This window comes from Nocardia carnea NBRC 14403 (assembly GCF_000308515.1).
GTDB lineage: Bacteria > Actinomycetota > Actinomycetes > Mycobacteriales > Mycobacteriaceae > Nocardia > Nocardia carnea.
In genome coordinates this window covers 173,015-230,685 of the sequence record NZ_BAFV01000015.1, presented here as the reverse complement: position 1 = coordinate 230,685, position 57,671 = coordinate 173,015, and the positions used below count along the sequence as shown (strand labels likewise).

The 57,671-nt window shown below is 67.3% G+C and carries 46 protein-coding genes and 1 pseudogene (2 of these 47 running past the window's edge); 20 read left to right on the top strand and 27 right to left on the bottom strand.

All coding sequences use genetic code 11. The annotated features are described in order from the left end of the window. The 8 genes from ON22_RS37810 to ON22_RS05050 all read right to left on the bottom strand — a co-directional run. Positions 1-5,519, bottom strand: partial view of a toxin glutamine deamidase domain-containing protein gene (locus ON22_RS37810; RefSeq protein ID WP_255218510.1) — the 5' portion only. Its footprint begins 2,935 nt before the window's first position; only the first 5,519 of its 8,454 coding nucleotides appear in the window; it begins with the start codon at positions 5,517-5,519; its stop codon lies off the left edge, out of view. Positions 5,520-5,976: 457 nt separating this feature from the next. Continuing rightward, a complete protein-coding gene (locus tag ON22_RS36530) occupies positions 5,977-13,431 on the bottom strand; it encodes a toxin glutamine deamidase domain-containing protein (RefSeq protein WP_043739842.1) in 7,455 nt (2,484 codons plus the stop codon). Positions 13,432-13,671: 240 nt separating this feature from the next. After that, positions 13,672-14,628 carry a stealth family protein gene (locus ON22_RS05075; RefSeq protein WP_156052482.1) on the bottom strand — a complete coding sequence of 319 codons (957 nt, stop codon included), beginning with the start codon at positions 14,626-14,628 and terminating at the stop codon, positions 13,672-13,674. Positions 14,629-14,893: 265 nt separating this feature from the next. After that, the gene (mmsB, locus tag ON22_RS05070; RefSeq protein WP_033247502.1) at positions 14,894-15,796 is read right to left on the bottom strand and encodes a 3-hydroxyisobutyrate dehydrogenase; all 903 of its coding nucleotides are present in this window, start codon (positions 15,794-15,796) and stop codon (positions 14,894-14,896) included. Continuing rightward, the gene (locus tag ON22_RS05065) at positions 15,796-16,881 is read right to left on the bottom strand and encodes an enoyl-CoA hydratase/isomerase family protein (protein ID WP_033247503.1); all 1,086 of its coding nucleotides are present in this window, start codon (positions 16,879-16,881) and stop codon (positions 15,796-15,798) included. Before ON22_RS05065 ends, mmsB begins: the two co-directional genes overlap by 1 nt. Positions 16,882-16,918: 37 nt before the next feature. Then, positions 16,919-18,061, bottom strand: coding sequence for an acyl-CoA dehydrogenase family protein (locus ON22_RS05060; protein ID WP_033247504.1), 1,143 nt, complete (start codon positions 18,059-18,061; stop codon positions 16,919-16,921). 2 nt (positions 18,062-18,063) lie between these two features. Further along, the gene (locus ON22_RS05055) at positions 18,064-19,563 is read right to left on the bottom strand and encodes a CoA-acylating methylmalonate-semialdehyde dehydrogenase (protein ID WP_033247505.1); all 1,500 of its coding nucleotides are present in this window, start codon (positions 19,561-19,563) and stop codon (positions 18,064-18,066) included. Between the two features lie 230 nt (positions 19,564-19,793). Beyond that, the gene (locus ON22_RS05050; RefSeq protein ID WP_157170399.1) at positions 19,794-21,089 is read right to left on the bottom strand and encodes a DUF2157 domain-containing protein; all 1,296 of its coding nucleotides are present in this window, start codon (positions 21,087-21,089) and stop codon (positions 19,794-19,796) included. 124 nt (positions 21,090-21,213) lie between these two features. On the opposite strand from ON22_RS05050, the gene ON22_RS05045 reads away from it, so the two are divergent. Further along, positions 21,214-22,272: an amidohydrolase family protein gene (locus tag ON22_RS05045; RefSeq protein WP_033247507.1), complete on the top strand. Its 1,059-nt coding sequence runs from the start codon at positions 21,214-21,216 to the stop codon at positions 22,270-22,272. A 44-nt stretch (positions 22,273-22,316) separates the two neighbouring features. Here the strand turns inward: ON22_RS05045 and ON22_RS05040 are convergent, their stop codons facing one another. Both ON22_RS05040 and ON22_RS05035 read right to left on the bottom strand, forming a co-directional pair. Beyond that, entirely contained in the window at positions 22,317-23,081 is a 765-nt protein-coding gene (locus ON22_RS05040; protein WP_033247508.1) for an SWIM zinc finger family protein, read from the bottom strand. Then, on the bottom strand, positions 23,081-25,885 hold the full coding sequence (locus ON22_RS05035; protein WP_033247509.1) for a DEAD/DEAH box helicase: 2,805 nt from the start codon (positions 25,883-25,885) through the stop codon (positions 23,081-23,083). The genes ON22_RS05040 and ON22_RS05035 overlap by 1 nt, the downstream gene beginning before the upstream one ends. A gap of 286 nt (positions 25,886-26,171) precedes the next feature. Between ON22_RS05035 and ON22_RS05030 the strand changes: the two genes are divergently transcribed. Then, complete coding sequence (locus ON22_RS05030; RefSeq protein ID WP_033247510.1) at positions 26,172-26,534, top strand: hypothetical protein; 363 nt, start codon at positions 26,172-26,174, stop codon at positions 26,532-26,534. A 51-nt stretch (positions 26,535-26,585) separates the two neighbouring features. Further along, complete coding sequence (locus ON22_RS05025; protein ID WP_081595338.1) at positions 26,586-27,293, top strand: HNH endonuclease family protein; 708 nt, start codon at positions 26,586-26,588, stop codon at positions 27,291-27,293. A gap of 20 nt (positions 27,294-27,313) precedes the next feature. Here the strand turns inward: ON22_RS05025 and ON22_RS05020 are convergent, their stop codons facing one another. The 4 genes from ON22_RS05020 to pdhA all read right to left on the bottom strand — a co-directional run bounded on the left by ON22_RS05020 (position 27,314) and on the right by pdhA (position 31,948). Next, a complete protein-coding gene (locus tag ON22_RS05020) occupies positions 27,314-28,129 on the bottom strand; it encodes a sulfurtransferase (RefSeq protein WP_063820534.1) in 816 nt (271 codons plus the stop codon). A 104-nt stretch (positions 28,130-28,233) separates the two neighbouring features. Beyond that, positions 28,234-29,820, bottom strand: coding sequence for a dihydrolipoamide acetyltransferase family protein (locus ON22_RS05015; protein WP_425339834.1), 1,587 nt, complete (start codon positions 29,818-29,820; stop codon positions 28,234-28,236). 29 nt (positions 29,821-29,849) lie between these two features. Then, positions 29,850-30,824, bottom strand: coding sequence for an alpha-ketoacid dehydrogenase subunit beta (locus ON22_RS05010; RefSeq protein ID WP_033247511.1), 975 nt, complete (start codon positions 30,822-30,824; stop codon positions 29,850-29,852). After that, positions 30,821-31,948, bottom strand: coding sequence for a pyruvate dehydrogenase (acetyl-transferring) E1 component subunit alpha (gene pdhA, locus ON22_RS05005; RefSeq protein WP_033247512.1), 1,128 nt, complete (start codon positions 31,946-31,948; stop codon positions 30,821-30,823). Before pdhA ends, ON22_RS05010 begins: the two co-directional genes overlap by 4 nt. A 144-nt stretch (positions 31,949-32,092) precedes the next feature. Between pdhA and ON22_RS05000 the strand changes: the two genes are divergently transcribed. From ON22_RS05000 to ON22_RS34390, 5 genes are all read left to right on the top strand, one after another. Beyond that, the gene (locus tag ON22_RS05000) at positions 32,093-32,608 is read left to right on the top strand and encodes an Lrp/AsnC family transcriptional regulator (protein WP_033247513.1); all 516 of its coding nucleotides are present in this window, start codon (positions 32,093-32,095) and stop codon (positions 32,606-32,608) included. Between the two features lie 45 nt (positions 32,609-32,653). Beyond that, positions 32,654-33,493: an SDR family oxidoreductase gene (locus tag ON22_RS04995; protein ID WP_033247514.1), complete on the top strand. Its 840-nt coding sequence runs from the start codon at positions 32,654-32,656 to the stop codon at positions 33,491-33,493. 205 nt (positions 33,494-33,698) lie between these two features. Further along, positions 33,699-33,992 (top strand): WXG100 family type VII secretion target, encoded by a 294-nt coding sequence (locus ON22_RS04990; protein ID WP_051157162.1) that lies wholly within the window; start codon positions 33,699-33,701, stop codon positions 33,990-33,992. After that, positions 33,989-34,285 carry a WXG100 family type VII secretion target gene (locus tag ON22_RS04985; protein WP_033247516.1) on the top strand — a complete coding sequence of 99 codons (297 nt, stop codon included), beginning with the start codon at positions 33,989-33,991 and terminating at the stop codon, positions 34,283-34,285. The genes ON22_RS04990 and ON22_RS04985 overlap by 4 nt, the downstream gene beginning before the upstream one ends. Before the next feature lie 412 nt (positions 34,286-34,697). Beyond that, positions 34,698-35,303, top strand: a complete 606-nt coding sequence (locus ON22_RS34390) for a pentapeptide repeat-containing protein (protein ID WP_051157161.1) — start codon at positions 34,698-34,700, stop codon at positions 35,301-35,303. A 170-nt stretch (positions 35,304-35,473) separates the two neighbouring features. Here ON22_RS34390 and ON22_RS04975 read toward each other — a convergent pair whose 3' ends face one another. Then, positions 35,474-36,094, bottom strand: coding sequence for a Uma2 family endonuclease (locus ON22_RS04975; protein ID WP_033247517.1), 621 nt, complete (start codon positions 36,092-36,094; stop codon positions 35,474-35,476). Between the two features lie 14 nt (positions 36,095-36,108). Continuing rightward, entirely contained in the window at positions 36,109-36,330 is a 222-nt protein-coding gene (locus ON22_RS04970) for a hypothetical protein (RefSeq protein WP_033247518.1), read from the bottom strand. A 463-nt stretch (positions 36,331-36,793) separates the two neighbouring features. On the opposite strand from ON22_RS04970, the gene ON22_RS04965 reads away from it, so the two are divergent. The 9 genes and pseudogenes from ON22_RS04965 (at position 36,794) to ON22_RS04935 (ending at position 42,690) form a co-directional block, all read left to right on the top strand. Next, positions 36,794-37,684: a helix-turn-helix domain-containing protein gene (locus ON22_RS04965; RefSeq protein ID WP_033247519.1), complete on the top strand. Its 891-nt coding sequence runs from the start codon at positions 36,794-36,796 to the stop codon at positions 37,682-37,684. Beyond that, the gene (locus ON22_RS04960) at positions 37,674-37,886 is read left to right on the top strand and encodes a DUF397 domain-containing protein (RefSeq protein ID WP_033247520.1); all 213 of its coding nucleotides are present in this window, start codon (positions 37,674-37,676) and stop codon (positions 37,884-37,886) included. Before ON22_RS04965 ends, ON22_RS04960 begins: the two co-directional genes overlap by 11 nt. Positions 37,887-38,069: 183 nt before the next feature. After that, positions 38,070-38,615 carry a DUF3558 domain-containing protein gene (locus ON22_RS04955; protein WP_051157160.1) on the top strand — a complete coding sequence of 182 codons (546 nt, stop codon included), beginning with the start codon at positions 38,070-38,072 and terminating at the stop codon, positions 38,613-38,615. Positions 38,616-38,675: 60 nt separating this feature from the next. Next, complete coding sequence (locus ON22_RS04950; protein ID WP_033247521.1) at positions 38,676-39,152, top strand: hypothetical protein; 477 nt, start codon at positions 38,676-38,678, stop codon at positions 39,150-39,152. Between the two features lie 36 nt (positions 39,153-39,188). Beyond that, positions 39,189-40,358: a WXG100 family type VII secretion target gene (locus tag ON22_RS04945; protein ID WP_033247522.1), complete on the top strand. Its 1,170-nt coding sequence runs from the start codon at positions 39,189-39,191 to the stop codon at positions 40,356-40,358. Then, on the top strand, positions 40,358-41,131 hold the full coding sequence (locus tag ON22_RS04940; protein WP_033247523.1) for an ESX secretion-associated protein EspG: 774 nt from the start codon (positions 40,358-40,360) through the stop codon (positions 41,129-41,131). Before ON22_RS04945 ends, ON22_RS04940 begins: the two co-directional genes overlap by 1 nt. 101 nt (positions 41,132-41,232) lie before the next feature. Further along, positions 41,233-41,625 (top strand): helicase associated domain-containing protein, encoded by a 393-nt coding sequence (locus ON22_RS38475; protein ID WP_081595334.1) that lies wholly within the window; start codon positions 41,233-41,235, stop codon positions 41,623-41,625. Then, positions 41,507-41,860: pseudogene (locus ON22_RS38470) on the top strand (helicase associated domain-containing protein); the annotation flags it as partial. The gene ON22_RS38475 and the pseudogene ON22_RS38470, both read left to right, overlap by 119 nt. 41 nt (positions 41,861-41,901) lie before the next feature. Next, complete coding sequence (locus ON22_RS04935) at positions 41,902-42,690, top strand: helicase associated domain-containing protein (protein WP_033247524.1); 789 nt, start codon at positions 41,902-41,904, stop codon at positions 42,688-42,690. On the opposite strand, the gene ON22_RS36525 is transcribed toward ON22_RS04935, so the two are convergent. From ON22_RS36525 to ON22_RS04880, 11 genes are all read right to left on the bottom strand, one after another. Next, positions 42,678-43,760, bottom strand: a complete 1,083-nt coding sequence (locus tag ON22_RS36525; RefSeq protein ID WP_156052483.1) for an IQM protein middle domain-containing protein — start codon at positions 43,758-43,760, stop codon at positions 42,678-42,680. The two genes, ON22_RS04935 and ON22_RS36525, sit on opposite strands and share 13 nt — an antisense overlap. 37 nt (positions 43,761-43,797) lie before the next feature. Continuing rightward, entirely contained in the window at positions 43,798-47,934 is a 4,137-nt protein-coding gene (locus ON22_RS04925) for a WXG100-like domain-containing protein (protein ID WP_043739839.1), read from the bottom strand. 248 nt (positions 47,935-48,182) lie between these two features. After that, complete coding sequence (locus ON22_RS04920; protein ID WP_051157175.1) at positions 48,183-48,617, bottom strand: acyl-CoA thioesterase; 435 nt, start codon at positions 48,615-48,617, stop codon at positions 48,183-48,185. A 147-nt stretch (positions 48,618-48,764) separates the two neighbouring features. Next, entirely contained in the window at positions 48,765-49,715 is a 951-nt protein-coding gene (locus ON22_RS04915) for an AraC family transcriptional regulator (protein WP_033244394.1), read from the bottom strand. Positions 49,716-49,718: 3 nt separating this feature from the next. Next, on the bottom strand, positions 49,719-50,270 hold the full coding sequence (locus tag ON22_RS04910) for a hypothetical protein (protein ID WP_051157159.1): 552 nt from the start codon (positions 50,268-50,270) through the stop codon (positions 49,719-49,721). Next, positions 50,267-50,836 (bottom strand): TetR/AcrR family transcriptional regulator, encoded by a 570-nt coding sequence (locus ON22_RS04905; protein ID WP_033244393.1) that lies wholly within the window; start codon positions 50,834-50,836, stop codon positions 50,267-50,269. Before ON22_RS04905 ends, ON22_RS04910 begins: the two co-directional genes overlap by 4 nt. 70 nt (positions 50,837-50,906) lie before the next feature. Beyond that, the gene (locus tag ON22_RS04900; protein ID WP_033244670.1) at positions 50,907-52,046 is read right to left on the bottom strand and encodes a DUF5925 domain-containing protein; all 1,140 of its coding nucleotides are present in this window, start codon (positions 52,044-52,046) and stop codon (positions 50,907-50,909) included. Positions 52,047-52,126: 80 nt separating this feature from the next. Next, a complete protein-coding gene (locus ON22_RS04895) occupies positions 52,127-52,576 on the bottom strand; it encodes a nitroreductase family deazaflavin-dependent oxidoreductase (RefSeq protein WP_033244392.1) in 450 nt (149 codons plus the stop codon). Positions 52,577-52,644: 68 nt separating this feature from the next. Next, complete coding sequence (locus tag ON22_RS04890; RefSeq protein WP_033244391.1) at positions 52,645-54,063, bottom strand: NAD(P)(+) transhydrogenase (Re/Si-specific) subunit beta; 1,419 nt, start codon at positions 54,061-54,063, stop codon at positions 52,645-52,647. Positions 54,064-54,066: 3 nt separating this feature from the next. Beyond that, positions 54,067-54,387: an NAD(P) transhydrogenase subunit alpha part 2 gene (locus ON22_RS04885; protein WP_033244390.1), complete on the bottom strand. Its 321-nt coding sequence runs from the start codon at positions 54,385-54,387 to the stop codon at positions 54,067-54,069. Next, complete coding sequence (locus ON22_RS04880; RefSeq protein WP_033244389.1) at positions 54,387-55,520, bottom strand: Re/Si-specific NAD(P)(+) transhydrogenase subunit alpha; 1,134 nt, start codon at positions 55,518-55,520, stop codon at positions 54,387-54,389. The genes ON22_RS04885 and ON22_RS04880 overlap by 1 nt, the downstream gene beginning before the upstream one ends. Before the next feature lie 274 nt (positions 55,521-55,794). Here ON22_RS04880 and ON22_RS04875 point away from each other — a divergent pair, with 274 nt between their 5' ends. The 3 genes in view from ON22_RS04875 to ON22_RS04865 are tightly spaced (at most 52 nt apart) and all read left to right on the top strand, a layout consistent with a single transcriptional unit that may run on beyond the window. Continuing rightward, positions 55,795-56,253, top strand: coding sequence for an HIT family protein (locus ON22_RS04875; RefSeq protein WP_033244388.1), 459 nt, complete (start codon positions 55,795-55,797; stop codon positions 56,251-56,253). 52 nt (positions 56,254-56,305) lie between these two features. Beyond that, positions 56,306-57,142, top strand: a complete 837-nt coding sequence (locus ON22_RS04870; protein ID WP_033244387.1) for a maleylpyruvate isomerase family mycothiol-dependent enzyme — start codon at positions 56,306-56,308, stop codon at positions 57,140-57,142. A 1-nt stretch (position 57,143) separates the two neighbouring features. After that, positions 57,144-57,671, top strand: the 5' portion of a protein-coding gene (locus ON22_RS04865; protein ID WP_033244386.1) for a Type 1 glutamine amidotransferase-like domain-containing protein. Its footprint extends 114 nt past the window's final position; the window shows 528 of its 642 coding nt (coding positions 1-528); it begins with the start codon at positions 57,144-57,146; its stop codon lies beyond the right edge, outside the window.

The following is a 57,671-nucleotide window of genomic DNA, read 5'->3' as shown; positions in this document are numbered from 1 at the left end:
GCACCGTCGTCGGATCTGGGGTAGAGCAGGAGCAGCGCACTGTGCTCGGCGCCGCGGGGCCCGCCGGAAACGACCACCAGCCCCAGCGAGCCGGAACCCAGTTTCCGCACCATCTCGTGGGCTTCGGTGAACTGCTCCGCGATCGTCCGGCCGTCCCGCGCCAGCGATACCGTCTCGCCACCGAACCAGGTCCGGGCGATTTCACCGTCGTCGCGGTCCAGGTCGCGGTAGCGAGCCGGCCGGCCGCCCGAGTTGAACGCGTTTCGGTTCGGCACAGTGAAGGTGGGCATACCGAGGAAGCTCGCGGCCCCGGCAATCGCCGCGTCGAGGTAGCCGAACCGCCCCCGGGGCCCGGCGGCGAAATCGACCAGCTCGCTGTAGGGGCGACCACCCGGCACCGGCGTATACGAGGGCGCCCGGTACCGCACCGGCCGGCCCTGCTCATCGCTCAGCGACTGCCACAGCGCCTTGCGATGCTTGGCTGCCGCCACCACCGAAGCGGGTGTACCGAGCACGAAATCGACCCGCGCGGTGTTCTCCGGAATCGCTGCCGGCGGACCGCCGTAGCTGAACTCCTTGGTCTGGGCGTCGTACCAGACCGGTCCCTTGTCGTCCGCCGGGTCCGGACCGTAATCCGGATACAGGACCGCCAGGGCATGCCCGCCATCGAACTGCGGTAGCCCATCGGCCTGGTATAGCTTTCGCCCGTCTTCGCTCTTGTGCCAGGCCAGGTTGACGAACATCGCCGCCCCCGGCCCGCGGGATTCGATCAGTTCGTGCGCCTTCTCGTACTGCCGCTCGATCGAGCGGACCCCGTCGTCGAACGAGGTGTATCGGTTACCGAAGAAACGGCCGGCCTGGGAGCGGCCCATCTTCAGCAGATCGGTGGTGATATCACCGATCTGCGAGGCCGCGGCCTGGGGCATACCGTAGAAGGTGGCGATCAGCGACAGCGTAATATCCTGGCACGCCATGCCCATGCCTCGCCGGCCCTCGGCAGAGATCAACTGCCCGTAGGGCTTACCGCCCGGCACCATCGTGAAGGTCACCGGGTCCTGGAACGGGGCGAACCGGTCCCCGACCCACACCGACGCTTCGAGGGCATCCTGATGCCGCTGCGAGACCCCACCCCACACGGCACGATCCTGATCCTTGAACAGTTTCGGGAGCAGGGCACGTTCCGCGGCCGTGAACCACGGAACGGTGTTCATCGGTGTCGCTGCCGCCGGTTGGATCTGTGGCACGATCCGCGCCGGCGGGGAGTGCCGGTCGGCGCCGGCCCGGCTCAGCTGGATCAGCTGAGCCGCGCCCTGATCGCCCTCGGTATCGGCCGCGTCCGGATCATCGCTGTCCGCGCCGTATTCCTCCACCTCGTCCGGCCAGATGATGCTGTCCGAATCGTCGCCCGGCCGCCCCGGTTCGGAGTACCGGCCGGCTTCCGGATCGGTGGCGGTTTCGGGACCCGTGGCCGTCGCGGCGAGTTCGGCGATCCGGGACTCGAACGGCGCCTGCGCATCGGGCCCGGCCGGCAGCTCACGCACCCGACCACGCCGAGTGGCCGGTGCCTCCGTGCCGGTGAGCGCGGGTAACGGCCGCTTCAGGTGCGCGCGCAGGGCCCGGCCGGTATCGGCAACGAACCCGAGCGTCTCGAAACCCGGCTGCTGCGCAAGGATGCTGAACGCTTCCCGCATCGAGTACATCTCGCCGGTCAGGGGCTCCCACCACACCGGGGGCATATCCGCGCCGTTCTCCGAGCGCGGAGACAGCAGCAGCAGCGAGCGGTGGGCGCCTTGCCGGTCACTTGCGACGGTGACCAGTCCGAGCGACCCGGAGCCCAGCGCCAGCACCTCGTCATGGGCCATGGCGAACTGCTCGCGGATCGTCCGGTCCCCCTCGGCCAGTGAACGCAGCGGCCGCCCGAACCACAGCTGGACGAACTCCAGACCGTTCCCTGTCAGCAGACGGTCCGGGGCCGGGCGGCCGTCGGCACTGTGGCTGTCACGGTGCGGCACCACGAAGGCCGGGTTACCGAGGAAGCACGAGGCGCCGGCCACCGCGGCCTCGATAATGCTGAACCGGCCCGGCGGCCCGGCGCGGAAATCGATCAGGTCCTGGTAGGGGCGGCCCCCCGGCACGAGCGTATGGTTCGGCATCCGGTAGCGGGCCGGCCTGCCGCGATCATCACGTAGCGAATCCTGCACCGCCTGGCGATGTTTCGCCGCGGCCACCACCGACCTGGGAGTACCGAAAACGAAAGAGACCTGCGCGGTGTGCTGCACAGTATCGGCGGGCGGAGAGTTGTAGCTGTACATCCGCGTCTGACCGTCGTACCAGACCGGTCCCTTGTCATCCGCCGGGTCCGGACCGTAATCCGGATACATCGCCACGATGACGTGGCCGTCGTCGATCTGTGGTGACCCGTCCGAGTGGTACAGCTTGCGGCCGTTCGCTGTCTTGTGCCACTGGAGCTCGACAAAGGCCGCCGCACCCGGCCCCAGTGCGGTGATCCGCTCGTTCGCCAGCCGGTATTGCTGCGCGACAGTACTGGCGCCGTCGTGGTAGGAGACGTTCTTGTTTCCCAGGAATCGCATGGCCTGATGCAGGCCGTCGGTCAGCAGATCGTTTCTGTTACGCCCGATCCGCTCGGCCGCGACCTGCGGCCGACCGAAGAAGGTGGCGATCAGCGACAGGGAGATATCCTCGCACGATTCGCGCAGGCCCCGCCGGCCCTCGGCAGCGATCAACTGCCCGTACGGTCTGCCATACGGCACCATCGTGAACGTCACCGGATCCTGGAACGGCGCGAACCGGTCGCCGACCGACACCGACGCTTCCAGCTCGTCCTGATACCGCTGCCCGACCCCGCTCCACACGGCGTGATCCTGATCCTTGTACAGGTGCGGGATCACAGCCAGTTCCTCGTCGGTGAACCACGCAACTGTAGTCATCGGCGTCACCGGCGAGGGCTCCATCAGCGGAACCACCCGCTCGGACCGTCCGTCCGCCGGGGTATGCCGGTCCGCGCCGTATCCGATCAGGTACTGCGAGCGCCCCTGTGGACCGGCAATATCGGACCCGCTGTCGCCCGGATCAGCACCGTCCGCATCACCGAATTCGGAATCCGCACTGTCAGAGTCGAATTCATCCGACTCCTCGGACGACAAGATGTCCGAATCGTAGCCGGCATCGATACCGGGGTCCACGATCCGGCCGGGCGGTATCGCGATGAAGTCGATATTTCCGAGGGCGGTGGTCATCTCGGCCGGTGGTTGTTCCCACGTCTCGTCGAAAACCGGGTCCCACCACACCGGCCCGGGGGGTGGGGCCGGATTCTCGCGCGAGGTCACCGCCGGGTAGAGCAGCAGTGCCATGGGTTCGTGATGGGAAACCACGAACCTGCCGTTCTCCCGCAGCGGTGCCCCGGTTTCCGGATCGGTTTCGGGGACCGCGCGCATCACCAGCGCTCCCGAGCCCGGTCCGAGCATCTGTATCCATGCCTGTAGTGCCGCGTAGTGCTGCTCCGTCGATCCGGTGCGGTAGCGATCCGGTTTGGTGCGCAACCAGTTGAGGGCCCGCTGCCGGCCGTCGCCGTCGAGCGAACCGCTGTAGGAGTCACCGCCGATATCCACAGCCCGTGGGAGCGACACCGATGGATGCCCCAGGAAGGTCGCCAGCCCCGAAAGCATCGCGTCCCATTTGTTCGTCGACCGCCCGAATACGGAACCGCCCCCCAGGTTGACCAGCCACCCGTAGGACAGTCCCGGTGCCGGGAAGCTCCGGGGATCGGCCCCCACCACCGGCTTTCCGTCGTCGCCGGTCAGCACCGAGGTCAGTGTCACCTGTGAATCGGTGTACTCCAACGGCGCCAGCCACCGCGCACTACGGCTGCCCGCAGGATCGGGCAACCGCATGGGCGGCCCCGGCCGGCTACTCGACGGCGCCACCAGCGGAGGCGGCGGCAGTGCGACCGCCGGGCCGCGAGCGGCCGCATCGACCGTCGTTCCCGGCCGCAGCATGACGAATCCGAAACGGACCGTCAGACCGGCCAGTTCGTCCGGGGCCGCATCCCACGTCCCGTTGGTGAGCGGATCCCACCACTTCGGCTCGATGGGCGGCGGCGTCTGCCCATCGGCGGTGGTGACCACGGGGAAGATCACCAGCATCGGCTCGTAGTGCGAAAAAGCGGGCAGGCCGGCCTGATCCGTCCGCAGCGCACCGGTATCCGGATCCCGCTCGCCGAGTCCGAAGAACGCCACCGCCACAGCCCCTGGGCCGAGGTGGTGCACCCATGCCTGCAGCGCCGCGGGCCGCTGCTCCACCGGTACGTCCGCGAAACTGTCCGGCGGGGTCTGCAACCACTGCAGTGTGCGCGTGAGCCCCTCGGGATCGACCGCACCCGCGGCCGGGTTCCGCTCCGCCGCGGTCAACGGATTGCCCAGGAAGGACGATAATCCCGACTGGAGTGCGTCCCAGCGGTTGATGCGGCGCTCATCCATACCGCTGCCGCCGAAGTTGATCATCCGCCCGTACGGATATCCGGGTGCCGGATAGCTGCTGGGGTCGGCACCGACCACGAACCCACCGGTGTGGTGCCGGAGGGAGCGTTCCAGCAGATTCTGGTGACCGGGGTGCGCGACCGGCGACAACGCATTCCAGCCGAAACGGCGCGTGTGTGCCGGATCGGACAACCGGAGCGGAGCCGGCCGGCCGCGGACCGGAGCAACCGCCGGCAGCGGACCGGGCGGCGGCAGCGGATGCGGCACCGGCGGACCCGCCGCGGGCATCCGGGCAATGGTGCGTCCCGGCGGAATGAAGGTGACAGCGAGCCGCATCGAATCGTCGACGAACTTCTCGAATGGCTCCCGCGACATCGTGCCGGCTTGCGGATCCCACCAGAGCGGGCCCGGATCGATCAGCTCACCGGCCGCGTTGCGCTTCGTGGGCACCGGATAGACGAGAAGGATGACATGTCCTTCGGAATCCGCCATCGGTAGCCCATCACTGCCCGGCACCCGCTCACCGGTATCGCGATCAATCTTCGCCCATCCGTTGGACACGATGGCCGCCGAGCTCTGCCCCAGGTGGCGCACATGATCGGAGACAGCGGTGAGCACTTCGCGAACCCGCCCGGCGGCATTGCCGATCTCCGCTTCGACGAGTCCGGTAACCGCGAATTGCCTTCGAGCGGCGGCGTATTCACCACCCCAGGCGACCTCGCCGTCGACGACCCCGGGATACACCGGAACTCCGGCCAGGGGGAAACCGAAGAAGGTCGCCAGCCCCGCCAGCACACAATCCGCGCAGTTGGTGATACGCCCCGGCCGGCCGTACGGGTCGGGGTTGATCAGCCGGCCGTACGGGTTGTCAGAGGTGGGAAAGCTGCTCGGATCGGCGTAGCGGACGAATCCGTCCGGCCCGGACAGCGCGTCCTCGACCGCGGTTTGGATCGATTCGTCCTCCAGTGGCGCGAGGTGGTCCGGCCCGATTACCCGCAGCAGGGCCGGATCGGCCAAGGTCATAGGGGGTTCCGGTAGCGACCTGAACAGGCGCCGGGCCGAGGCCGCGAATCCGCTCGAATCCGAGTTGCCCGCATCCGAATCGCCGGGGTCCGAGGCCTCCCCATCCGAATGGTCCGAGTCCGAACCATCGATGTCCGAATCGTCCGGGCCCGAAGCGTCGGGCTGAGAGCTGCCGGCATCCGGGTTGTTCCCGCCCGGATCGCCGGCATCCGGGCTGTCGCCGGCCGCGTCAGCGGCATCGGGGTCGGCCGTATCGGACTCCGCGCCGACCGACCCGTCGGACTCCGAGTCGTCCGGGTCCGGGCCGTCCGCATTCGAGTCGGCGTGATCCGACGCGTTCTCCTCCGAATCGCTCGCCGCGGACTGCTCGTCATCCGAGCCCTCGTCATCCGAATCGCCCGGATCGGCATCCTCGATATCGGAGTCGTACCCGTGATCGGAATCGTCCCCATCGCGATCACCGGGATCGGGTGCTGCCGGATCGTCGAGCCGCGATCGTTTCGGCGGCGCCGCATCGGACTCCACATCCGAACCCGAATCCGGCGAACGCTCCCGCTTCACCCCCGGCGCGGCACCGTCCCCGTCCTGCCTGTCCGGTCCCTGCCGGATCATCCAGCCGCGATCGTTTCGGCGGCGCCGCATCGGACTCCACATCCGAACCCGAATCCGGCGAACGCTCCCGCTTCACCCCCGCCGACCGATCCCCGCCCGGCGCGACCCCGGCGTCCGGCGGGCCGTCGGAGTCGTCGTCTATATCGGATTCGTCCGAATACAGGTTGTCCGAACTGATCTCGTCGGAATCCTCGTCCGCCGACCGCGCCGGCGAACCGTATTCCGCCAACCCGGGATCGACGATCCGGCCGGGCGGAACCGCGATGAAACCGAACCACCAGCTCCCGGCGATCGGGGCGGCCGGCGGCTGATCCCACGACTCGCCGGACGCCGCGTCCCACCACATCGGACCGGACGGCGGGGTGGGGTCGGCCGCCGAGGTCCGCGCCGGATAGAGCACCAGGATCGGCTCGAAATGCGAAGTGACCGGTTCGCCGCGGTCATTACGCATCAGCTCACCGGTTTCGGGATCCACCCGCTGGATCGCGCTGAATCCCAGTGCGCCCGACCCCGGGCCGAGCATCGTCACCCACGCATGCAGCGCCGCATAGGATTCGGGCAGCGAGGATGCCGTGAAGGTATCGGGCATGCTCTGCAGCCATTCGATCGCCCGCCCTCGCCCATCGGCTTCGTCGTGGCTGCTGTACTCGCCATCGGGTTCCGGATGGCGCGCGGCCGCCGCGAGCGGATACTGCAAGAACGTCGACAACCCCGACAGATGGGCATCCCATTTGTTCGTGCCCCGCCCTTCCAGGAAATGCCCGCCCAGGTTGATCTTCGACCCATACGCGTTCTCCGGCGACGGATACGACCGCGGATCGGCACCGGCCACGAAGCCGCCGGCACCGTCACCCAGCAGCGATGCCAGCTCCTGAGTGGGTGCGCCGGATTCCGGCCGAGCCAGCTGCCCGGGACCGAACTGCCGTCCCCGGGACGGATCCAGCAACCGCAGCGGTGGCCCCGCCCGGTTGAACACCGGTGTCCGCAACGGAACCAGCGGCCCCGGATCCACCGGGCCCCGCCCCGACGAATCGACCGTCGCGTCCGATGGCAGCGTAATGAAGCCGAACTGCACGGTGACAGCGGCCAGGCCGGGGGGTGGCCCGTCCCAGGTGTTGTTACTCGCCGGATCCCACCACTTCGGCGCCGTGGGTGTGACGATCCGGCCGTCGACCACGGCCTTCGCCGGATAGATCACGGTCATCGGCAGATAGCCGACAACCGCATACTCGCCGTTCGCATCGCGCGCCGGTTCGCCGGTGGCGGGGTCCGCTTCGCCGATTCCGCAGAACACCACGGCCGCTGTCCCCGGTCCGAGATGGTGCACCCACTCCTGCAGTGCCGCACCCTGTTCGGCTTCCGGAATCGCACCGAAATGATCGGGTTCGGTCTGTAGCCACTCGGTGATCCGCGCAATGCCTTCGGCGTCCTCGACAAGGTTGTCCGGATTACCTCCGTCGAGATTCTTGGGCGGGGCAACGAGCGGCAATCCCCGGAACGACGATACGCCGGAAATGAGTGCCTCCCACCGGTTCTCGAACCGCGACCGCGGGCGGCTCTTGCCCCCGTTGATCACCGCTCCGAACGGGCGATCCGGGCTGGGGTAGGTCGTGGGATCGGCCCCGGCCACATAGCCACCGTGGCCGTCGGCCAGCATTCGCTCGAGTGTCTTCTGCATCCCGGGGTGCTCGACCGAATCCAGCCGGCCGGGCCCCAGGGACCAGGTCACCGACGGGTCCGGCAGTTGCGACGGCGTGGTGTGGCCCAGGGCCGGGACGACAGCCGGGCGTGGGTACGCCGGCGGCTGATCGAGCGCTGCCGGCACGGGTAGGAGTTCGTCGACCGTGCTGACAGTGCGCCCAGGTGGGATGAGGACAAAACTCACCTTCTCCGGAGTGAGGTCGAACGGCCGGTGTGACCTCTTGTCGGTCTGCGGGTCCCACCACAGCGGACCCTCGTCGATCAGCGCACCGCTCGCGTCACGTTTTGTCGGCACCGGGTAGACGACCAGCCAGGAATGCTCGCCGCCCGCGGCGGGTTCACCCTCGGCGCGGTCCGTACCGCCCGTGGCCGGATTCCGCACCGGCCAGGTGGTGGTGACGACGGCTGCCGAGCCGAAACCGTGTGACGCCACCTCGTTGTGAACGGTGTCCAACTGCTCGCGCACAGTGCCGCTTCCACCGAGCTGTCGCTCACCGAGCCCGATCATCCACGCCTGTCGCGCCGGCCCACCCGTTTCGCCGTCGGCCCAGGTGACCCGGCCGTCGACGACCACGGGATATACCGCGGCCGCGACCGTCGGCCGGCCCAGAAAGGTCGCCAATCCGGCCAGCACACAGTCCTGACAGTTGTCGTCGCGCCCGGGATCCACCCCGACACCCGGATTGATCAGAGCACCGTATGCGGTGCCCCCGGGCGGGTAGCTACCCGGATCGGCGTAGACGACGAATCCGTTCGGTCCCCGCATGGCATCCTCGAGTGCCCGCTGGGCCACGAGGTCCGGCGGCGCAAGGTAGCCGGGTCCGAAAATACGCATCTCCGCCGGATCCAGCAGTACCATCGGCGGTTCCAGTAGCGGCCGCGGCGCCGCGGCACCGTCCTCGGATTCGCGGTTCGCGGCTGTCGAGGCCACCAGATCCGGCTCTTGCTGATCGTCGTCGGCCAGTTCCTCCAGCCACCCGTCCGAATCGCTGTTCGCCGAACTGTTCTCCTCCGCGTCGTTCGCGGTCCCGCCATCGGCGGATTCGTCCGCGTCCAGTTCCGGTGAACTGTCCAACCGCGCAGGCGGAGAGCCGATCTCCCGAACCAGGCCGGCTGCCCCTGCTGGAGGCGGTTCGGACCAATGATCCGAATCGTCGTCCTCGGAATCCGGTGCAGCGAGTCCCGCCGGAAGTGGTTCGCGGGTGATCGGCGCGGAGGGACTGTCCGTTTGCGGGAGCGATCGGGTCGCAGCCGTATCCGGTACCTCGACGACCCGGGAACCGAACCGCGGCGACTCCGGTGCCTCGTCGTCACTCGCGGTGTCCCGGTCGCCGTCACGGGGACCGGTTGCCTGTGTGGCCGCTTCGGCCGCCGGTGACCGGAATACGCCCGCCGGCGTACTCGCGGCCAAGTAGTGCAGTTCGATCAGCTCGTTACCGGGGGCCGCGACAAAGGAGATTTCGGTCTCGCTGCCGATGGTGGCGAGCATCTCCGCATGCGACCATGTCCGGCCGGTCATCGGATCCCACCACACCGGTTCGGCGGGTTCGGTGGGATTGTCCGGATCGGCGCCGGCCGGATAGGTCAGCAACCTGAGGGATCGATCCGGTTCCGCGGAGCCCCGAACCGGCCGGGTGATCTCGGCGACACCCACGCCGAGCGCGCCCAGCCCGCGCACCTCGTCGTAGGCGGCCTGGTATTGCTGTCGGACGGTCCGTGCACCGGTGGCCAGGGAGGTCATTCGGTCGCCGAACCAGCCCTCGATCCGGGATCGGCCGCGTCGGTGCGTGTCCGGCTCCGCGAACGGCTGTCCCCCCTCATTGAAATGGTCCCAGTTCGGAATAGTGAACCGCGGCGCGCCGAGGAACGTCGACGCCGCCACCACTGCGGCCTCGTACGGGTCGGTCCGGCCACCCATCGGGTATCCGCCCCCGAGTGCGAGTAACTCGCCGTATGGGCGCCCACCCGGAACGGCTGTGTATGCGCCGGGGTGTCGTCCGGCGGCGAACCCGCTTCTGCCTTCGCGCAGCGAACTTTCGAGCTCTTGCCGGTGCTCGGCCGCGGCCGCGACCGTCTCCGGTGTGCCGATGACGAAGTCGACCTTCGCGGCATGCTTGCGGAATCGCTTCGGGGGCGCGTACTCGTATGCGCCGGTCTGCGGGTCGAACCAGACCGGTTCGGTTTCCCCGTCGGGCACCACTACCGCTGTGGCATGGGTGCCGTCGTATACCGGTGAACCGTCCGGGTTGTACTGCTTGAACCCGAGGACATTGGTCTTGTGCCAGTAGGTGGTGACATAGACCATCGTTCCGGCACCGAGATCCTTGATGTGCTGGTGCGCGGCCTGGTACTGCTCGGCCACCGGCCGGGAACCGTTGTCGAAGTGCGTCGCCCGGGAACCCAGGAATCGCTGCGCCTGCAGGTACCCGCTGCGGAGGGAATCCTTCGGGAGCCGGCCGGTCCACGGCGCCGCTACCTGAGGTCGTCCCGCGAACGACGCCAGCAACGACAGCGAACAGTCTTGGCAGTTGCCGGACCGGCCGGGCGCATTCGGGCCCGGACCGTTGATCAGCATGCCGTAGGGTTTGCCGCCCGGTACCGCCGTGAAAGTGGCCGGGTTACGGAACTGCTCGAACCCACCCCGGCGGTCGCTGAGTGCCTGCTCCACGGCGGTCTGATAGGACGGATCCTCGACCGGACCGTAGCTGCGGGTGAACCGGTCGCGGGCCAAGTGCGGAATCACCTGCCATTGCGCCGGGGTGAACCGGCGCGAACCCGGTGTCTCGGGTTGCCCGCCGACGGGTGCGGTGATCTGCTGTCCGCCCGATCCCGCCGGCCGAACCTGTGTACCCGAGCCCGCCGGCCGTGCCTGGGGTCCGGCGTCCACCGGCACCGGCACGGGCACCTCTTCGGCGGCGATACCGGGGGCGTCGTGGGATTCTTCGGCCGGCGCGGCAGGTTCCGCGGTTATCGCCTGCTCCGGCAGCCGCCGCGGTGCCGGAGTCGAGAGCTCCCCGGGACGCGGTCGCCCGGTATCCGGCGCCGGGCCGGCCGCGGATTCCGGAGCCCGCCGGATCGGCCCGGAATCCGCGGTAGGCGTGGACGGACCGGAACGCTGCTGTTCCGGGCCGGCGTTCCGCGCCGGGCCGGGATCCGACCGCACGGCCGGGTCCGACGTGTCAGGCGCGTCGGGCGGCTGCGAGGGTGCCGGAGCGGCCGAAATCACGGAGTCCGCTGCGCCCGGCGGTAATCCGGCCGGCGCGGGGCTGGACACCCCTGCCATGGGCGATGCCGGATCCGGGAGCGGAGCGCTCTCGCCTGCTGCGTCGGACCGGCCGGGGACGTCTCGCGAGGACTGCGCCGGGGACGAACCCGAACTCGGGGACGTCCCCGGTTTCTCGCCCGGTGTGGCATTCGAGGATGAACCGTGCTGCTGCGCGGCCGACGAGGTGGTGTTCGGCGACCCGGGATGGGTGGGCGCCGTCGTCGATTGGCCCGGCGTACCGGACTGCGGCGGTGGTGTCGAGCCGGGTTGTCCCGAGGCCGTGGGCGATCCGGGTGGTACCGCGCCCGGCTGCGCCGGTACGGCCATAGGCGGCGGGGACACGGTGAAGTCCGGCGACGATACGTCCGACTGCGCGTTTCGCGAGGAGTCTTGTGGCCCTCGCCTTTCCGCGTACTCATCGGTACGGTCACCGGTTTCCGGCCCGGTGACCGAAGCCCGCTTCACCGGGTCGGATTCCGCACTGTCCGGGTTGTTGCCGGCATTTTCCCGCTCGGGCTCTACACCGTCCCGTTCAGGCCTGAGACCGCCCTGTTCGGACCTGTCCCCTTCTCGCTCGGATTCGCCGCTTTCCGCTGAATCGCCCGCGGTACCGGTACGTTCGCCGGTCTGGCCCGCGTTCTCCGGGCCCGGCCGCTCCCGGTCGCCTTCCGGCCCGGATTCGGATGCGGCGCCTTCCGGCGGCCGGCCCTCCGGCGTGCCGGTTCCCGATTGCCGACTGTCCGAATGCGATGACCCGGCCCCCTCCGGACCGGCATCCCTGTCGGCCCGGGACGGGGACTGCGGCGCGCCCACGTCCGGCCCACCGGCGCTGTTCTCGTTCCTGTCCGAGGAGTGTCCGCCCGGTTGGTGCGGGGAGTCCCCGCTCGGCGACTGTCCCGCCGCGGGATACGAGCCCGGGTGCTGTTCACCCGGCACACCGGACTTTTGTTGCCGCTCGGACGGCACCGAACCTGTCGATTCGCTGGAACCGTTGTGCCCGTCGGCTTCACCGCCGCCCGGAGCTTTCGGCTCGTCGCCGGCGGTCGGGGTATCCGATGAACGCCCCGCCGGTACCGGACCTTGCTGCCCGTCTCCCGGGCTCCGCGGCCCGGCCCCGCCGACACCCGGGGTGTCGCCGGACGGCGGCCGCTGTCCGGTCCCGCCCGGCGAATCACCCGGCCCATCGCGGTGCCGGGCGGTTTCACCGGCCGACCCGTCGCCGGCCGCGGGTACTTCCCCGGACCGGGGGCCGCCCATGGCGAACTCCGGATTGCCGAGCCAGCTCTCGGCATTGCCGTATCCGCCCCCGGGGCCGCCCCCGCCACGGGGCCAACCGAAGCTCGTCGGATCGGCCGCCCCCACGATCGACCCCTGGATGAAGCCACCGGCCACCCCGATACCGGTGATCGAGTCGGCCAGACTCGCACCGGTCATCGCTGCACCGACCATGCTGCCGAAAATCCCGGCACCGCCGTCGGCGATACCACCCACCACCGCATTCTGCAGCGGCCGGCCCCACCAGTTGTCTATCTTCCCGGCGAAATCATCACTGAACCCGAACCCCTTACCGATGGCTTTGTTGGCGCCCTTCGCCAATGCCGAACCCACCGGTTCCGCGGCACCACCGGCCACACCACTGACGAGGATCTCCTGCCCGTTGATCTCCCGGCGCTTATCGTCGGCATACTGGCCGACCTGCACCGACGCATTGATCACGACTTCCTCGGCCGCCCCCTGCGCCACTTCTCCGACCAGATCCGCCCAGTCGTCGGCAGTCGGCATCGTCGGCTTCCCACTGGCAAGATTGCGCCAGAAGCTGCGCTTCACCGTCGGCGCACCCAACTTCGATGCCAACCGCGCCACCGAACGATTCAATGCAGTACTGACAGCCTGCATAATCGCGCGCGTCGTACCGATCGCGGCGGCCTGTTGTGCCGGCGCCGTCGGCGGAAAGAGCCAGGCCAACGCGATTTCGACCGCCAGCCAGCACAGCGTGATAATGATGTTGATCTTCGCGGCCTGCACCTCGGTACCGAAGTCGAAGACCGTGACCGAAGTGTCGGCCATATTCTGCGCCAACGCCGCCAGCGACTTCTCGCCGGCGATCAGCTCGTCGTACCGGGCCGCGATCTCCTCCCGAGCCTCCCCCTCCGGGTACGCCGCGATCGCTTCCTGCTTGGCCTCTTCGATGGCGGCGACGAGCGTTTTCAGCTCCGCACTGTACTTCTCCCAGACTTCGGAGACCGCCCAGACCTTGTCCTCGTCCCCATCCGGCCATTCGGCACCGGCGATCCACCCCAGCCAGCGCATATCCTCCGGCAGGTAGAGGCTCATCGGATTCCGATGACGGCAACCCGATCGCTGATCACCACGACCTCCTCACCGGACTACGAGGCCACGGTACAACAGAGACAGTTAACATCCGGTGTCTCACAAGCGAATTCGGCGCCGGGTCAGTGTGGTACCGGTCGGCAGCCGTATCGAGCCCCGATGCGAATCGGCATTACACGCACTGGAACGATGCGGCTACCCGGTATGACGGCGACGGGGCGGTACGGCCATCGATCGCCGTAATCAAGACACCGGCACGCTGCCGGTGTCGATGACGGCGCTGGTGGGGGTCGCGGGGGTTTCGTACCGCTCGTAGCGGCAGGGGTGCGGAAACCGCTCGGCGAGGAAGCGTTGCAGGTCGGGGCCGAACGCCTCGTCGTCGAAGTTGAGGAACCTCGCGTCTGCCGCGGAAGCAAGGGAGACGATCTCGTCATATTCCGGAGGCTTGCCGTGGAAACCCACTCGGCTGCCCTCCGCTTTGAGATGCACCAGAGGTCGCGGGTGGTGCTTCTGCGTGTGGCTCAGAATGGCGGTGATGCCCATCGCGCCCTGCCAGCGGTCCTCGGTGACGAAATCTCGTAGATCGCGATAGGCGTCCAGCACCCACTGCTTACGGAACCGGGCCGGCGTATGCGTTTCATAGTTGAGCGTGCCGTAGCCGAGGCGTTTGAGCAGGTCATGCGTCCGCCACAGACTGTCTTTCCACAGGCCCGTACCGCGGTTGCCGAGGGTCGCCAGATCCTGCAGATAACGGTTCCGCCGGGCCTCATCGGGCGTGAGGTCGTGGAGCAGCACGAAGTCGTCGCTGCAGAAGAGGTATTCCTCGTCCAGTTCCGGCAGCAGGGCCGTGAGATAGAACATCAGGAACCAATTCGTGACGGGCGTTCTGTAGGGGCCGATCCACGCGATCGCCTCGTGTGGAACATGGAAGATTCCGCTCTCCGGACCCGCCAGCCATTCCGGCCGATCGCCGAAAACCACCACCCGCCTCGCCCACGGCATATAGCGTTCGACGCTCCGCAGCGAATACTTCAGTTCCAGGTCGCCGAATGGACTGTGTTTGAAGAAATAAAGAACATCCATCGCCTGGACTTTCGGAGCAGGACGGGCAGGGCGCAGTCGTGAGCTGAGGATAGCCAAGGGTATTCGACAGGTACGGCACCGGGTCTCGGACGATTCCGGTCGCGCTTGCCGCGTCACCGGCGGGCTGCTCGGCGGAACCACCGCGGGTTTCACCAGAGTCGTCAGCAGTGGCCGCGCGGGGCCGCGAAACCGAGACCACCCCCGTGTGAAACCACACCCGGGCCGGAAGGTCGGCCTCGATTTCTTCGTGCGGAGTGGGGCCGGTCCGGGGTCGGCCGGACCGGCTCAGCTCGTGAGGTACGAACCTTATTTGCTGGGCCGGGTCGGGTGCCGATCAGGTACGAACACGGTGCAGCCCGCCGTGCCGCTGCTCCAACGATCTTCAGCCGGCGGTCTGTGACCCTCCGCTGCGTTCACGCACCTCGGTGATGATCGCCGAGAAGTCCCGGCCGCCGGAGGTTTCGTTGAATTCGCGATAGATCTCCGCCGCCAGTTCCCCGATACGACCGTGGACCCCGTTGGCCTGCAACGCTTCCGCGGCCAGACCCAGATCCTTGTTCATCAGTGCGGTGGCGAAGCCGGGCTGGTAGTCGTTGTTCGCCGGGCTGGTCGGCACGGGACCCGGGACCGGGCAATAGGTGGTGAGCGCCCAGCTCTGCCCGGATGCCGTGGACACCACATCGAAGAACGACTGGTGACTCAGCCCCAGTTTCTCCCCCAGCACCAGCGCCTCGGACAGCCCGATCATCGAGATACCTAGCAGCATATTGTTGCAGATCTTGGCCGCCTGCCCGACCCCGGCGCCGCCGCAATGCACGACCTTGGCGCCCATCACCTCGAGCACCGGCAGCGCCTCGGCGAAATCGGCTTCCGCCCCGCCGACCATGAAGGTGAGCGTACCGGCGGCCGCACCCGAAACACCGCCCGAAACCGGCGCGTCCAGCGCCCGGTGCCCGGCCGCCGTCGCCATCTCCGCCGCCGCTTTGGCGTCGCCGACATCGATGGTCGAGCAGTCGACGAACAGGGTGCTCGGCTGCGCCACCGGCAGCAGTTCCGCGTACACGTCACGCACCAGCTTGCCGTTGGTGAGCATCGTGATGACGATATCGCGGCCGGTGGCGGCGGCGATCCCGGTATCCACCAGCGCCACACCGTCTTTGCGGGCCTGTTCCTGCGCCCCGGTCGACGGGTCGTATGCGTGTACCTCGTATCCGGCCTGCACCAGGTTCGCCGCCATGGGCCCACCCATATGGCCGAGGCCGAGGAAACCGATCGTCTTGCTCATTACTTTTCCTCCGGAATCGTCAAACCCAGTTCCCGCTCGCCCAGTTCGGCGAAATACGCCTCGACCTGGGCGGTGGTGACATCAGTGAGGGCTACAGGCGACCATTGCGGGTTGCGGTCCTTGTCGACCACCTGCGCGCGAATACCCTCGACCAGATCGTGCGAGGCCAGCGAGGCGATCGACACGCGGTACTCCTCGTTCAGCACCGCCTCCAGGCTCGTGGCCGTGCCTGCCGACCGCAGCGACCGCAGGGTGACCTGCAATGCGACCGGCGATTTGCCGAGTATCGCGGTGGCGGCCGCATTCGCCTCGGTATCGGCGTGCTCCTGCAGATGGACGACGATTTCGGCGACCGTCTCCGCGCCGTAGCAGGCGTCGATCCAATCCCGCTGTCCCAGCAGCGCCGATTCCGGCGCCTCGGCGGCGTATTTGGCGATCGCGATATCGGCGGATTCGGTCTGCAGGGTGGTGAGCAGGGCCGGGATCTGTTCGGCGGGAACGTAGTAGTCCGCGAAACCGGTGGCGATGGCATCGCCGGCCTTCATGCGCGCCGTGGTGAGCGCGATATGGGTGCCCAGTTCGCCCGGCGCCCGCGACAGCAGATAGGTACCGCCGACATCCGGGATGAACCCGATCCCGACCTCGGGCATCCCGATGGTCGACTTCTCGGTGACGATCCGGTGGCTACCGTGCGCGGACAGCCCGACCCCGCCGCCCATCACGATCCCGTCCATCACCGCGACATACGGTTTCGGGTAGCGGCCGATGAGCGCGTTGAGAATGTACTCGTCGCGCCAGAATTTCCCGGTCGCCGAATCCGCCGCCGACCCGACGTGCCCGGCCGCCTGCTGCTCCTTGGCGTCGTGGTGGATCGCGACGATATCGCCACCCGCGCACAGTCCCCGTTCACCGGCACCGGTGATGGCGACGGTGCGTACCGAATCGTCGGTGGCCCAGGCCCGCAACTGCTCGGTGATGGTGAGCGTCATGGCATGGTTCAGCGCGTTGATGGCCTTGGGCCGGTTCAGGGTGATGAGTCCCAGGCCGTCACGCTGTTCGACCAGGACTTCGGGTTCGTCGCTCATATGGTTCCTTCCGCGCACGCCGGCCCGCTCCGGCCGATCACGACGCGGACGCCGTCATTGACCGCGCCACGACCAGGCGCATGATCTCGTTGGTGCCCTCCAGGATCTGATGCACCCGCAGGTCCCGGACGATCTTCTCCAGACCGTATTCGGCCAGGTAACCGTAACCGCCGTGCAGTTGCAGGGCGGCGTTGGCGACCTCGAAACCGGAGTCGGTGGCGAATCGTTTGGCCATGGCACACAGTTCGACCTTGTCCGGTGCGTCCGCGTCCAGGGCCGCCGCGGCCCGCCACAGCAGGGTCCGGGCGGCTTCGAGTTTGGTCCGCATATCGGCCAGTTCGAACTGCAAGGCCTGGTTGTTCAGCAACGGTGCGCCGAACGCGGTGCGCTGGGCCAGGTAGGGCACGGTTTTGTCGAGCGCGATCTGCGCTCCGCCCATCGAGCATGCCGCGATATTCAGCCGGCCGCCGTTGAGCCCGTTCATGGCGATCCGGAAGCCGTCGCCCTCGTCGCCGAGCCGGTTGGCGACCGGGACGCGGGCGTCGGTGAGGATCACCTGACGGGTGGGCTGGGCGTTCCAGCCCATCTTCTTCTCGTTCGGGCCGACCTCGAGGCCGGGGGTGTCGGCCGGGATCACCAGGGTCGAGATACCGCGTGCGCCGGTGTCCTGGGTGCGGACCATCATCACGTATACGTCGTTGCTGCCCGCACCCGAGATGAACTGTTTGACGCCGTTGACGATGTAGTCGTCACCGTCGCGCACCGCCCGGGTGGTGATGGCCGCGGCATCCGACCCCACCCCCGGTTCGGTGAGCGCGTAGCTGGCCAGCAGGTCCATCGCGGTGAGCCCGGGTAGCCAGCGGCGGCGCTGTTCGTCGTCACCGTAGGCGTCGATCATCCAGGCCGCCATGTTGTGGATGGAGATATAGGCGGCCACGGCCGGGCAGCCGGTGGCGAGTTCTTCGAAGATCCGCACCGCGTCCAGCCGGCGCAGCCCGGACCCACCGAATTCCTCGCTCACATAGATACCGCCCAGCCCGACCGCACCCGATTTCCGCAGGACATCCACCGGGAAATGTTTTTCCTGGTCCCATTCCACGGCGTGCGGGGCCAGGTATTCGTCGGCGAACTCCCGGGCGGTATCGCGGATGGCCCGCTCGTCGTCGTCGAGAGTGAACATGGTCATTCCATCGTCGGGATGACGAAGCTGTTGCTCTCCTTGACCCCTGCGGGCCAGCGCTGCGTCACCGTCTTGGTCTTGGTGTAGAAGCGGATCGAATCGGGGCCGTGCTGGTTCAGATCGCCGAACCCGGAACGCTTCCAGCCGCCGAAGGTGTAGTACGCGATCGGCACGGGGATCGGGACGTTGATACCGACCATGCCCACCTGGACCCGGGCCGCGAAGTTACGTGCAGCGTCACCGTCGCGGGTGAAAATCGCTACGCCGTTACCGTATTCGTGGTCGTTGGCCAGCGCGAGAGCTTCCTCGTAGTCTTGCGCGCGCACCACGCTGAGCACCGGGCCGAAGATCTCGTCGGTGTAGACGGACATATCCTTGGTGACCCGGTCGAACAGGGTCGCGCCGACGAAATAGCCGTTCTCGGCGCCCTCCACGGTGAGCCCGCGCCCGTCCACGACCAGTTCGGCGCCCTCGTCGATACCCTGCTGGACGTACTTCTTCACCCGGTCCACACCGTCGAGACCCACCAGCGGCCCGTAGTCCGCGCCCGGATCATCGGATTTCCCGACATTGAGCTTGTGCACCCGGTCGGTGAGCTTCTCGACCAGCCGGTTCGCGGTGTCCTCGCCCACCGGTACGGCCACCGAGATCGCCATGCAGCGCTCACCGGCCGAACCGTAACCGGCGCCGATCAACTGGTCGGCGACATCGTCTAGGTCGGCGTCCGGCATGACGATGGCATGGTTCTTGGCGCCGCCGAAGCACTGGGCGCGTTTACCGTTGGCGGTGGCCGTTTCGTAGATGTACTGCGCGATCGGGGTGGAGCCGACGAAACCGACGGCCTTGATCCGCGGGTCGTGCAGGATGGTGTCGACGGCTTCCTTGTCGCCGTTGACCACATTGAACACGCCCTCGGGCAGACCGGCCTCGAGGAACAGTTCGGCGAGCCGCAGCGGGACCGAGGGGTCGCGTTCGGAGGGTTTGAGCACGAAGGCGTTACCGCAGGCCAGGGCCGGGCCGGCCTTCCACAGCGGAATCATTGCGGGGAAGTTGAACGGGGTGATCCCGGCGACCACACCCAGCGGCTGGCGCATCGAGTACACATCGATACCGGTACCGGCGCTCTCGGTGTATTCGCCCTTGAGCAGGTGCGGGATACCGACCGCGAATTCGATGACCTCGAGCCCGCGCTGGATATCGCCCTTGGCGTCGGGGATGGTCTTACCGTGCTCACTGGACAGCAGCGCGGCGAGGGAATCCATCTCGTCGTTGACCAGGGTCAGGAACTTCATCAGGATCCGGGCCCGGCGCTGCGGGTTCATCGCGGCCCACGCGGGCTGCGCCGCTTCGGCATTCGCAATGACCTGCTCGACCTCGGATTTGCTCGCCAGCGGTACCCGGGCCTGCACCTCGCCGAGGTTGGGGTCGTAGACATCGCCGAACCGGCCGGACGTGCCGGGGACCTGCTGCCCGCCGATGAAATGTGTGAGTTCTCGAACCATGCGATTCCTGCCTCGTGTCGGGGGTGGCGGGCGCGGCGCTGCGGCCGTCCGTCACACGAAGATCATTCTTGCGGGCGTCCAATAGTTGGACGTCCAAGCAAAACGATACACCCGGCCCCGCCGACAAACCAGACTTCCCGCAAGATATCCACCAACTGCGCAAACACCCCGCTCCGCCATCCGATCGGTGTGGTTGTACGAAGCCTATCCGCGGCCCGCACCCGGCGGAACTATCTCCGGACGGACTTCTTCGCCGACCTGGTCAGCAGATAACTACCGATCCCCAGCACCACCGCGCCGACCACCAGAATCGCCCCGGACGCCCCCGCCGACTCCCCGGTCCAGTCCACGACCGCTTCTACAGCCGCCAGCGTCAGCGCGGCCGCGCCACCGAGACTCAGCACCCAGGAGCGATCGGTGGCGTAGAGCGCGAAACACACCACCGCGACCACCGCCGTGAGCACATACGCCGGCCACATCCGATCGGACATATCGACGGTCTGGGCCCCGGCCACCGCCAGCACCACCCCGGCCACATAACCGGCCCACCGCTCGAGTACGGCACCCGAGCGGGTCGCGCCGAGCCAGCCGAAACCGAGAACGAGCAGCCCCGGACCCATCAGGTCGTCGACCCCGAGTACTTCGTCCAGTAACCCCGACACCGCGGCCGCGCTGAACCCCGCACACAGCAGCAACCCGAGCAACGAGGGCAACGCGGCATATCCCACGACCGCGGCCACCAGCCCCGCCACGGCGGCATACACCCAGGTGAGATCGGTGGTGTCGTTCCCGTCGTCCAGAATCGACCCGGCCGCGGCCGCAATACTCACCACCGCCAGCGCGAAGAACACCGCCGCGAGCCGTGTACGAGCGGTATGACCGGTGGCGGCAGGCCGGCGCCACCCGGGCCGGAAGAGCGCCGACCACCCACCCGCGGTAGCCACACCCGCCACCGTCAAACCCACCGCGACCAAGACGAACAAAACGAACCGGCCGAGCTTGGCCATATCGTCCCAGGACTCGGCGAGGACCAGCACCACACCACTCAGCAGCAACCCGGCACCCGCATAGGCCGCGATCTCGGCGAGCAACCGCGCGGGTGTGGGCCGCGGCTCCGGCTCGGCGAGCGCGGTCACCACCGCCCCCAACTGGGTTTCGTCCAGGACGCCCCGGCGCACCAGATCGACCAGGGACTTCGGGACCTGCGCAGATACGGTCCCCGCAGACGCCGCACCGCGGGTCTCTGCGGTGCGGTCGTCGCCGCTACCGCCGGGTGACATTCCGCTGCCGGTTCCAGATCGCCCACGACCGGAATCGGTGCCGCCCCCGGTTACGGTCGGCGGAGTCTTGCGCCACGTGCCGACCAGGCGCCGTAGCCCACCGAAACCTGAGGCGGCCACACCGGGCGACTCGTTTCCGCCGCCGAGGGCCGCATCGCCCGCGATCGGCACCTCCGGGACAGCAGGGCGCGACTCGCCCCGGGAACGCTGCGGCGACGCTTCCGGCGCCGAATCCTGTTCGGCCACAGCACCCAGTATGCCGCCCCGGAGCCCGACTTTCGCGCCCACGAGATCAAACCTGCCCACCCGGCGCTGGTCACGCGCTACGCTCGGGCCCGCGAACCGACGACCATCGCAGGAAGGCAGCGCTGTGGACATCGGCGAGATCCGGATCATCGACGCGCATATCCACCAGTGGGACCCGTTCGGCAATCCGCGCGAGTTCAGTCGTACGGCGAAACTGCTGCGCACCCTCCCGCTGCCCCTCGGGCTCGCCGTACGGCTCGCGCCGCGGCGGGACCGGGAGTTCATCGGGGAGCCCTCGGCATATCTGGGTCCGTACCTGCCCGCCGACTATCGCACCGACGCCGGCGCGGTACCGGTCGAATCCGTGGTGCATATCGAGGTCGAATGGGCGGGGCCGAAGGCCGAAGAAACCCGCTGGGTCACCGCCCTGCCGTTCGGTGTGGACACTCCCGCCCTCGCGGCGGTCAGCGGTGGCGGCTCCCCGGCGGATCCGGGTTTCGCCGAACTTCTCGAAGCCCACCTGTCGGCGTCGCCGCTGGTGCGTGGCATCCGCAGCAGGGTCGCGCACCACCCCGATACCGGGATCCGCAGTTTCGCCGACGGACCCAACGTGCTGCGCAGCCGGGCGTTCCTCGACGGTTTCGCCGCCCTCGCCGAACGCGATCTGGCCTTCGAGGCCTGGGTGTACTCACATCAGATTCCGGAGGTGACCGCCCTCGCGCAGCGCTACCCGGAAGCCACGATCATCCTGAACCACCTCGGCACTCCCGCCGGGCTCTTCGGCCCGATCGGCAAACACACCGGCCGCGATACCGCAGCACGCACCGGAATACTCGAACGCTGGCGCACCGATATCGCCGACCTGGCCGCATCCCCGAAGGTAGTGGCGAAGGTCAGCGGCCTGATGATGCCGATCCTCGGGCATCCCGTACCCCGCGCCGGCACCCCGACGCCGGTCCCCGAACTCACCGACCGGATCGGCCCGCTGCTGCGGCACGCCGCCGACACATTCGGCGCCGACCGCCTCATCTGGGGATCCAACTTCCCCGTCGATCGCCCGATCACCTCGATCACCAACAGCGCAGAAGCAGTCGCGACCGTCCTGGCCGAACACCTCGGCGATTCCGCACCGCTGGAGAAGGTCTTCCGCACGAACGCACAGCGGGTCTACCGGCTGGACTGAACCGCGGCATACCGGCCGCGATGACCATCGGATATCGACGCGCGCTATCCCTCGGTCATGGACGTGTACATCGTGACCAGGGCGCGGTTCCCCGCGGCCGCGGTCGTTTCGTCGGCGCAGAGCATGCGCAGCGCACGCCGCAGCAGCGCCGGATCCAGCTCGTCGAGCGCGGGGCCGCCGCGTGGGGAGGGCAGCTCGGGTAGTTCGAGGGCGTCGCCGTAGGGGTCGGTGGTTTCGTCCACCTGCTCGGTGGCCGTTTCGACCCCGCCGATCAACCGTTCGATACTCAGCCCGCGCACGGCCAGCAGATCGCGAGGATGATCGTCCAGCCGTTCGGCCAGCAGGCAGACGACCGCGATCGCATGTTTGCACGGCCAGCCCGGATCCGGGCAGCTACAACCGAAGTCGATATCGGCGGCGGTTTCCGGCACCAGATGCGGGGCGAGTTCGCGGGGCAGATCCCCGGACACGATCCGCGCCAGCATCCCCGGCGCGGACCGGATCACCTCCACCACCAGTTCCACTTCCTCCGGCCGCAACCTGCGGATCTCGCAGGTGGTGGTGAACGGGCGCGGCTGGCTGCCCTGCACCTCGGCGGTGACGAGCCCCGGTTCGATGCGATAACTCACCACCTGCCCCGCCCGCGCATAGGTGCGACCGCGCGCGAGCCGGCCGGGGTCGGCGAGCCGTTCCATCACCTCGAGCAGCGCCTTGCCCCAGAAGTTGCGGGCGAATCCGCCGCGGCGGTTACGGGTCGATGCCCCGCCGGATACCGGCCGGCGTTTACCGTATTCGGCGAAATCGGCCACTACTCTCCCACCGCCTCGGCGCCCAGGCTGAACAAGCGGGCCAGATCGTCGTCGCCGAGTTCGGTGATCCAGTTCTCCCCCACCCCGATGGCGAGATCGGCGAGTTCACGTTTACCGGTGATCATTTCGTCGATCCGCTCCTCGATCGTATCGACGCAGACCAGTTTCCGTACCTGTACCGCGCGCTGCTGACCGATACGGAAGGCGCGGTCGGTGGCCTGGTTCTCCACGGCGGGATTCCACCAGCGGTCCAGATGCACCACATGATTCGCGGCGGTCAGGTTCAGTCCTGTACCGCCGGCCTTGAGCGAAAGCAGCATGATCGGCGGTCCGTCGGCCCGCTGGAATGCCTCCACCATGTCGTCGCGGCGTTTCTTGGCGACCCCGCCGTGCAGGAACGGGATCGGGCTGCCGAAACGCTCGGTGAGGTAGGGAACGATGAGTTCACCGAATTCGCGGAACTGGGTGAACAACAGCGCCTTCTCCCCCTCGGCGAGCACGGCGTCGAGCACATCCTCGACCAGCGCCAGCTTCCCGGAGCGATGCACGCCCCGGCGCAGCACGGCGGAGGAATCACCGAGGAAGTGGGCGGGATGGTTACATACCTGCTTCAACTTCGTGAGCGCCCCCAGTACCGCTCCCTTTCGGGCCATTCCCTTTGCGTCGCGCAGTTTTTCGAGCATATCCTCGACAACGGCCTGATACAGCGCCGCCTGTTCGACGGTGAGGTTGGCCCGGACGGTCATCTCGAATTTCTCCGGAAGATCATCGATGACGGCCGGATCCGTTTTCACCCGCCGCAGCAGGAACGGCGAGGTGACGGCACGCAGCCGGGTGACGGCGTTCTGATCGTTCTCCCGTTCGATCGGTACGGCGAAACGGGCCCGGAACGTCTGCGGGCTGCCCAGTAGCTTCGGCACCGCGAAATCGAAGAGGGAGCGCAGTTCCTCCAGCCGGTTCTCGACCGGGGTTCCGGTGAGCGCGAGCCGATGCCGGGCCGGTAACGCCCGCGCCGCCCGCGCCTGCCGGGTAGCGGCGTTCTTGATGTGCTGCGCCTCGTCGAGGACTACCCGCTCCCATTGCTGCCGGGACAGATCGGCGATATCGCGGGCGAGCAGCGCGTAGGTGGTGATCACCAGATCGGCCCCGGCGACGGCCGCATCCAGATCGTCGCCCTGGGCCCGGCCGGGCCCGTGGTGCACCATAACCCGCAGGTCCGGGGCGAACCGGGCGGCTTCCCGCTGCCAGTTACCCACCACCGACATCGGGCATACCAGCACCGTCGGCCGCGGGACGGTGTCACCTTCGCGTTCGTGTAGCAGCAGCGCGAGGACCTGGATCGTTTTCCCGAGGCCCATATCGTCGGCGAGGATCGCCCCGCAGTTCAGCCGGTTCATCGTGGCCAGCCACGCCAGTCCTCGTTCCTGGTACGGGCGTAACTGCGCTTTCAGGCGCGCCGGTGCGGCCACCGGTTCCTGCGCGCGGCCGGAGTCGAAAAGCGCCGCCGGCCAGCCCTCGGCGGTGACCTCGGTGAGCGGCACCCGCCCGACCTGGTTCGCGGCGATCTCACCGATCAGATCGGCGAGGGTGATCTCGTTGTCGCCGGTGTGCAATGCGACGAATTTCGCGGCGGCGGCCAGGGCACCGTGATCGGCCTGCACCCATTCCCCGCGTAACCGCACCAGATCCGATTGCACCGAGATCAACTGCTGCATCTCGGGCTCGGAGAGCACAGTATCGCCGAGGGCCAGCTCCCAGCGGTAGGACACCAGCCCGTCCAGGCCGACCGTGCTCTCGGCGGCGGGCACCGCGGCACCGCTCACCCGCAGCCGCAGGGTGGGTTCGGTGATATTCCACGCCCGGGGCAGCAGCAGCGGGATCCCGGCGGCAGACAGCGCCTGTGCGCCGTGCGCCACCAGATCGGCCACCACTTCCGTCGGTAAGAGCAGGTCGAGGGTGTGTGAATCGGCCGGGACGTCGCGCAGCCGCGGATAGGCACGCTGCGCTTTCCCCAGCCATTCCAACCCGGTCCGTACCTCGTCCGCGATGCCGGGCACCGGGATCGGCCGGGGTGCCGCGCCGTCGGCGCGCAGGCAGACCTCCAGCCGCCACAGCGCGGAATCTGCTGGCAATTCGGCGAATTCGCCGTCCGGTTCGCGCAGCCGCAACACCAGCTCCGGTTCGTCGGAGGACCGGGTCTCCCGCCACTGCCGCAGCACCTCGGCCACCTGGTAGCTGCCCGTCTCCACCGGAACGTCCACCGATAACGCGTGGGCCAGCGGATGCGGATGGGTATCCGCGGCAAGCAGTGCACGCACCATCGGATCGGTGAGCTCGGTGACCATATCGTCGAGCACATCGGCCGGCTCCCCCGCGACGCGCAGCGCCGGCGGTGCCAGCGCCGCGAGCTCGGCGAGCCAGGCGCGCTGACCGGATCCGCCGACCGGGCGCCAGCGCGCCCACCACTGGCCGTCCTCGCGCCGCAGTTCCGGCACCACCGCACCCGCGCGGACCCACCGTTCCAAGCCGGATGCGAGATGTGCGAGGAACCGCAGATCACCGGCCACGGCCGCGGCCGGCAACCGCTGCCGCAGGGCGGCGGCCGCGGCGGCGGGCGCGAGCGCATGGGCCCGGACGGTTTCCCGCCGGGCACCGGCCTCGTCCACCAGGAGCACGTCGGCACGGTGGCGGAACCGCGACTCCGCCAGGACCGAGCCGAGCAGGCCCCCGACCGGCTCGCCCTCCTCGCCCGGTGCACGCCACAGCAGTAGCCCGGCTCCGGGCGACCACAGTCCGTGCAGCATTGCCCCATCAAATCAGCCTGGTCCGACACGCCGTGAACCGTCCCCACCCACTCCCGTCCGGACCCCACTCCGGCACGCCGGGCCATTTCTGGATTTATCCCCCACAACGGCACATACTGGGAAATATCCGCTGGTCACCGCTGTTATCCGCCATCCACGCCCGCCGGGCGGGGCCCGCACCGGGCGAGCTGTCCGGCAGCGGCATGCGGCAGGCGGCGCCCACCGGCCCTGGAACAGCGGTCCCCACAGCACACAGCGGCGTCATCGAACAGCGGAGGGCAGCAGTATGACAATTCTGCTCCAGGTTCTCGAGCAGAGCTATACGCCGACCACACCCTGGGAACGGCGGAAGTTCACCTTCGTGGATGCCGGCAAGATCGTCGGCATGCGGCTGGACGGCCAATGCGGTGTCTGGCTGGATCTGTCCCGGCCCGGCGAATCGCAGCGGCTCGCCCACACCGACCGGCCCGAGGATGCCATCACCTTCCTGCTCACGGCCTTCGCCAAGATCGCCGAATGTCTCGACAGCGGTGGATCCTGGGTGATCGGCCACGACGGGGTGCATATCGAATCCTTGGTCGCCACGCGTTTCCCACCGCGTCGCAGCGGGGTCGACAACGACGAACTGCTGGCCCGCGCCTGGCTGTGATCCACCGGGCGCCGGAAACTGTCGGCGCCCTCGGGTATACCGGTAACCGTGATGACACGGGGGAAGATTCACACGGTTTCCGCACTGCTCGCCGCCTGCTTGTTCGGTCTGCTCACCGCCTGCGCGGTACCGCCGGGCCTGCGGCCCGCACCGGGTAGCCCCGGGCGCGCCCAGCTCGAACAACTCCTCGCCGCGGTCCGGGTGGTTCCCGAACGCCCGCACCCCGGCGGCTACGAGCGTGATTGCGGTTCCGGGCAGGGTTGCGTTTTCGGGCCGGCCTGGTCCGATGATCACGACGGGCCGGGCGGTCACGACGGCTGCGATACCCGGAACAATGTCCTCGCCAGGCAGCTGGTGGAAATCGCGTACCGGCCGGGCACCGGGGGCTGCGTCGTGCAGTCCGGCGTCCTGGCGGATCCGTACACCGGCAACCGGATGGTGTTCAGCAAGGAAAACGCTCAGCAGCTACCCGTGGACCATATCTATCCGCTGGCCGCCGCCTGGGATATGGGCGCCGCCGCCTGGTCATCGGCACAGCGCATCCGCTTCGCGAACGATATCGACTACAACCTGCAGGTCACCGACCGCGCGACCAATACCGATAAAAGCGACAGCACACCCGCCGAATGGTTACCACCGTCGCGTCCGGGGCACTGCTACTACGCGGGCAGATACCTCACCGTCGCCGTGCGCTATCAGCTCCCGGTAACCGGAGCGGACCACGAAGTACTGCGCGATATCACGGCACGGTGCGACTGAGGGCCTCGACCACCGCCCGATCAGGCTCCTGTCGCCACGGGCCGTTTCGAATCGTGCGCCCACTGCGACCACGAACCCGGATACAGGGCCGCCTCCACGCCCACCACCGCGAGTGCCGCGATCGCATGCGCGGCGGTGATTCCCGATCCGCAGTACACCGCGACCGGTTCGTCGCCGAGGTCGTGGTATCGCCGGCGCAGCAGTTCGGCCGGCAGAAAGCATCCGTCCTCGCCGAGGTTCTCACTGGTCGGGGCACTGATCGCGCCGGGAATGTGCCCGGCCCGAGGATCCACGGGTTCTTGTTCGCCGCGATACCGCTCGGCGGCGCGGGCATCGATCAGCACACCTTCCCAGCGGGCGGCCGCATCGGCGTCGATCACCGGCAGCCGGCCGGGATCGAGTTCGATATCGCCGAGTTCGGGGTCCGGTTCCACCCCGGTCGCCAGGGCACCGCCGCTGCGCAGCCACGCGGGCAGCCCGCCGTCGAGGATGCGCACATCGGTGATCCCGGCCCAGCGCAGCAGCCACCACGCCCGCGCGGCCGACATACCGCCGAGCGCGTCGTAGACCACCACCGGGTCTCCCGCGCACAGGCCCCAGCTGCGGGCGCATTTCTGGAGCTGCTCGGGGTCCGGCAGCGGGTGCCGGCCCTGGGCCGGTGTGGGTAATGCGGCGAGTTCGGTGTCGAGATCGACGAACACCGCGCCCGGGATATGTCCGTTCTGGTACTGCTGTGGCCCCTCCGGGTCACCCAGTTGCCAGCGGACATCCAGCAGGCGCAGGTTTTCTTCCGTTGATTCCCGGAGTTCTTCAGCCGAGATCAGTACCGCGTTCAACGCAGCTCCTCGTCCAAGAGTCTGGAACAGTTTTTTCACCGTACGCGCGCGTGGTCTGCCGCGTCCATGCGGCCACCGGAGAATTCATCTACCGGCGGGCGTGCTCAGATGCGGGCGAGCAGGGTCAGCGGATCTTCCAGCGCGCCGGCGACCGTGGCCAGGAACCGGGCCGCGAGTTCGCCGTCGATCATGCGGTGGTCGAAACTCAGCGTCAGCGTGACCACCGAGCGTACGGCCAGCTCACCGCGGAAAACCCACGGCCGCGAGTTCACCGCGCCGACACACAGAATCGCCGCCTCACCCGGGTTGACCAGCGGCGTTCCCGATTCGACCCCGAAAACGCCGACATTGGAGATGGTGAATGTCCCGCCTCGCAGGTCGGACAGGCCCGCCCGGCCGTCGCGGGCGGTCTGCGCCAGCCAGCCGATCTCCCGGCACAGTTCCCGCAGGCTCAGTGTCTGCGCGTCTTTGATGTTGGGTACGAGCAGTCCACGATCGGTGGCCACCGCGATACCCAGGTTGACGAAATACCTGGTGACGATCTCCGAATTCGCCTCGTCCCAGTAGGTGTTGATCCCCGGGTACTCCGACAGCGCGGCGAGCACCGATTTCGCGACCAAGGCGAGTGGTGTGGGAGTCAACCCTTCGAATGTCTTGGTGGCGCGCAGATGATCGAGCAGTTCCAGCGACGCCGTGATATCGACCGTGCTGGAGGTCGATGCCTGCGGGATCGTGCGGGCGCTGGCAACCATGGCGGCCGCGGTCCGTTTCCGGATTCCGGAGATCGGCGTGCGCTCCTCCCGGGCCGACCCGTCGGCCCGCTGTTCGATACGCGCGACCTCTTCGGCGGTGCGCTCGCGCGGTGCGGGTTCCGATACCGGCACCGCACCGCGAACATCCGCGACGGTGACCGCGCCTTCCGGTCCGGAGCCGGCCACGTACCAGAGGTCGATTCCCAGTTCCCGCGCCAGTTTTCGCGCACCGGGGGTGGCGGAGACCCGCCCGCCGCCGACCCCCGAGCCGAGGGTGTCCCCGCCGTGTGGTGCCGCCGGGGCGCGGCCTCCGGCCACCGCATCGGTCCGAGCACCCCGTGCGGTTTCGGCCGGCGAACGAGCACCCGCATCAGCGCGGGTACCGGCAGAGCCCTCCGCATGCTCCGCGCCGGCCCGCCCCACCGGTTCCGCCGTTTCCTCGGTGGCGCCGGCCCCTTGCACCGGCGCCGCGGCGGTCTCGTCCGCAGCCCCCGCCTCCGCGCCGATGACCCCACTCTCGTAATCGATCCCGGCGGCCTCGGTTTCCGCAGGTCGGGCGGATGCCGCGGCACGCATGCGGCGCCGGCGCGACGGCTGATTCTCCGTCTCCGGCCCATAGCCCACCAGCACCGACGTCCGGCCGTTGCCCTCCTGCGCGGGCGTGCTGCTCCGGATCCGCAGCAGCGGCGCCCCCACCTCGATCGTCGACCCCGGTTCGGCGAGCAGTTCCACCACGGTGCCCGCGAACGGCGAGGGCAGCGCGACCACCGCCTTCGCGGTTTCCACCTCGGCGATGGTCTGGTTCAGTTCCACCTCGTCGCCGACGGCGACGGTCCAGTTCTGCAGTTCGGCGTCGGTGAGCCCCTCGCCGAGGTCGGGCAGCCGGAATTCCAGGATCTCGCCGGATTCGGCGGTAGCGGCATCGTCCACGGTGGGCACCTCCGGCTGGCGTCAGGGTGGCGGGGCACTCAGGCGGCAAGCGTGCTGTCGACCGCCGCCAGGATGCGGTCCGGGTCGGGCAGGTGATGCTTTTCGAGCTTAGCCGGAGGGTAGGGAATATCGAATCCACCGACCCGCCGGACCGGTGCTTCGAGTCGGTAGAAACAGCGTTCGGTGATCCGGGCCGCGATCTCCGCCCCGATTCCGCCGGTGACCGGCGCTTCGTGCACCACGATCAGCCGGCCGGTCCGGTCCACCGATTCGGCGATGGTGTCGATATCCAGTGGCGCCAGGCTGCGCAGATCGATCACTTCGAGCGAAAGCCCTTCTTCGGTAGCGATTTTCGCCGCGGATACCGCGGTGGCGACCGTTCCCCCGTACGCGACGAGAGTTGCGTCCGACCCCGGTACACATACTCGCGCCCGGTCCAGCGGCAGCGAATCCGTTGCCGCGGGGTCGAGTTCGGCCTTGTCCCAATAGCGGCGTTTGGGTTCGAAGAAGATCACCGGATCGTCCAGCGCGATCGCCTGGCGGATCATCGTATAAGCGTCGGCCGGGTTGCTCGGCGACACCACCCGCAGGCCCGCGGTATGCGCGAAATATGCCTCCGGCGATTCGGAATGATGTTCGACGGACCCGATCCCGCCGCCGAACGGAATCCGGATCGTGAGCGGAGCGGTCACCCTGCCCCGCGTCCGGTAGTGGATTTTGGCCACCTGCGAGACGATCTGGTCGAAGGCCGGGTAGACGAAACCGTCGAACTGGATCTCGCATACCGGCCGATAGCCGCGCAATGCCATCCCGAACGCCGTGCCCACGATGCCGGATTCGGCCAGCGGCGTATCGATCACGCGGCGGTCCCCGAAATCCTTCTGCAGCGTATCGGTCACCCGGAACACACCACCCAGCCGGCCGATATCCTCACCCATCAACACCACCTTGGGGTCGTCCTCCAGGGCGGTGCGCAACCCGGCGTTGAGCGCCGCGGCGAATGTGGTGATCATGAGCGGACTCCTTCCTCGCGCAGGGTGGGCGCGACGTTCTCGCCGGCGGCCGGGTCGTCGGCCAGATACTCGGCGTAGTCGCGGCGCTGGGCCGCGACCAGAGGATGCGGGGTCGCGTAGACGTGGTCGAACAGTTCCAGCGGTTCCGGATCGGGCATGGTGAGCGTGGCCGACCGGATCCGGTGCGCCACCTCGTCCGCGCGTTCGTCCACCCGCTGCTGCGCGGCCGTATCGAACAGGCCCTCGCGTTCGAGTAGTCGCCGCATCCGCAGGATCGGGTCGCGGCGGGCCCAGTCCCCGGTTTCCGCGGAGGTGCGGTAGCGGGTCGGGTCGTCGGCGGTGGTGTGCGGGCCCATGCGGTAGGTGATGGCCTCGATGAAGGAGGGCCCGCCGCCGGTGCGGGCGCGGGCGGCGGCCCGGCGGGTGACGGCCAGGACTGCCAGCACATCGTTGCCGTCCACCCGGCACGCCGGGATCCCGTGCCCCACCGCTCGCTGCGCGATCGGGGTGGCGCTCTGCAGATGTACGGGTTCGCTGATCGCCCAGTGGTTGTTCTGGCAGAAGAACACCACCGGGGCACTCCAGGTGGAGGCGAAGGTCAGGGCCTCGGCGATATCGCCCTGACTCGTGGCGCCGTCACCGAAATAGGCGATGGTGGCGATCTCCGCACCATCCAGGTGGGCGGCGTAGGCGTATCCGGTGGCGTGCAGACCCTGTGCGCCCACCACGATCGCCGGGTTGGTCATATTGATCTCCGCCGGGTCCCACGACGAATGCGCGACCCCGCGCCACATCGGGGTGATGGCTGCCGGGTCCAGGCCGCGGCAGTACGCGACCGCGGCTTCGCGGTAACTGCTGAAGATGTAGTCGTCGGGCTGCAGCGCGTGTGCCGAACCGACCTGCGCGGCTTCCTGCCCCTCCCCCGGCGCCCACAGACCGAGCTGCCCCTGCCGGGCCAGGGCGACGGCCTCGGTATCGATCCGCCGGCTCACCACCAGGTCTTCGTAGAGCTGCCACAGTTCATCCGGCCCGATATCGGCGACCAAGGCCTGATATTCCGGGTTGTGCACTCGAGCGCCGTCGGGCTGGATCAGTTGCACCGGATACTCGGTTGTGCCGGGCATCGGCCTCGCCTCCTCACGCGGGTCACGCGCTGATGTGGCCTACACCACATAGCATCCACGCTTAGGCGAACTGCGCAAGTCTCGATCCGGCAACTGAGCATTCCGCACGGTTTTAATGCCCCGGTTGCTGTCATACTGCGCTTTATGACCAGTCAGGAAAGCACCGAGCCAGTATTGGACGCCACGGACGCGCGACTCCTGCTCGAACTGACCGCCAGCCCCCGCGCCACGGGGGTCGAACTGGCCGCCCGGCTCGGACTCTCCCGCAATACCGTGCAGGCCCGGCTCGCGCGCTGGGAAGCCGCCGGTGTTCTGCGTAGTTTCGAACTCCGGGTGCAGCCGCGCGCGCTGGGGTACCGGCTGTCCGCATTCGTCGCGGTGGTCGTGGATCAGCATCGCCTCGACGCCGTCGTCGACGAACTGGCCGAGGTACCGGAAGTGACCGAGGCCTGCGGAATGACCGGCCCGACCGATCTCACGGTCCGCGTGGTCGCCCGCGATGCCGACGATCTCTATCGGATCGCCGGGCAGATCCTGAAGATCCCCGGCGTGGTCCGCACGAATATGACACTGGTGATGCAGGAGCTGGTGGGCCCGCGCACCGCCCCCCTGCTGCGCCGCCTGGCCGAACCGGACCGAACCGCCACGAACCGTGATTAAGCGACATACCTAGGCTTGTGTCGCAGTAAGGGATAGGGTGCCGATATGGAGCTCTCAGGCACAGCAACCGACACCTTCTCCGGCCGGACCGCCATCGTCACCGGCGGCGGCTCCGGTATCGGCGCGGCACTGGCCCGCGGGCTGGCCGGCCACGGCGCGAAGGTCGTCGTCGCCGACCTCGACCCCACCACCGCGGCGAAGGTCGCGGACGAGATCGGCGACGCCGCGATCTCCGCAGGCGGCGACGCCGCCGATCCCGACGTGATCGCGCAACTGATCGCGGCCGCGGAATCCGCCTTCGGCCCCGTCGACTTCTACTTCGCCAACGCCGGTATCGGCGGCGGCGCAGGCCTGGACAGCACCGACGCGCAATGGTCGGCCGCCCTCGAGGTCAACACCCTGGCGCATATCCGCGCCGCCCGCCTCCTCGTCCCCGGCTGGCTCGAACGCGGCAGCGGCTACTTCGTCTCCACCGCCTCCGCCGCCGGCCTTCTCACCCAACTCGGCTCCGCACCGTACTCGGTCTCCAAACACGCCGCCGTCGGCTTCGCGGAATGGTTGTCGGTCACCTACGGCGACAAAGGAATCGGCGTCAGCTGCATCTGCCCGATGGGCGTGGACACGGCCTTGCTGCGCGAAGGAATGATCCCCGAGAACAACGCCGAAGCGGGCCGGTTGGCGATCACCGCCGTGAAATCCGCGGGCTCCGTACTCAGTCCCGAAGAGGTCGCCGACACAGTCCTCGCCGGTGTTGCGGCCGGGGAATTCCTGATCCTCCCGCACCCGGAAGTCCTGCAGATGTACCGCAACAAGGGATCCGACTACGACCGCTGGATCCGCGGTATGCGCCGCTTCCAAGCCGCCCTGGAAAACCCCGGCGCCTGATTCCTGCCGCCCCGGCGTCTACCGATATCGGCGGGTTCCGGACCTGCCCAATCCGAACCTTACGCATCTCCAGACTCCGCCCAACACCGGTTACCTGTCTCAGCCCGCCCGGTCCGAGACACCCGAGCCCATAGCACCGTGACGGGCACCCTGTCAGCCTCATGCCCATAGTTGATTCAGGGGGAATCCGAACCCTGCCGGTGATGTGACCGTTGCGCCGGAAGAGGTTCGGGCCGTGGGACAGTTCGTTGCCGATATCGCACGGAACCTGCGGTCGGGTCTGGATTCGGCGAGTACAGACGTCGATGCACTGCTCTCCGACGGGTGGCGTGGTGACGCCGCGAACGAGTTCAGCGGCGGCTGGACCGAACTGCGTGACGGCGGCATCAAGATCCTGCAGGCACTCGACGGCATGGCCGCCGAACTCGGTGTGCAGGCCGGCAGTTACCAGGCCACCGACGATGCCAACTCCCAGCAGTTCCCGAGCTTGAACCTATGAGCTCCGAATTCGCCGTCGATACCGAACAACTCGACAACCTCGTCACCCGCTTGGCGAACCTCGCCGGTTACCTCACCGAACAACTCGACCTCATCGACGACAAAGTCGCCACCCTGGACGGAGCCTGGGAAACGCTCGCGGCCAACGCCTACCGTGACGCTCACCGCCTCAGGTCGACCGGTGCCCGCGAATTCGCCAGCGGGCTGGCCCATATCAGCGACACCGCCCGCACCGCACACACCCGCTACACCACCGCCGCCCAGGTCAACAAGAAGATGCTCGAGAGCGGGTAACCCATGACCTGGGTGATCGACTCGGACGTGTACTACTCCGCGTCCAAGAAATGCCATGTGCTGGCTGGGGACATCTGCCTGGCTTTGGGGCCGTTGCTGCACACGCTGACGCATGAATGCGGCGGTATGGCCGGCGACCACAAGGAATCCGAACCCCTCTATGACTCCGGGATGGCGCTACCCACCAACGCCAAGGACGACAACGGCCCCGGACTCGACGAAGGCTCGGTCGCCGGACTCCTCGACCAGGTGGGCCGCATCCCCAACGGAGATGTCACCGAACTCGGCAATGCCAGAGACGCCTGGAAGGTATTCGCCGACCACTCCACCATCACCGGCGCCGCGGACCGGGTCAAGGGCATCAACAGCCCTGGTCACCCCCGTAGGCGAACACCGCGACGCCCTCCAGGAAATGCGCACCGATATCCAGGCCGCAGTCGCCACCGCCCAGATCGTCACCACCACCGCCGGCATCATCAAGAACGCAGTCTCGATCAGCCGATTGGTCGCCATCTTCGGCGCAGTAACCGTGGCCGGCACCGCCTCCGGCGCCTTCACCGCCATACCCGACCTCACCACCAACGGCATAAACGCCGCCCTCGCTTCCATCGCCGCCATGGCCGTCCACATAGCCACCCGAGCCGATTTCTCCCGATCAGATCTCCGCAAAGTTCAGGCGTCCGGATGTGTTGCGGAAGGTGCAGTATTCCGCGAAGCGCAGATGCAGGGAGCGGTATTCGAGGACGCAAACCTCAGATCAGCCATATTCTACGGCGCCAATCTGCACAGTGCCGACTTCAACGGAGCCGATCTATCAGGCTCCGATCTACGGAACTGCAATGTCGGATCGGCTGACTTCGGGAGCAGTCGACTTGCGGGCAGCATGGTCGAAGGCGCGCACGGAAGCCTGTTCGGCCCGATCGATGTCGGTGGCGATGCGGGTCTTCTCAACGGAGACGAGCTGCAAGACTGGTTCACCGCCCGAGGCGCAGCCGAGGTGAGAATACGCAGTCTCTGACAGCCTCGGGTTGTCGCCGAGAGTTCCGCGAGATTCGCGGCCGACCTCAACGGCTTGTGGTGCCGAGCGCTTCCGGTAGCTCGGCCCGGCACGTTGAGCATGGTGGGTCCGCGGGCAGCACCTGGCGGCCCGGCTGAGCAGGTGCGGCACTGAGGGCGGTCCCACCGAGGTCAGAGAACCAGGTCCGACAATCGGGCCCAGTCGAGTTCGATCCGCACCGGCACCTCTACGAGAGCAGCGGCCGCCGGCGCAATGCTGCGGTACAGCCGGTACTCGCCCGCCCCGTGGTCCAAGACGTGCACGTCGATTTCGATGACTCGGTTGTCGCCGATCCACACAACCCAGTACCACGGAATTCCGGCGGCGGCGTACTCGGCCTTTTTCTCGGTGGTGTCGACCTTCTCGGAACCCGGGGAGACGACTTCGACCACGAGCTTGGCCAGTCCGGCGGGTAGCGGACGCATATCGTCGGGAGCACAGTCGAAAAGGGCGATATCGGGACGGCGAATGGTGGCGCGCGGAAAATCCCAGAGCAGGACGTCGAAATCGGTGTCGACGTCGAGACACCCACCGAACCTGCCGGTGTGCTCGCGTGCCCCCGTCTCGATCATATCGGCCAGCCGACGAGCCGCCTTCTGATGCGCGCGCCGGGGAGCCTCGGCCCGGACGATATTCCCGTTGACCACTTCGACCTGGCGGCAGTAATCCTCCGGAAGTTTTCGCCAGATCTCGACCGTGACGGGCTCGGGCTGCAGATTATCGGAGGTAGCCCAGTCGAAGATGGCTGACATGCATCGATCGTAGCTCAGCCGGTGCGGCGCGCAGCCTGCTCGACCATGGCGCCCACCAGGCCGGATGCCACCAATATCGCCAGCTCGTCACCCGATGCGCCGAGCAGTTCCGGGATACCGACGCAATCACCGACCCGTCCATCGGTCCACACCGGTGCCCAGGAACCGTCCCGAGTTTGCAGCCAATGTGCGGGGCGTTCCTCCCGCAGCATCCCCAGCACGGTGCGTAGGCTCATCGTGCCCCGCCCGGGATCGACCGTATCCGGGTCACGCCCGACATCTCGCCGAGCCCGCGGGCAGCACTCCCATCCGTCCGACCTGCTCGTGCACCGGGATGCTCGCGGCACGGCGCCGGCCGCCCCGCGCGATGGCGAAAAGCCGTCCGGAGATCGCGCGGCGCCGGCCGATGGTGGGCGCGCACGATGAGTAGATAATCCATCACTTGTCCGTTCTCGTTTGCCGGGCGGAAGAGGTGAGAAGCCCGGTATCGGGGTGAACCGGCGGAGCCGGGCCCGTCCGCCGGGAACGGGGACAGCACATCATCGTGGCGATATCATGGAAAGCCCAGCGTGAGCAATGATTCGAACCCGCGCAAAGCTCCACGATCAGATGCACGGGTGCGATAGAAAAGCATCCAGATTTCCCGCCCGGCCGGATTCACGAACGGGCACCTCCGCATTCACATTTCAGGAGCGTCAGATGACTGAATCCCCGACCCTGCTTCGCCGCCAGCTCGGGCGGTTCCTCCGCGAGTGCCGCGAAGCCACCGGTATGACGATCGCACTCGCCGCAGGCGAGGCCCAGATCAGCGCGACCGGACTGCAACGGCTGGAGGCGGGGCAATCCAAAACTCCCCGCACACAGGCTGTCCGGGATCTGTGCACGCTCTACGAGGTCAGCCCGGACGAGACCGAGAAGACCGTGGACCTCGCCGTCAAGGCCGGAAAAACGAGCGACGAAGGAGTTGTGACACTGGGGGGCACTTTCACCGAAGCCTTCAATCTGTATGCGGGCATGGAACGCTCGGCCCGCCGGATCATCACCTTCCAGCAACTGGTACCGGGGTTGCTGCAGACAGCGGACTACGCTCGTGGCCTGATCGGATCCTTCTTCCATGACAGACCCCAGGAAGAAGTCGAGCAACGGGTCCAGGCTCGATTGAGACGCCAGGTCATGGTGACCCGTAAGTACAGCCCATTGCAGCTCGACGTGTTGTTGCACGAGTCCGCCCTGCGCCGAGTCATCGGGTCACCTCGCATTATGGCTGTGCAGATAAGAGCACTGGCCGAGATCAGCAAGCTGCCGAATGTCAGTGTCCGAGTTCAGCCGTTCACCGCAGGCGCCACCTGGGGCTTGCTGCCGGGCGGATATGTCATCTTGGATTTCGGAACGAACCAGCGCGGCAATGTTGTTGAGCCACCGATCGTCTTTCTCGACGGCGCGATGAGCGGTGATCTCTATATCGAGAACCAGGAGATCGTCGAGCGCTATCGTGAGCTGGCCGGCGATATTCGCAGAGATACGCTGGATGAGACGGATACGCGATACCTGCTTCGACAGGTAGCGAAGGAGTACAGCTGTGAATCTTGATCTATCCGCCGCCCACTGGTTCAAGAGCAGCTACAGCGAGACCAACGGTCAATGCGTGGAGGTCGCTCATCTCGACGCAGGCATGATCGGGGTCCGCGACTCGAAGAACCCGAACGGCCCGGCCCTGGTCTTCAGCCCCACCGAATGGGATGCCTTCACCGCCGGTGCGCACGACGGAGAATTCGACCGTCCGAACAGCTGAGCCGACCCGGTGCCGCGCGCCGAAGACGGCACCCTCCACCTCGCCGAAGCCCCCGGACCGTGCACCCCGGGTCCGAGGGCTTCCGCATATCCACTGTCCGACCGGCTTCTGATAGCCTCTGCGAAAGCGGACCACGGAACGGGGGGCTCACGCCGAATGCGGTTATACAGGGTATTGACGCCGGTGGCGGCGTTGGCAATCGCTGGAGCGCTGGTTACCGGATGCGACTCCGCCGGAGGTAGCAGCGAGTCGGCACCGGCAACCACCAGCACCCTCACGCCGCTGGGCCTGGAGCCGGAGGCACCCGCGAGCTATCAGCCGTGCACGGCAGTCACCCAGGACATACGCGATCAGCTGCAACTCAATGCGACCTCGGAGCCTTATTCGAGCGACTACGACGGTCCGGGCGGTCTGAAATGGCGCGGTTGCACCTTTGTGCGCGCCAATGGGTACGCGGTGGGGATCAGGACAACCAATATCACCTTGCAGTTCGTCCGCGAGAACTGGAGCAACGGTCTGCGTGATTTCACGATCGATGGCCGAAACGCGACCTCGGTACACAAAAGCGACGAGCACGGGTGCACAGTCAACGTCGAAATGCAAGGCGGCAGCCTAGATTTCAACCTCGACAACCCGGTCTCTAACCGAGACACCGGCCACATCGACTCCTGCCAACTTGCCACCGAGGTAGCTCAACTCGTGGTCCCCACTCTGCCCGCCGGAGCCTGACCACTGCATGAGCCATGATCCACAGCCGTATCAGCCGAAATCTCGACCCAGGGGGGCCACATGACCGATGAGAATGCAGGCGAACGCCCACTCGCGAACCTGGTCACCGAGGCTCAAGAAGGACGAATGTCGGTACGGCTGACCCCGGAGGAGTTCGTCAACATCAATCGGGATTGCGAACGGTTCAAAACGCACATCCGTCAGATGCAGGAGCGGGCGAAGTTAATTTCCGAGACACCGGACAAAGCCTGGGGTCTCGGCGCCGAAAACCCCCTGCTCAGCTCGGCGGCGACCATGGTTGCCCGTTACCGCGAGAAGGCCAAGGGCGCCCCGGACGGCAATGACGTCCACACCATCCTCGACCAGAACTACAAAATCATCGAGGACATCCAGAGCGTGCACAAAATCATCCTGGACCGCTATATGGCCACCGATACCGCCTTCGCCGATGCCGTCCGCCAGTACGAATCCGGGCTCGACGCACCCGCCCCCATCCAGGGCACACGCCGCCAGCCCGGCACGACTGCCTACCTATAACCACCGCAGCACCCAGAAAATCCAGGGGGATCAGCTTTGGCCGAATACGAATCACCACGTATCCCCGGGGGCGGCGAGCGGCCACGCAGCATGATCCACGCCGATATCTATGCCGCCTTCCAGGCGACGATGCCTGCCGAAGCGCAGAAACTGGCCGACAGCTACCGGCAGTTGTCGTGGGATTGGGTCGCCGGCCTCGAAGTGTTCTCGACCAGTATCAAACGTTCGGTGGCCGCGGCCTGGGAGGGCGAGGCCGCCGATGCCTTCGTCGATTCCATCCACCGCTATGTCGATCAGGCTGCCTTCCTCGAAACCGAACTCCTCGATCTCGCCAACCGGGTCAGCGAGAGTGCGTCGTCGGTCGAGACGACCAAGCACGAGCTTCCGGAGCCGCTGGAGGAAAAGCACGCACTACATCCCGATTCGTGGCCCTATTTCGGCACCAATCGCGATCCCATGATCGAACAGCGGCAGGAAGAAGCCCAGGCGATCATGGAAAACAATTACGTCACCCCGTTCGTCAGAACTGTCGACCCGAAGGTCCCCGTGCTGAGCGCCCCCGTGAATCCGACCTCACCGCTCGATATCGGCGAACCCACCACCGGGAAACCGGTCGGGCCGGGCGGTCAGCCGAATTCGAACACCGACAACGGAACCGGCGACCCGAACGGCCCCGGCGCGACCGATACCGAGGAACCTGGAACCGAAGAGCCGGCCCCCGAGGACACCGGAACCGAGGACGGGACCGAACAGGAATCTCCCTGGAGCCCCGAGCAGACTCAGGCACCCACAGGTACCGAACCGGCCGACACCGGCACCCCCGCACCGACCACCCCGGCGTCCACCACCCCCGCAGGCGTGCCCGGCCCCGGCGGCCCCGGCTCCCCGGCCGGCGCCCCCGGACCGGGAACTCCGGACTCTCCTGGCCCCGGTCGCACCGTCCCCGGCACACCGGGTGGCGCCGCACCGGCCCCCGCCGCAGCCACCGCACCCTCGACCACGGCTGCCGGGGCACCACGCGGTGGTATGGGCGGGATGCCCATGGGCGCCGCCGGTCGCGGCGGGCAGCAGGAGCAGGACGACCAACGCCAAACCCCGGACTATCTGGTGAACATGGAAAACACCGAAGAACTGCTCGGTGAGCTGCCGAGAACCCTGCCGGGTGGACTGATCGGCACGAATCCGGAACCGGAGGACAGCCACTGATGGCCACGTGGACGATGGATCCGGAAACCTTCGCCGCCCTCTGGTACAGCGACGCCAACGATCGTTTCCCGCCCCCGCTGAAATATCTGAGTCGTTTCCGCCACGAAGACGATTTCGCCCGGTTCCGTGACCAGGTGCGGGCCGGTTACGACCGCGACGAACGCGAAGCGATCGAGTTCGCCATGCACGTCCTGTCCAAATCCCGGCTGCGGATCGAGATTCTCGGCTGCACGATCAAACACCGCACCAGCACCGGCCCCGAGGACGCCAAGGAATACCGGATTCTGGGCACCGCCGACCACCAGCGTTCGGTGGTCGCATTCCAGGGCGGCCGCGCCGACGAGTACGGCGATATCACCCTCCACCTGCTGGCCCCGGATTCCCTGCCCGCACAACTGGTCCGCAGCATCCCTGACTGCCGTCCGGGTCGCGAACCGACCGCCACCTTCCACCCGCAGGACCTCGACACCGAGCGCAATGCCAACGCCCGCACGACCGCCGGCCGCAGCCCCCGCGAACAGTACGAGCGCCTGCTCGGCCGCCGCGGCGACGGCTACGGTATCGCCCGCCTCTACCTCGGCCCCCTCTACACCCGCCCCGACCCGTTCCGCACGGTTCGCTGGTTCGACGTCACCGCCGACGGCCGCTACACCGAAACCCGCGGCAACCACGTCACCGTCCGCCCCACCACCCGCGACGACCTCACCGGCCGATTCGCCGCATGGTTCGAAACCGCGGACAAAAGACTCCGCGAATCCGAACCGGCCTGGTGAAAGGGGACCACTATCCCGATCGGCCGTCCGGATGCAGTGGCGGGCCGGCACATTCTCTATCCTGCGATTCGCGGTTCACGAGCACTGGTGAGGTTCGGTAGATGAGTGGGGCATCGCGACGGGACCAGCAGTGGTGGGCCGGGTGGTTGTCTGCCGTGGAGGAGTTCCGTGCCGAGCACGGGCACGGCAACGTGCCTTCGCAGTACCGGACCACCAATGGTTCTTGGCTCGGCGACTGGTTGCGCCGCTGCCGTGAGCTACCGCGCCGGCACCCTGCCACCGAACCGAGCCCGGGCGCTCACGGCTCTCGGGGTCGACCTCGATCTACGCCAGGAGAATCTCGCGGCGGCCCGGTGGAATGCCTGGATCGCCGACCTGACCGCCTATCGGCAAGAGCACGGTCACGCCGGTGTCCCGGTCGCCTACGAGACAGCCGAGGGGCGGAAGCTGGGCAGCCGGCTGGCCGGCTGCCGCGCGAAGTACCGGAAGGGTGAGCTGGCCGCGGGACAGGTCGCCGACCTGGTCCGGTTGGGTGCGGACCTCGACCGGCGCACACCGAACGTGGGCCGCAATCCACAGCAGGCATGGAACGCGTGGATCAGCGAACTCGAGATGTACCGCACCGTCTACGGAACCGCGGAGGTCCCGCCCGACTATGTGACCCCGTTCGGCGCGAAACTCGGAAACTGGCTGCACCGCTGCAAAACCGCCGCCCGCCAGGGCAAATTACCCACCGAACGATCCGGCAGCTCCGCAAGCTGGGTATCGCCGTGCCACCCCGTCACGCACTGTGCAAACGGACCCCGCAGGCCGGACGACGGCGCTGGGATATCGGCATCACCGCACTGCAGGCCTATGCGGCCGAACACGGCCACGCCGATCCCCCGGCAACCCACCGGGCACCCGACGGTTACCGCCTCGGCGGCTGGCTGGCCGGACGGCGCGAGGAATACCGCAGCGCAACCCTCACCGATAAACAGGAAAAGCAACTCCGCGATCTCGGCGTCACCCTCGACCCGGGCAGCAACAAGGGGCCGTCCTGGCAAGCCCACGAACAGCAACAGTGGAACGACTGGATCCGCCTGCTCGCCGAGTACCAGCGCAAGCACGGCGACGTACACGTGGCCTGCTCCTACCACACCCCCGACGGCCGCGCCCTGGGTATGTGGCTGTCCAACTGCCGCCGCAAGTACCGAGAAGGCCGACTGCGCGAACATCGCATGACCGAGTTATCCGCCCTCGGCGTCGATTTCGATACCAATGGCCGCGGCAGTCTCGACGCGCGTTTCGCGGGCTGGGTTCGAGCACTCATCGAATACCACGACGAACACGGCCACATGCCGCCCGGCACCTACCGCACTCCCGACGGCCGCCCGCTGGGCAATGGCTCGCCGGGCGCCGCACCGACCACCGCAAAGGCAGACTCTCCCCCGAACGAGCACAGCAGTTGCGGTCGGTCGGAGTCTCGCTCGACTGATCGACACTCCATCCGGTCGGTGACACTCGGTTTGCGTCCACCGAATTCACGCCGCTGCCGCCGGCCTGATCACTCGGGGTAGTGGTATTCGATCGCCTGCTCGTCGAACGGAATACCCTGCCGGCGCAGGCTGTCGACTACCTGCCGAGTGAATCGCCGCGCCGGGCGATAGTGCGTGCTGTGGTCGGAAAGAAGCTGGACGCGACCCTGAATGACCTGGATTTCGCCGGCACCGGCGACCGGTTGTCCCGCCAGGAAACTGGAGTGATGGAAGCGCCCGAGGATGTGGTCGGGAGAGGAGTAGAGGTGGCCATCGGCGTCCATGACGAATATGGCGCGGCCGCCATCGGGGGTCCAGAGAGTCCGTGCGTGGGTGGTATCGAACGGTTGCGTGTGGTCGTTGTTTCGGTAAACGGTCCCATTGTTGGCAAAAAGCCTGTATTTGGCAGCTTGGACAGGCTCGAGGTAGTCGACCACCGTACTACCCCAGACATCGTTGCCCGGGATATGTTCACCGTGGAATTCAGGCTGCAACGGCGTGGTGTCGTAGATTATGTTTTCGTATTCGAGATCTTCAGGAGAAATAACCAACCTGATCAGTTTCCGATCGAGCTTGGAGCCGTCGACAAGTTCCCGCACGATCTCATGCGCCGGGACTGTGGTGCCCGACGCGATCAGCAGGATGTCGGAACTACCCTCCCAGTAATATGCAGCCAAGACGATCTCGACTCCGGATCTCATTCGAAGAGGTAGATAGGTACCGTATTCGCGGTCATTATAGAATCCCCTCCCCAGGGCACCACCCACCTTGTGAAACGATGCGTGTATTCGCGCGATCGGTTGGGCCGAACTCAAGAAGTCGGCGATATTTTCTCGCGGCAGGGGAAGGTAGGGAAGTTCCGGCCAAGGACGAGCAGCATCCATTCGCTGTACGACCTCGGCAACAAAAGCCCGTATCCGTTCCGGGGCGTGCGGGGTCGGGATGGTGGCCGACCCCGGATACCCCTGGCGGATACCATCGGCGAGTATCCGATATTGCTCCTCCTGGCTCTTGGTCCCTATAGGCTTCCGGAGCAAATATTTTGCCACTGAATCCGCGAGACCGTCGTCGAGTTCACGGTCACGTACATCATGGACGATAACATTCAGCATACCAACCCAGGGACTTACCATTTACATCCTCCAACAATCAGTAGAAAGCCCTAAAATTAATTTGGTCCGAGGCAATCTGCACGCCCTGGTTCCGCAAGTAATGAGCGAACTGTAGCGTGTATGCCCGCGAGGGGCCATAATGCCCACTCGAGTCGGTTAGGCGTTGGAGCTCGCCATTGATAACGAATAGCTCGCCCGCTGCAGCCACCGGCTCACCGGACAGGAAGCTCGAATGATGGAATTCGCCTCGGGGATGGCTGGTCGACGCGTATATATTACCTTCGCTATCCATCACAAAGATTGCGCGCCCTTCACTGTCACTGGACTCCGAGTCAGCGTTACTTGTATCGAAGAGCTCCCCAGCCGCGTCGTAGATCAATCCATCTACAACAGTGAGCCTGAATTGTTCCCGTTGCCCCTCGCCCAGGTATTCCACTGCTGACTCAGGCCAGACACCGCCCATAACGTCCTCTCCGCGAAATGCCGGGCTCAGCTCAGTCGTATTGAACGGCGGTGTCGACCCATAAGGGCTCTCGGGACGTGGATCAATTTCCACCGGCGGTGTGCTGTCGGGTACGACGGTCGGCGCCGACTCGGGCGTCGGTGCCTGTGCGTCGCCGCCGGATACTGCCGGTTCTTCAGGTGGAGGCTCAGGTGTGAACCGTCGGATCAGTCGACGGAAGGGACTGACCGGCTCATTTCGGCGAGTGGCATCGCTATCCCCTTCACGCTCGGTTGATGCACCAGCGGACCGGACATACGGCGGGGCGGGGTTGGCGGGTGGAAGAGATTCCGGAGCTCGAAACCTGGCCGGGTCCGCGGGTAGGCCGGGCGTCGGCGCGGTACCGCCCCAGTTATCTCGCTGCGCAGCACTCGGAGGTGTCTGCGGATGACGTTGCTGCCGCGGGAACTGAGTTTGTCGTGGCGGAATGCTCTGCTGGTGAATCGGCATAGTCGGGCGGGTGTTCGGCCCATCCTGTGCGGGAGCGATGGGGTTTTGGCGTGGGGAATTCCAGATCGGATCACCGGGCCGGGGTTCATTCGGGGGTGGTCGGCGCCAAGTTTCCTGGGGCGTGGTCGGCGGTGTCGTCGGATTCCGGGTCGGTTGGGGCGAATTCCAGATGGGGTCAGTCGGGCGTGGTGTATTCCATTGCGGCCGTTGGGGGCGGCCGGGGTCGGAGTGGAATTCGGTCGGAGTTCTGTGCGGCTCACCAGAGTTTCGCTGGTTGACCGGGTTGTGGTGCGGGGCGTTGGGCAGCCGGGGGTCCGGGGGCCTGGGCGTCGGTCGGCTTTGCTGGGGACTGCGCGGCGGATTCGTGGGTGGTTGGGTGCGTGGGTCCGGTGGCGGAGTGTTCGACGGATTCCGGTTGGGCGGAGGTGCCGGGGTGTCGGATCGATGCAGCGAGTTCCGGATCGGCTCGGTGGGGCGCGTGGTGTTCTGCTCGGGTGAGTTCCAGACGGGGTCACCTGGGCGCGGGGCGTTCGGGTGGTTCGGTGGTAGTTGGACGGGGCCGGGGGGAGGTCGGTCCGGATTTCGGGCCGGGGTGGTGGGGGCGGGTTGGTCTGTGCGGGACGCTGTCGAATCGGTACGCGCCGGGTTCTGGGGTGATGGGGTGGGCCGGTTCTGTGTGGTGGCCGGGTCCGTTGGCTGGTGGGGGCGGTTCGGGGTCGGCGACGGGTTCCGGTCGGGTGTGGGGCCGGCGTTGGTGGGGATGGGTGGGCGGGAGAAGTCGGCGAGGAAGCGGGCGTGGTCGGCGGGGTCGAAGATGTTGTGGTCGAAGCCCGGTGTGTTGGGGTTTGTTCGGGGGGCAGCGGGTCCATCGCCGGTGTTCTGCGGGCGAGCGGGATCGGTCGCCGGGGTGGTGTCACCGGTCCGGCGCGGAGTGGGGGCGGCGGATTGGTTCCGGGGAACACCGGTGGAAGTGGTGGAGGGGGTGCTTGTCGCAGCCTCAGAGGCTGTTGGGGCGCGGGGGGTGTCGGCCGTGGGCGGCGGGGCCGGGACAGGGCCGGGAGGTGACGGTGTTGCGGTGGCCGCGGCCGATGTGGTGGTGGGCGTGTTTTCCGGCGTGGACGGGGTGCCCGGGGATTGCGGGACGGCGGCAGCGGGCGGGGTGGCGGCAGATGTGCCCGACGGCGTTGTTTCGGCTGGTGCGGTCGGCGGAGGGGAAGTGGTGGTGCCGGGGTGATTCGGTGTGGTGGGTGCTCCGGTCACCGGTTGGGTGCCGGGCGTGGTAGCGGCGGTGGGCGCTGCTGGGGTCCCCGGGGTCGTCGACGTTTCGGGGGTATGGGAGTTGCTCGGTGTTGTACCGGGACCTGGGGGTGCTGCGGGTTCGGGAGGGAGGTTGAGACTGGACGTGGGTTGTTGCGGAGGCGGGTCCGACGGCAGGTTCAGGCTGGAAAAGGGCTGTTCCGGCGTGGAGGTGGTATCGGGCGCCTGCGGGCCGCTCGTGGTGGAAGCAGTATCGGGCGTCTGCGGGTTGCCATTGGTAGAAGCGGCGCTATCCGAAGGCGTTTCGTTGCCGGTGGGCTGAGACTGCGACGGGCTGGAAAGGCCGGGCTCGGGGGGTGACGGCTGCGGGCTGCCGGTCTCGGAGGGTGACGGCTGCGGGCTGCCGGTCTCGGAGGGTGATGGCTGCGGGCTGCCGGTCTCGGAGGGCGGCGGCTGCGGGGCGTCGGTCTCGGCGGGCTGGGGTTGTTGCGGCGGGGGCTCGGTGCCGGTGTCGGTGTCGGTGTCGGATTGTTGCGGCTGCTGGGTATCCGGGGTTGCGGTGTCGGTCGACTGAACCTGTTGGGAATCCCCGGCAGACGGCTGCTGTGGCTGTTGCGTTTCCGGAGTGGAAGGTGTCTCACTCAGTGGGGAACCGTTCTCAGGGCTGCCAGCGGGGTCTTCCTGAGACGATGCGTTCTGGCTCGGCTGCTGCTGGCCGCTGGGCTGGTCGCCGCTGCCGGGAGGCTGACCCTGCGACTGCTCGCCCGGTGACTGCCCGGACGAGGAGGTCTGGGTATCGGTGGACGAAGGCTGTGTGTTCGGGGACTGCGATTGCCCCGGCTGCTGGCCCGACGGTTGACTCTGCTGGCCCTGGGATTGGTTTTGGCCCTGGCTCTGGGTTGCGGGATCACCCGAATCGTCACCGGTGCCTGTGTCGGGCGGCCCCTCGGTGCCGGGTGATTCATTCGACGATTCGTCGCCCCCACTGTCGGGGTTGTTGCCGTTGTCGGTGGAGTTGTTCTCGCCCAGCGTTTCTGTGCCGCGCTGCACACCGGCGGCGGCAGCGGAGGACAGGTTCTCCGGGGACAACGCCTCTTCGAGGCTGAATTCCCGATCGTTCAACGCGGCATCGGTGGCTTCGCCGGCGACCTCGCCGGCGACTCCCGCGACCGTTTCCTTCGCCGCATCCTTGGCGGCGTTCGCCAGCGGGTTCCCGCCTTCCGGGCCGCCGGGAACGTCGCGGGTGGTCAATCCGTCCGGGCCCATCGCACCCGTCACCGCGCCGGTAGCGGCCGCGGTCAGCGCGTTCTTGCCCGCCTCGGTGAGATCGTCCATGGTGATCTCGTCGCGACGCCCCGCCGCGACCTGGACGGCCTTGATGCCGAGATCGAGTGCGGTTTCTTCCAATGCTGCGGCCCAGGCGCCGCGCACGGCGGCACGGGCCGCGGCTTTCATCGCCGCCTTCGACACCAGCCGTTGCAAGAGTTGTTTGATCGCGGTGCGCACCGCGAGACGGGTCGCGGTTTGGGCCACCACCGCTTTTGCGCCCGCGGCCGGTGCTCCGACACCGGTGGACGCGGCGGCGAGGAGGATGGCCATCTCGACCGCGAATATCGCCAAACTCGCCAGGATCACCAATTTGGTGTGCTCGATATCGGCTGCGCCGTCACCGATCTCGTCACCCAGCGTTTCGATATGTTTGATCAGGCCGTCGAATGCGCCCTGGCCGTGGCCGAGTTCGGTCCAGCGATCCGAGATCGCCGCAGCGGTGTCACCCTCGATCGCGGCCAGCACCTGATCGATCGCATGGTTGGCGTCCGGGCCGATTTCCTGAAGGTCGGCGGCCAGCGTCACCCACGCTGTTTCCACCCGCCGCATCGCGGTCTCGTCGCCCTCGGGCCAATCACCGGCCCCGACGACGTATTTGCAAACCCACTGCAAAGCTTCGGGGATCTCGATACCCACTCAGCACACCTCACCGAACAGTGCGACCGAACCGGTTACGTGGCAGCAGTTTCCGCGTTCCACCCGCGTAAACGACCAACCCACCTCGGCCCCCTCCACTTCGACAACAGATCCATCACCCATAACCGACGCTGCCGAACATCATCCGGTTCCATCGCGCCCTGGAAGTTTCCGCATCCGACCGGCCCGCACACCATGATCTCGATCGGAACAGTCGACGTCCTCGGTCGGCGTTTACCGAATTCGCGTTATCGCTCTGTGTCGTCGGTGACCAGTGTCCGGGCAGCGGTGCGGATGACCTCGGGGATCTCGACCGGTTTCCGGGTGGTCTCGTCCACGTAGACATGGACGAAGGTGCCGGTGGCAGCGTGTTCCAGGTCCTGTCCGGCTTCCCGGAAGATCGCCAGGTCGTAGGTGATGCTGGAGCGGCCGAGGCGGGCAATTCGCAGGCCTACCTGCAGTTTGTCCGGGAAGCTGAGCGAGGCGTGGAACCGGCAGGAGGTCTCCGCGACGATCCCGATCGCGGGCAGTTCACGGATATCGGTGCCCGTCGCGTCCATCAACCACGCATTGACCGCGGTATCGAAGTACGCGTAGTAGGTCACGTTGTTCACGTGCCCGTAGTGGTCGTTATCGGCCCAACGGGTGGGCACCGGCCAGAGCACCGGATACTGCGTCGTCACCCGGGCGACGATACCGGCTCGGTCGGCGGGCGGTGCCGTCGAGGAACAGCCGCCGGTCTGCGCGGTCCTCGGTCCAACCGAGACCGGGCAGGCTCGCCGGTACCGCCGCATCCGGACCGCAGACCCGGCCGCTACGCCGTATACGAATCAACTGGCCGAGGAGACCGCGGCAGCACCGCCGGCCCGGTGTTCCCTCGGGCTGACGCCGAAGTGCCGTTTGAACGCCGTGCTCAAGGCGAACGCGCTGCCGTACCCGACCCGGCGGGCGATCGCCTCGACCGTGTCCTCGGTGCCCTGCAGCAGGTCGGCGGCCAGGTCGAGACGCCATTCGGTGAGGAATGCCATGGGTGGTTCCCCGACCAGTTCGGTGAACCGGCGGGCCAGCGCTGCCCGGGACGCCCCGACTTCCTGGGCGAGCGCGGCCACGGTCCAAGGGTGGGCGGGGTTGTGCTGGAGTAGTCGCAGGGCCTTTCCCACCAGCGGGTCGCCGTAGGCGTGGTACCACGGTGGTGCCTCGGCGCCGGAGAACCAGGTGCGCAGGGTCGAGATCAGCAGCAGGTCCAGCAGGCGGTCCAGCACCACGCCTTGGGCGGGCAGATCCTTGACGGTTTCGTCGGTCAGCAGGTCGAGCAACCGATCGTCGGAACGGCCGCGCGACAGTACCAGCATCGGCGGTAGTGCACGCAGTAGGCGCCGGCTCACCGCACCCACGTATTCGTAGGAGCCGGTGACGAACACCGTTTCCCCGTCCGGATCGTTACCCCATTGCCGTACCCCGAGACTCATGGTCTCGCAGAGCACTTCACCGTCCAGCGTCGTGGTGACCTGCCCGGGGTTGATCAGGATCTGCGGTTCGGTCGCGGGATCGTCGGCGACGGTATAGGGCCGCGTTCCCCGGAACACCGCAACGTCACCGGCCTCGATCCGGCGCTGCTCGCCGTCGGCGGTGAGCACCCACGCCCACCCCCGGACCACGGCCACGAGTGTCAGTGGCGATTCGTCCTGGATCCGCAGGGACCACGGCGGGCTGAGCATCGACCGCAGCACGAACGCGCCCCGGGCCCGTGGGCCTTCGAGCAGCGCCGCCAATGCATCCATCCATCAACGATAGCCGCGGTGCGTTCCGCACCGAACAGGATGAGGAAGCAGGTGCCCGAGCAATAGTTTGATCAGCAGCACCGGTGCAAACCACATCAGGAAAGGCGGGACCGTCACCAGCGTGGTTGTCACCAGTATTCCGGCGACAACCGCGCCGAACGCCACCGGTGTGCGGATCGCCCGCGGCGATCGGATCACCGCGACCGCGGACACCAGAGCCAGGCCATAGGTCACCGCCGCCGCAGTCCACCCGTACCCGGGCACCGCGAGGGCGAGCACGAATGGCTGGATGTGGACGACAACGAACAGGAGATGACTGTGCGCCGCCCGGCCCTGCCGGTGATACCAGCGCGTGGCCGAAGCGGTCGCGTTGACGACGGCGCCGCCGAACATATCGAAGCCGACGAGGGCAGTCACCACGACCACCAGCCACATTTGGCCTGCCTGCCACGCGAGCGCGCCCGCGGCAACGGCCCCACCGGCCCCCGCGCAGTAACCGAGTGCGATCTCGTCCCTCGTCGCGCCGGGCGCGATCAATCGGTCGGTGATGGTCATCGTCTGATCCCGTCGACGCAGATCGCGAGGAGGGGCTCTGTCAGATCGGGCAGCGAGATCCGGTCGTCGGCCAGCCATTGCACGAGACAGCCTTCGATCGCCCCGACGATCACGGCAGCGTGTTCGGCGCCGATTCCCGCCCGCAGTTGTCCTTCGTCCGCGGCCTCCTGCAGGAGGCCTCCGACTGCGGTCCGGTACTCGCTGTACACCTCTGCCGTGTTCATGGGTGCGCGTGCCGACCACACGTCGAGCAGTACTCGCGCATAGTCGGGGTGCGCGGCCAGCATCGCGACCGTCGACCGGATCAGCCGTCCGAGGCGGTCCAGGGGCGGCCCCTGGCCGAGCTCGTTCACCACTGCCGCCGATTGCTCCCGGTAATGCTGGAAGGCCGCCAGCAACAGTTCGTCGCGGCTGCGCACCACGAGATAGACGCTGCCCTTCGCCACGCCCGCCTCCGCCGCCACGTCCTCGATCCGGGAGGCCGCGAAACCTTTGCGGGCGAATACCCGCACGGCAGCTTCGATTATGTCGGTGCGCCGCCTGTCCTGATCCACTCGCTTCGGCATGGATCGATTATGACTGACTGGTCGGTCATAATCAATCCACTGCACCGACCACAAGCCCGGCCGGAAGTTTCTAGAGGTACATTCCGCCGTCGGCGTACTCGGTGCGCACCGCGATACTTTCGGCGCGGTCGCGAAGCGCGACGAGTTCGGCAAGCGTCGCGCCCCCGGCCGGAATATCGGCAGGCGTATCGCCCAGCCAGGTCCGCGCCTCGGTGGCGGTCAGCTTGCCGATCTCCACCTGCGCCAGGCATCTGCCCGGCCGGGTCACGGCGGGATGCAGCCGGGACAGGTCCTCGTTGGTGCTGATGGCGACCAGCACGTCACGGCCCTGGCCCAGCATTCCGTCGGTGAGATTGAGCAGCCTGGAAAGCCCCTGTCCCGAAGTGGATTTGGCTTCGGCGTGGATCAGCTCGTCGCAGTCCTCCAGGATGAGCAGCCGCCAGCGGTCGGATTCGTCGTCCTCACCTTCGGCACCCATCGCCGCACGCATCAGGTAGCCGGGTTTGGCGAACAGCATCTCCGGATCGAGAACGCAGTCGGCCTGACACCAGGGCGCCCAGGCCCGGGCGAGTGAGCGCAGGGCTGTGGTCTTACCGGTGCCGGGCGGACCGTGCAGAAGCAGTAATCGGCCCCGGATATCGGCCGGGCGCATTGCCATCAACCGATCCAGTGCACCCGCGACGGGGACGCTGTAGTTTTCCCGGATCTCCGGCCACTCGGGGGTGGTGACAGTGAGGGCGCGCCGGGTCGCTCCGCGGTCGCCCTGATGCCAGAAGCCCATTTTCACCGCGGACAGGTCGGTGGGGGCGGGCTGTTCGGCATCGCGGACCGATTCGGTGACGATGCGTTCGGCCAGCTCGTCGCTCACTGCGACCACTTCCAGCGTCGCCGACTTGTCGGCCCACCGGTCGGCGCGCAGGGTCCAGCCTTCGCCGAGCACCAGAATCGACTGCGAATCGGATTCCACGACCGAACGAGAGATCTGCGAGCCCGGCGGCCGCAGCAGGGCCTCCGGTCGCACCCGGTCCAGCTGTTTCTTCCGGTAGTACGGCTGCACGCCCCGGCCGAAGAGGCTCAGGGTCAGCATGTCCAGCAGGTCTCGGGGCGTGGAATACGAGTCGAGGACCGCCGACCAGGGCAAAGCCTCGGCGGGGTCGGCAGTGGTGGGATCGAATTCGATCAGGCGAAGTGGTTCGTTGCGTTCGGGCATCGCCGACCATGATCCGCCCGCGGTGACCGCACCGTCCACATATTTTCCCTTGTCGACGGCACGTCATCGACGCTTCGGATTCAGGATCCCAGGGCCAACTCGACCATCGGCACCGTATCGATCCCCTTGCCGGTGGCCTGCTCGATGATGCCGCTCAATTTCCGGTAGGCCTTCGGATGCCGGATCCGGTAGTCGGCCAGCACCACGGCCGTCTCCTGGGGCTCCAGCGGCCGGGCCACCGCCGGCGCCCGGTAGCGGGTGCCGATGCTCACCCGGCAGTGCGGGTCGGCCAGCAGGTTCCGGTACCACTGCGAGGTCTCGCCGAAGCCCGAGGCGATGATCACGGTGTCGGTGCCGGGACGGTCCACTGTTTCGAGTGCGACGTATCGTGCTTTCCCCGAGGTGCGCCCGATGTGCTCCAGCAGGAGCAGCCGGCCCCCGAAGAGAAAACCGAGCCGGGCACGGAACGCCCAGATCGGTGCCCGGACGAACCACCGAGTCCGCAACAGTTTTACGCCGATATCCGCCATTCGCCGACGCTAACAGCAAAGGCCCCGGAGCATGCGCGAGCACACTCCGGGGCCACCACTGCAGGCGGTTACAGCGCCTTGAGTTCCTCCGTGACCGCACCCACCGATTTCTTCGCGTCACCGAAGAGCATGGCGGTGTGGTCGGCGTAGAAGAGCGGGTTGTCGATACCGGCGAACCCGCTGTTCATCGAACGCTTCAGCACGATCACCGATTTCGCCTGATCGACATTGAGGACCGGCATTCCGTAGATCGGGCTGGCCGAATCCTCGCGGGCGGCCGGGTTGGTGACATCGTTCGCGCCGATCACCAGGGCGACATCGGTGCGGCCGAATTCGCCGTTGATATCGTCCATTTCCTTCATGGCGTCGTAGGACACCTCGGCCTCGGCGAGCAGTACGTTCATATGCCCGGGCATCCGGCCGGCCACCGGGTGGATGGCGTATTTGACCTCGACCCCCTTGGCTTCGAGCAGGCCCGCCATCTCCTTCACCGCATGCTGCGCCTGGGCGACGGCCATACCGTAGCCGGGGACCACGATCACCTGGTTGGCATAGGCCATCTGGATCGCGGCGTCGGCGGCGGAGGTCGCCTTGGCCTGCTTCTGCTCGCCGTCACCGGCGGCCGCCACCGCACCGCCGCCACCGAAGCCACCGGCGACGATGGCCGGAATGGACCGGTTCATGGCCTTGGCCATCAGGTTGGTGAGGATGGTGCCGGACGCGCCGACGATCATGCCGGCCACGATCATGGCCGTGTTGTTCAGTGCGAGACCGGCCGCCGCGGCCGACAGTCCGGTGAGGGCGTTGAGCAGCGAGATGACCACCGGCATATCGGCACCGCCGATGGGCAGCACGACCATGAGGCCGAGCACACCCGCAGCCAGCAGCAACCCGACCATCCACCACTGCGCCACACCGCCGTCGGACGCACCGAGACCGATCACGACCGCCGCGGCGACCGCAGCCACCAGCAGCAGCAGGTTCACCGGCTGCTGCAGTTTGCCCAGGCCGATCGGTTTACCGGGCAGGATCTCCTGCAGTTTGCCGAACGCGATGAGCGAACCCCAGAACGAGATGGAGCCGATGATCGCGGCGAACAGCGAGCCGACGATGATGTGCACCGTCGGTTCTTCACCGTGATGGAAGGTGGAGAACCCGGTGGTGTCGATGAATTCGGCCCACGCGATCAACGCGACCGTACCGCCGCCGACACCGTTGAACGCCGCCACCAGCTGCGGCATGGCGGTCATCTTGGTGCGCAGGGCGGGCGGCACTCCCAGCGCCACACCGACCGCCAGGCCGGCGACGATGAGGATCCAGTTGCTCGTATCGCGTACCGCGATGAGCGTGGCGACCACCGCGAGCGCCATACCGCCCGCGGCGATCCAGTTACCCCGGACCGCGGTCTTGGGGCCGGTGAGCCCCATCAGTCCGTAGATGAAGAGGGCGAAGGACAGGATGTAGAGGATATCGACCAGATTGTCCATGGATCACTGACCTGCCTTCTCGGCACCCGCGCCGGGCTTCTTACCTTTGAACATGCCCAGCATCCGGTCGGTCACCACGAAACCGCCGATCACGTTCAGGGTTCCGAACACCAGGGCCACGAACAGGATGATCTGCACCCCGATCGAGGGATCCTCCATCCGGCCCAGGGTGACCAGCGCACCCAGCACGACGATGCCGTGGATGGCGTTGGTGCCCGACATCAGCGGGGTGTGCAGGGTATTGGGGACCTTGGAGATCACCGCGAAACCCACGAATCCGGAGAGCACCAGAATGGCGATATTCGCCAGTAGCTCGCTGTACATCATTCGGCTTTCGTTGTCGGTTCGGCGTCACGGGTGACGCAGGAATCGGCCAGCACCTGATCGGAGAAATCCGGAGCCAGCTGCCCGTCGGCGAGCATCAGTTCCAGCAGCGCCGAAATATTCTTCGAATACAGCTCGCTGGCGTGCTCGGGCATGGTGGCGGGCAGGTTCAGCGGCGAACAGATCGTCACCTCGTGCTTGACCACGGTTTCGCCGGGTTCGGTGAGTTCGCAGTTACCACCGGTTTCGCCGGCCAGGTCCACGATCACGCTGCCGGGTTTCATCCCGGCGACCGCGGCGGCGGTCACCAGGCGCGGCGCGGGACGGCCCGGCACCAGCGCGGTCGTGATCACTACATCGAAACCCTTGATCGCGTCTTCGAGAGCCTGCTGCTGTTTCGCCTTCTCGTCGTCGGTGAGCTCGCGGGCGTAGCCGCCCTCACCGGCGGCGTCGATACCGAGATCGAGCCACTGCGCACCGACCGACCGGACCTGATCGGCGACCTCGGGCCGCACGTCGTAACCGGTCGTCCGCCCGCCGAGCCGCTTGGCCGTGGCCAGCGCCTGCAACCCCGCGACACCGACACCGAGTACCAGCACGGTCGCCGGTTTCACGGTGCCCGCGGCGGTGGTCAGCATGGGGAAGAATCGGGTCGATTCCGACGCTGCCAGCAGGACCGCCTTGTACCCGGCGACATTCGCCTGCGAGGACAGTGCGTCCATCACCTGGGCCCGCGAAATGCGCGGGATCGCTTCGACGGCGAACGCCTGCACCTGCTTCTTCTTCAGCGCGTCGATCTGGTTGTCGGCATTGCGCGGCGCCAGGAATCCGATGAGAGTCTGGTCCGCGGCCAGTTTCGCGACCTCGGCATCGGTGGGCGGCGCGACCTTCACGACCACATCGGCCGACCAGGCATCGCCGATCGTGGCACCGGCCTCGGTGTAGGCGGTATCGGGAATGAGCGCGCTCTGTCCGGCTCCGGCTTCGACGACGACCTCCACACCCTGTTTCACCAGGGCGGGAATGATCTTCGGCACCAGGGCGACCCGCCGCTCGCCCGCGGCGGTTTCGCGAACGACACCGACACGCGCCCCGCGCGGCGACGAATCGCTCACGGTCTGCGTTGTCTCCACTTGTCTGTTTCCCTCTCCTACGTCTCCGGCCGCCGATTACGGCGCCGGGCGGGGTGTTCGTGAACACCCCGCCCGAAATCCTCGCCACCGTACATCGACGGGAGTGAGATTAGCTGAGATGCCCGTCACATCCACACCGCAGGGCCCACTACCTTCGCATCGGTAAATGCTGATCAGAGCGGTCATCGACAGAACCGTTCCGGCAGGTCTGAAAAGTTTGCTAATTCCACCCGGCCGCCGGGTCCGGCCGGGCCGTACACCGTAGAGTCGCCCTGTGAGCGAATGCGTTTTCTGCCTGATCGTGGCCGGTGCCGCGCCGGCCCACCGGGTCTACGAGGACGACACCGTCTGCGCGTTTCTCGATATCCGGCCGATCACCCGCGGGCATACCCTGGTGATCCCCAAGAGCCACGCCACCGACCTGTCCGAACTCGACCCGGAAACCGGTGCCGAACTGTTCCGGGTCGGGCATCGGATCGCGCGTGCGGTACAGGGTCCGGCATTCGCCGCCGACGGCGCGAACCTGCTGATCAACGACGGCAAGGCGGCATTCCAGACGGTCGGCCACGTGCATTTGCACGTACTGCCCCGCAAACACGGCGACAAGTTCCGGTTTGCGTCCGGTCTGCTACTACGCCGCTCGCACGAACCGGAGCGCGTCGCGGCCGCGCTCCGCGCCGGTTTGTCCACCCTCGACACCACGACCACCGAAACCGATACCGACCCCGGCTGATCCGGTTTCTCCACCGACCTGACCGATGACCAGCCCACGGAAGGCACCGCCCATGTCCGATCTCCCCGACCGCCCCGAACTCGTCCGGCTGCTGTCCGACCAGTTCGACGCCCTGGCCGACCTGGTCGGCGGGCTCGACGAGGACCGGTGGCGGTTACCGTCGCCCCTGCCCGGCTGGACGGTTTTCGATGTGATCGGCCATATCATCGGCACCGAATCGCTACTGCTCGGCGATAAGCCGCCGGCCCGGGCTGCGCAGGCACCCGATATCGACGTCAAGACATTGCCGCACGTCCGCAACGATATCGGGGCGTTGAACGAGATCTGGTTGCAGCGGTTGCGGCCGCTGTCCGGCGTGGAGCTGCTGCGGATGTACCACGAGGTGATCGACCGGCGCCGGAAAGCGTTGTCCGCCATGGACGAGCAGGCGTGGCTCGCGCCCTCGCAGTCCCCGGTCGGTGAGGTGCCCTACGCGCGGTTCATGCGGGTCCGGTTGTTCGACTGCTGGATGCACGAACTCGATATCGCCGACGCGCTGGGCGAACGGGTCGACGAGGGCGGCGCACGCGGCGAGACGGCGTTCACGGAGTTCGCGCAGTCGCTCCCCCGAGTACTCGCGAAACGCGGTGGCGCACCGGCCGGTTCACTGATCACCCTCCAGTTGACCGGCCCCCTCGCGCGGACACTGCATATCGAGGTCGGCGACCGGGCCGCCTACGTGAGCACTCCCGACCGGGAGGCCACGGTGACACTGGACCTGGATTCGGGCCTGCTGGTGCGGCTCGGCGGCGGGCGTCTCGATCCCGAAACCGCGCTGGACCGCATCACTTTCGCGGGCGACGACGAACTGGGCCGGCAGCTGGCCCGGAACCTGGCGTTCACCATCTGAGATGCGACTTTTCCTGGCCAGTTACCGGTTCGGCGAACATTACGATGTGTTCGCCGAACTCGCCGGTGCGCCGGGCCCGATCGCGGTGATCGCCAATGCCTGCGATTCCTGGCCCGGCGCACGCGCGGCGGCGGTGACCAGCGAGCTGGTGCCGTTGCGCAACCTGGGCTTCGATCCACATGAGGTGGATCTGCGCGAATACATCGGCCGTGCGGCCGAATTGCGCCGTACCCTGTCCGGGTTTCCGGTGCTGTGGGTGCGCGGCGGTAACACCTTCGTGCTCCGCGCCCAGTTCGCGCGCAGCGGTGCGGACACGGTGATCCCGGAACTGCTCGCCGCGGATTCGTTCCTGTACGCGGGTTACAGCGCGGGCGCCTGCCTGCTGGGGCCACATCTGCGCGGGCTGGAAACCTCCGACGATCCTGGGGAAGTGGCGCCGGCCTGCGGGATCGAGCCGGTGTGGGAGGGACTCGGGTTGATCGACCGACCGATCGTCCCGCACCTCGACTCCCCCACCGATCCCGACGGC

Coding starts and splice junctions, on each gene's coding strand:
- ON22_RS36530 (WP_043739842.1), bottom strand. CDS start 13,431: ATGAGCCTCTACCTGCCGGAGGATATGCGCTGGCTGGGGTGGATCGCC.
- mmsB (WP_033247502.1), bottom strand. CDS start 15,796: ATGAGCAAGACGATCGGTTTCCTCGGCCTCGGCCATATGGGTGGGCCC.
- ON22_RS05065 (WP_033247503.1), bottom strand. CDS start 16,881: ATGAGCGACGAACCCGAAGTCCTGGTCGAACAGCGTGACGGCCTGGGA.
- ON22_RS05060 (WP_033247504.1), bottom strand. CDS start 18,061: ATGTTCACTCTCGACGACGACGAGCGGGCCATCCGCGATACCGCCCGG.
- ON22_RS05055 (WP_033247505.1), bottom strand. CDS start 19,563: ATGGTTCGAGAACTCACACATTTCATCGGCGGGCAGCAGGTCCCCGGC.
- ON22_RS05035 (WP_033247509.1), bottom strand. CDS start 25,885: ATGCTGCACGGACTGTGGTCGCCCGGAGCCGGGCTACTGCTGTGGCGT.
- ON22_RS05030 (WP_033247510.1), top strand. CDS start 26,172: ATGACAATTCTGCTCCAGGTTCTCGAGCAGAGCTATACGCCGACCACA.
- ON22_RS05025 (WP_081595338.1), top strand. CDS start 26,586: ATGACACGGGGGAAGATTCACACGGTTTCCGCACTGCTCGCCGCCTGC.
- ON22_RS05010 (WP_033247511.1), bottom strand. CDS start 30,824: ATGATCACCACATTCGCCGCGGCGCTCAACGCCGGGTTGCGCACCGCC.
- pdhA (WP_033247512.1), bottom strand. CDS start 31,948: ATGCCCGGCACAACCGAGTATCCGGTGCAACTGATCCAGCCCGACGGC.
- ON22_RS05000 (WP_033247513.1), top strand. CDS start 32,093: ATGACCAGTCAGGAAAGCACCGAGCCAGTATTGGACGCCACGGACGCG.
- ON22_RS04995 (WP_033247514.1), top strand. CDS start 32,654: ATGGAGCTCTCAGGCACAGCAACCGACACCTTCTCCGGCCGGACCGCC.
- ON22_RS04985 (WP_033247516.1), top strand. CDS start 33,989: ATGAGCTCCGAATTCGCCGTCGATACCGAACAACTCGACAACCTCGTC.
- ON22_RS34390 (WP_051157161.1), top strand. CDS start 34,698: ATGCGCACCGATATCCAGGCCGCAGTCGCCACCGCCCAGATCGTCACC.
- ON22_RS04975 (WP_033247517.1), bottom strand. CDS start 36,094: ATGTCAGCCATCTTCGACTGGGCTACCTCCGATAATCTGCAGCCCGAG.
- ON22_RS04970 (WP_033247518.1), bottom strand. CDS start 36,330: ATGAGCCTACGCACCGTGCTGGGGATGCTGCGGGAGGAACGCCCCGCA.
- ON22_RS04965 (WP_033247519.1), top strand. CDS start 36,794: ATGACTGAATCCCCGACCCTGCTTCGCCGCCAGCTCGGGCGGTTCCTC.
- ON22_RS04950 (WP_033247521.1), top strand. CDS start 38,676: ATGACCGATGAGAATGCAGGCGAACGCCCACTCGCGAACCTGGTCACC.
- ON22_RS04940 (WP_033247523.1), top strand. CDS start 40,358: ATGGCCACGTGGACGATGGATCCGGAAACCTTCGCCGCCCTCTGGTAC.
- ON22_RS38475 (WP_081595334.1), top strand. CDS start 41,233: ATGAGTGGGGCATCGCGACGGGACCAGCAGTGGTGGGCCGGGTGGTTG.
- ON22_RS36525 (WP_156052483.1), bottom strand. CDS start 43,760: ATGCTGAATGTTATCGTCCATGATGTACGTGACCGTGAACTCGACGAC.
- ON22_RS04915 (WP_033244394.1), bottom strand. CDS start 49,715: ATGGATGCATTGGCGGCGCTGCTCGAAGGCCCACGGGCCCGGGGCGCG.
- ON22_RS04910 (WP_051157159.1), bottom strand. CDS start 50,270: ATGACCATCACCGACCGATTGATCGCGCCCGGCGCGACGAGGGACGAG.
- ON22_RS04905 (WP_033244393.1), bottom strand. CDS start 50,836: ATGCCGAAGCGAGTGGATCAGGACAGGCGGCGCACCGACATAATCGAA.
- ON22_RS04900 (WP_033244670.1), bottom strand. CDS start 52,046: ATGCCCGAACGCAACGAACCACTTCGCCTGATCGAATTCGATCCCACC.
- ON22_RS04895 (WP_033244392.1), bottom strand. CDS start 52,576: ATGGCGGATATCGGCGTAAAACTGTTGCGGACTCGGTGGTTCGTCCGG.
- ON22_RS04890 (WP_033244391.1), bottom strand. CDS start 54,063: ATGGACAATCTGGTCGATATCCTCTACATCCTGTCCTTCGCCCTCTTC.
- ON22_RS04885 (WP_033244390.1), bottom strand. CDS start 54,387: ATGTACAGCGAGCTACTGGCGAATATCGCCATTCTGGTGCTCTCCGGA.
- ON22_RS04870 (WP_033244387.1), top strand. CDS start 56,306: ATGTCCGATCTCCCCGACCGCCCCGAACTCGTCCGGCTGCTGTCCGAC.